51 protein-coding genes, 1 pseudogene and 1 riboswitch are annotated in these 56761 nt (G+C 63.7%); of the genes and pseudogenes, 38 read left to right on the forward strand and 14 right to left on the reverse strand.

Translation table 11 applies throughout. The features are described from left to right. Positions 1-217 (reverse strand): annotated as a pseudogene (locus tag ACLQ7E_RS21105) (serine hydroxymethyltransferase); the annotation flags it as partial. A 165-nt stretch (positions 218-382) separates the two neighbouring features. Between ACLQ7E_RS21105 and ACLQ7E_RS21110 the strand changes: the two are divergent. Continuing rightward, positions 383-1054: a GntR family transcriptional regulator gene (locus tag ACLQ7E_RS21110; RefSeq protein WP_411734545.1), complete on the forward strand. Its 672-nt coding sequence runs from the start codon at positions 383-385 to the stop codon at positions 1052-1054. Positions 1055-1105: 51 nt separating this feature from the next. Here the strand turns inward: ACLQ7E_RS21110 and ACLQ7E_RS21115 are convergent, their stop codons facing one another. Next, entirely contained in the window at positions 1106-2608 is a 1503-nt protein-coding gene (locus ACLQ7E_RS21115; protein WP_411734546.1) for a PucR family transcriptional regulator, read from the reverse strand. 174 nt (positions 2609-2782) lie between these two features. Between ACLQ7E_RS21115 and ACLQ7E_RS21120 the strand changes: the two genes are divergently transcribed. The 7 genes from ACLQ7E_RS21120 to ACLQ7E_RS21150 all read left to right on the forward strand — a co-directional run bounded on the left by ACLQ7E_RS21120 (position 2783) and on the right by ACLQ7E_RS21150 (position 10255). After that, positions 2783-4378, forward strand: a complete 1596-nt coding sequence (locus tag ACLQ7E_RS21120; RefSeq protein WP_411734547.1) for a purine-cytosine permease family protein — start codon at positions 2783-2785, stop codon at positions 4376-4378. Positions 4379-4587: 209 nt separating this feature from the next. Next, a complete protein-coding gene (locus ACLQ7E_RS21125; RefSeq protein WP_411734548.1) occupies positions 4588-5382 on the forward strand; it encodes a creatininase in 795 nt (264 codons plus the stop codon). 317 nt (positions 5383-5699) lie between these two features. Beyond that, the gene (locus ACLQ7E_RS21130; protein ID WP_411734549.1) at positions 5700-7046 is read left to right on the forward strand and encodes an MFS transporter; all 1347 of its coding nucleotides are present in this window, start codon (positions 5700-5702) and stop codon (positions 7044-7046) included. Between the two features lie 57 nt (positions 7047-7103). Further along, a complete protein-coding gene (locus ACLQ7E_RS21135) occupies positions 7104-8360 on the forward strand; it encodes an aminopeptidase P family protein (protein WP_411734550.1) in 1257 nt (418 codons plus the stop codon). A gap of 104 nt (positions 8361-8464) precedes the next feature. After that, complete coding sequence (locus ACLQ7E_RS21140) at positions 8465-8932, forward strand: nucleoside deaminase (RefSeq protein ID WP_411734551.1); 468 nt, start codon at positions 8465-8467, stop codon at positions 8930-8932. Between the two features lie 82 nt (positions 8933-9014). Further along, the gene (locus ACLQ7E_RS21145) at positions 9015-9809 is read left to right on the forward strand and encodes an IclR family transcriptional regulator (RefSeq protein WP_411734552.1); all 795 of its coding nucleotides are present in this window, start codon (positions 9015-9017) and stop codon (positions 9807-9809) included. 35 nt (positions 9810-9844) lie between these two features. Then, on the forward strand, positions 9845-10255 hold the full coding sequence (locus ACLQ7E_RS21150; RefSeq protein ID WP_411734553.1) for a cupin domain-containing protein: 411 nt from the start codon (positions 9845-9847) through the stop codon (positions 10253-10255). Between the two features lie 4 nt (positions 10256-10259). Here ACLQ7E_RS21150 and ACLQ7E_RS21155 read toward each other — a convergent pair whose 3' ends face one another. Together ACLQ7E_RS21155 and ACLQ7E_RS21160 are read right to left on the reverse strand one after the other, a co-directional pair. After that, positions 10260-11072, reverse strand: coding sequence for an alpha/beta fold hydrolase (locus tag ACLQ7E_RS21155; RefSeq protein ID WP_411734554.1), 813 nt, complete (start codon positions 11070-11072; stop codon positions 10260-10262). Between the two features lie 57 nt (positions 11073-11129). Continuing rightward, positions 11130-11510 (reverse strand): MerR family transcriptional regulator, encoded by a 381-nt coding sequence (locus tag ACLQ7E_RS21160; protein ID WP_411734555.1) that lies wholly within the window; start codon positions 11508-11510, stop codon positions 11130-11132. Positions 11511-11566: 56 nt separating this feature from the next. On the opposite strand from ACLQ7E_RS21160, the gene ACLQ7E_RS21165 reads away from it, so the two are divergent. Then, on the forward strand, positions 11567-12760 hold the full coding sequence (locus tag ACLQ7E_RS21165) for an MFS transporter (RefSeq protein ID WP_411734556.1): 1194 nt from the start codon (positions 11567-11569) through the stop codon (positions 12758-12760). A gap of 117 nt (positions 12761-12877) precedes the next feature. Continuing rightward, on the forward strand, positions 12878-14554 hold the full coding sequence (locus tag ACLQ7E_RS21170; protein WP_411734557.1) for an FAD-binding dehydrogenase: 1677 nt from the start codon (positions 12878-12880) through the stop codon (positions 14552-14554). A gap of 69 nt (positions 14555-14623) precedes the next feature. On the opposite strand, the gene ACLQ7E_RS21175 is transcribed toward ACLQ7E_RS21170, so the two are convergent. After that, positions 14624-14836, reverse strand: a complete 213-nt coding sequence (locus tag ACLQ7E_RS21175; RefSeq protein WP_411734558.1) for a hypothetical protein — start codon at positions 14834-14836, stop codon at positions 14624-14626. Positions 14837-14881: 45 nt separating this feature from the next. Here ACLQ7E_RS21175 and ACLQ7E_RS21180 point away from each other — a divergent pair, with 45 nt between their 5' ends. After that, a complete protein-coding gene (locus tag ACLQ7E_RS21180) occupies positions 14882-15385 on the forward strand; it encodes a DUF2087 domain-containing protein (RefSeq protein WP_411734559.1) in 504 nt (167 codons plus the stop codon). A 95-nt stretch (positions 15386-15480) separates the two neighbouring features. Continuing rightward, positions 15481-16233, forward strand: coding sequence for a hypothetical protein (locus ACLQ7E_RS21185; protein WP_411734560.1), 753 nt, complete (start codon positions 15481-15483; stop codon positions 16231-16233). Here the strand turns inward: ACLQ7E_RS21185 and ACLQ7E_RS21190 are convergent. Next, on the reverse strand, positions 16225-17094 hold the full coding sequence (locus tag ACLQ7E_RS21190) for an inositol monophosphatase family protein (protein ID WP_411734561.1): 870 nt from the start codon (positions 17092-17094) through the stop codon (positions 16225-16227). The two genes, ACLQ7E_RS21185 and ACLQ7E_RS21190, sit on opposite strands and share 9 nt — an antisense overlap. Positions 17095-17219: 125 nt before the next feature. On the opposite strand from ACLQ7E_RS21190, the gene ACLQ7E_RS21195 reads away from it, so the two are divergent. The 3 genes from ACLQ7E_RS21195 (at position 17220) to ACLQ7E_RS21205 (ending at position 20692) form a co-directional block, all read left to right on the forward strand. Further along, complete coding sequence (locus ACLQ7E_RS21195; protein WP_411734562.1) at positions 17220-17720, forward strand: MarR family winged helix-turn-helix transcriptional regulator; 501 nt, start codon at positions 17220-17222, stop codon at positions 17718-17720. Continuing rightward, on the forward strand, positions 17713-19278 hold the full coding sequence (locus tag ACLQ7E_RS21200) for an MFS transporter (RefSeq protein ID WP_411734563.1): 1566 nt from the start codon (positions 17713-17715) through the stop codon (positions 19276-19278). Before ACLQ7E_RS21195 ends, ACLQ7E_RS21200 begins: the two co-directional genes overlap by 8 nt. Positions 19279-19492: 214 nt before the next feature. Continuing rightward, positions 19493-20692, forward strand: a complete 1200-nt coding sequence (locus tag ACLQ7E_RS21205) for a CaiB/BaiF CoA transferase family protein (protein ID WP_411734564.1) — start codon at positions 19493-19495, stop codon at positions 20690-20692. On the opposite strand, the gene ACLQ7E_RS21210 is transcribed toward ACLQ7E_RS21205, so the two are convergent. Continuing rightward, on the reverse strand, positions 20672-22225 hold the full coding sequence (locus tag ACLQ7E_RS21210; RefSeq protein WP_411734565.1) for a PucR family transcriptional regulator: 1554 nt from the start codon (positions 22223-22225) through the stop codon (positions 20672-20674). The two genes, ACLQ7E_RS21205 and ACLQ7E_RS21210, sit on opposite strands and share 21 nt — an antisense overlap. A gap of 82 nt (positions 22226-22307) precedes the next feature. Between ACLQ7E_RS21210 and ACLQ7E_RS21215 the strand changes: the two genes are divergently transcribed. From ACLQ7E_RS21215 to ACLQ7E_RS21230, 4 genes are all read left to right on the forward strand, one after another. Beyond that, complete coding sequence (locus ACLQ7E_RS21215; RefSeq protein WP_411734566.1) at positions 22308-23669, forward strand: aminotransferase class III-fold pyridoxal phosphate-dependent enzyme; 1362 nt, start codon at positions 22308-22310, stop codon at positions 23667-23669. Between the two features lie 38 nt (positions 23670-23707). Beyond that, positions 23708-24901: an acyl-CoA dehydrogenase family protein gene (locus ACLQ7E_RS21220; RefSeq protein WP_411734567.1), complete on the forward strand. Its 1194-nt coding sequence runs from the start codon at positions 23708-23710 to the stop codon at positions 24899-24901. Between the two features lie 33 nt (positions 24902-24934). Then, complete coding sequence (locus ACLQ7E_RS21225) at positions 24935-26395, forward strand: aldehyde dehydrogenase family protein (protein ID WP_411734568.1); 1461 nt, start codon at positions 24935-24937, stop codon at positions 26393-26395. Positions 26396-26531: 136 nt separating this feature from the next. After that, entirely contained in the window at positions 26532-27410 is an 879-nt protein-coding gene (locus ACLQ7E_RS21230) for a 3-hydroxyacyl-CoA dehydrogenase family protein (RefSeq protein WP_411734569.1), read from the forward strand. A gap of 6 nt (positions 27411-27416) precedes the next feature. Here the strand turns inward: ACLQ7E_RS21230 and ACLQ7E_RS21235 are convergent, their stop codons facing one another. Beyond that, positions 27417-27812, reverse strand: a complete 396-nt coding sequence (locus ACLQ7E_RS21235) for a pyridoxamine 5'-phosphate oxidase family protein (protein WP_411734607.1) — start codon at positions 27810-27812, stop codon at positions 27417-27419. 164 nt (positions 27813-27976) lie between these two features. On the opposite strand from ACLQ7E_RS21235, the gene ACLQ7E_RS21240 reads away from it, so the two are divergent. Further along, on the forward strand, positions 27977-29056 hold the full coding sequence (locus ACLQ7E_RS21240) for an App1 family protein (RefSeq protein ID WP_411734570.1): 1080 nt from the start codon (positions 27977-27979) through the stop codon (positions 29054-29056). Further along, entirely contained in the window at positions 29057-29521 is a 465-nt protein-coding gene (locus ACLQ7E_RS21245; protein ID WP_411734571.1) for an acyl-CoA thioesterase, read from the forward strand. Between the two features lie 202 nt (positions 29522-29723). On the opposite strand, the gene ACLQ7E_RS21250 is transcribed toward ACLQ7E_RS21245, so the two are convergent. Continuing rightward, on the reverse strand, positions 29724-31676 hold the full coding sequence (locus ACLQ7E_RS21250) for a helix-turn-helix domain-containing protein (RefSeq protein ID WP_411734572.1): 1953 nt from the start codon (positions 31674-31676) through the stop codon (positions 29724-29726). Positions 31677-31700: 24 nt separating this feature from the next. Here ACLQ7E_RS21250 and ACLQ7E_RS21255 point away from each other — a divergent pair, with 24 nt between their 5' ends. After that, positions 31701-32495 carry a type 1 glutamine amidotransferase gene (locus tag ACLQ7E_RS21255; protein ID WP_411734573.1) on the forward strand — a complete coding sequence of 265 codons (795 nt, stop codon included), beginning with the start codon at positions 31701-31703 and terminating at the stop codon, positions 32493-32495. A 105-nt stretch (positions 32496-32600) separates the two neighbouring features. On the opposite strand, the gene ACLQ7E_RS21260 is transcribed toward ACLQ7E_RS21255, so the two are convergent. Further along, on the reverse strand, positions 32601-34283 hold the full coding sequence (locus ACLQ7E_RS21260) for a sulfite reductase flavoprotein subunit alpha (RefSeq protein WP_411734574.1): 1683 nt from the start codon (positions 34281-34283) through the stop codon (positions 32601-32603). A 3-nt stretch (positions 34284-34286) separates the two neighbouring features. Beyond that, positions 34287-35657, reverse strand: a complete 1371-nt coding sequence (locus tag ACLQ7E_RS21265; RefSeq protein ID WP_411734575.1) for an aldehyde dehydrogenase family protein — start codon at positions 35655-35657, stop codon at positions 34287-34289. A gap of 356 nt (positions 35658-36013) precedes the next feature. Between ACLQ7E_RS21265 and ACLQ7E_RS21270 the strand changes: the two genes are divergently transcribed. The 10 genes from ACLQ7E_RS21270 (at position 36014) to ACLQ7E_RS21315 (ending at position 47534) form a co-directional block, all read left to right on the forward strand. Then, complete coding sequence (locus ACLQ7E_RS21270) at positions 36014-37522, forward strand: APC family permease (protein WP_411734576.1); 1509 nt, start codon at positions 36014-36016, stop codon at positions 37520-37522. Positions 37523-37874: 352 nt separating this feature from the next. After that, complete coding sequence (locus ACLQ7E_RS21275) at positions 37875-39299, forward strand: glutamine synthetase family protein (protein ID WP_411734577.1); 1425 nt, start codon at positions 37875-37877, stop codon at positions 39297-39299. 49 nt (positions 39300-39348) lie between these two features. Continuing rightward, positions 39349-40110, forward strand: a complete 762-nt coding sequence (locus ACLQ7E_RS21280) for an SDR family NAD(P)-dependent oxidoreductase (protein WP_411734578.1) — start codon at positions 39349-39351, stop codon at positions 40108-40110. Further along, on the forward strand, positions 40110-40817 hold the full coding sequence (locus tag ACLQ7E_RS21285; protein ID WP_411734579.1) for a gamma-glutamyl-gamma-aminobutyrate hydrolase family protein: 708 nt from the start codon (positions 40110-40112) through the stop codon (positions 40815-40817). The genes ACLQ7E_RS21280 and ACLQ7E_RS21285 overlap by 1 nt, the downstream gene beginning before the upstream one ends. A gap of 2 nt (positions 40818-40819) precedes the next feature. After that, the gene (locus ACLQ7E_RS21290) at positions 40820-41998 is read left to right on the forward strand and encodes a cytochrome P450 (RefSeq protein ID WP_411734580.1); all 1179 of its coding nucleotides are present in this window, start codon (positions 40820-40822) and stop codon (positions 41996-41998) included. A gap of 5 nt (positions 41999-42003) precedes the next feature. After that, positions 42004-42216, forward strand: a complete 213-nt coding sequence (locus tag ACLQ7E_RS21295; protein ID WP_411734581.1) for a ferredoxin — start codon at positions 42004-42006, stop codon at positions 42214-42216. Further along, positions 42213-43382 carry an NAD(P)/FAD-dependent oxidoreductase gene (locus tag ACLQ7E_RS21300; RefSeq protein ID WP_411734582.1) on the forward strand — a complete coding sequence of 390 codons (1170 nt, stop codon included), beginning with the start codon at positions 42213-42215 and terminating at the stop codon, positions 43380-43382. The genes ACLQ7E_RS21295 and ACLQ7E_RS21300 overlap by 4 nt, the downstream gene beginning before the upstream one ends. 113 nt (positions 43383-43495) lie before the next feature. Continuing rightward, on the forward strand, positions 43496-44596 hold the full coding sequence (locus ACLQ7E_RS21305) for a zinc-binding dehydrogenase (RefSeq protein WP_411734583.1): 1101 nt from the start codon (positions 43496-43498) through the stop codon (positions 44594-44596). Between the two features lie 24 nt (positions 44597-44620). Further along, positions 44621-46093, forward strand: coding sequence for an aldehyde dehydrogenase family protein (locus ACLQ7E_RS21310; protein ID WP_411734584.1), 1473 nt, complete (start codon positions 44621-44623; stop codon positions 46091-46093). A gap of 43 nt (positions 46094-46136) precedes the next feature. Beyond that, complete coding sequence (locus tag ACLQ7E_RS21315; RefSeq protein ID WP_411734585.1) at positions 46137-47534, forward strand: aspartate aminotransferase family protein; 1398 nt, start codon at positions 46137-46139, stop codon at positions 47532-47534. A gap of 848 nt (positions 47535-48382) precedes the next feature. Here ACLQ7E_RS21315 and ACLQ7E_RS21320 read toward each other — a convergent pair. Next, positions 48383-48733 (reverse strand): hypothetical protein, encoded by a 351-nt coding sequence (locus ACLQ7E_RS21320; protein WP_411734586.1) that lies wholly within the window; start codon positions 48731-48733, stop codon positions 48383-48385. A 98-nt stretch (positions 48734-48831) separates the two neighbouring features. Continuing rightward, positions 48832-48956, reverse strand: a riboswitch (SAM riboswitch). A gap of 46 nt (positions 48957-49002) precedes the next feature. On the opposite strand from ACLQ7E_RS21320, the gene ACLQ7E_RS21325 reads away from it, so the two are divergent. Both ACLQ7E_RS21325 and ACLQ7E_RS21330 read left to right on the forward strand, forming a co-directional pair. Next, complete coding sequence (locus tag ACLQ7E_RS21325; protein ID WP_411734587.1) at positions 49003-49608, forward strand: histidine phosphatase family protein; 606 nt, start codon at positions 49003-49005, stop codon at positions 49606-49608. A 133-nt stretch (positions 49609-49741) separates the two neighbouring features. After that, a complete protein-coding gene (locus ACLQ7E_RS21330) occupies positions 49742-50590 on the forward strand; it encodes a siderophore-interacting protein (RefSeq protein ID WP_411734588.1) in 849 nt (282 codons plus the stop codon). Here the strand turns inward: ACLQ7E_RS21330 and ACLQ7E_RS21335 are convergent. Continuing rightward, the gene (locus ACLQ7E_RS21335; protein WP_411734589.1) at positions 50587-51507 is read right to left on the reverse strand and encodes a DNA-3-methyladenine glycosylase family protein; all 921 of its coding nucleotides are present in this window, start codon (positions 51505-51507) and stop codon (positions 50587-50589) included. The two genes, ACLQ7E_RS21330 and ACLQ7E_RS21335, sit on opposite strands and share 4 nt — an antisense overlap. Beyond that, a complete protein-coding gene (locus ACLQ7E_RS21340) occupies positions 51504-52100 on the reverse strand; it encodes a DNA-3-methyladenine glycosylase I (protein ID WP_411734590.1) in 597 nt (198 codons plus the stop codon). Before ACLQ7E_RS21340 ends, ACLQ7E_RS21335 begins: the two co-directional genes overlap by 4 nt. Before the next feature lie 63 nt (positions 52101-52163). Here ACLQ7E_RS21340 and ACLQ7E_RS21345 point away from each other — a divergent pair, with 63 nt between their 5' ends. The 4 genes from ACLQ7E_RS21345 to ACLQ7E_RS21360 all read left to right on the forward strand — a co-directional run bounded on the left by ACLQ7E_RS21345 (position 52164) and on the right by ACLQ7E_RS21360 (position 56752). Next, a complete protein-coding gene (locus ACLQ7E_RS21345; RefSeq protein ID WP_411734591.1) occupies positions 52164-52562 on the forward strand; it encodes an ArsR/SmtB family transcription factor in 399 nt (132 codons plus the stop codon). After that, positions 52559-53473: a cation diffusion facilitator family transporter gene (locus ACLQ7E_RS21350; protein ID WP_411734592.1), complete on the forward strand. Its 915-nt coding sequence runs from the start codon at positions 52559-52561 to the stop codon at positions 53471-53473. Before ACLQ7E_RS21345 ends, ACLQ7E_RS21350 begins: the two co-directional genes overlap by 4 nt. A gap of 477 nt (positions 53474-53950) precedes the next feature. Then, the gene (locus ACLQ7E_RS21355) at positions 53951-55468 is read left to right on the forward strand and encodes an APC family permease (RefSeq protein ID WP_411734593.1); all 1518 of its coding nucleotides are present in this window, start codon (positions 53951-53953) and stop codon (positions 55466-55468) included. Positions 55469-55540: 72 nt separating this feature from the next. Continuing rightward, positions 55541-56752 (forward strand): cytochrome P450, encoded by a 1212-nt coding sequence (locus ACLQ7E_RS21360; RefSeq protein ID WP_411734594.1) that lies wholly within the window; start codon positions 55541-55543, stop codon positions 56750-56752. Positions 56753-56761: the final 9 nt, after the last annotated feature.

Consider the following 56761-nt stretch of genomic DNA (forward strand, 5'->3'; position numbering starts at 1 on the left):
AGCGGCGTCCCGGGTAGCCCTCGGCGTACTTGTTGGTCAGCACCGAACCCTGCGCCTGCATCACCGCGAGGGCCGTGTGGTTCTCCGAGGCGATCATCTCCAGGCCGCGCTGCTGGCGGGCCAGCTCAGCGTCGATGCGCTCCGCGATCTCCGGATCCAGCGTGGCGATACTCTCGGTCAACGTCGACTCGACAAGCGTGGTGTTCAGGGCCGTCATCCAGCATTCACTCCTTGAAGTACAAGTTGTTGATGATTGATATATCAGAACTGGTTGCAATGCTATGATGGGGATCACACGCTGTCAATGGCCATCCCAAATAAGTCGTGAAGCCGATCGAACTACAGTGATTCCGTACCTCGGCAAAGTGAAGGAGACATCCGCATGAGTACCATCTCCGCAAGCCCGGAGGTTCTGGGCGTGCCCATATCTCTGGCCGAGCAGGCGTACCGCGACATCCGCGACCGCCTGATCATGCTCGACATCCGTCCCGGGGAACCGATCAATGACGGGCAGCTTGCCCTCGAGCTCGGCGTGGGGCGCACTCCCGTGCGCGAGGCCCTCAAGCGCCTGGAGATCGACCACCTGGTGGTTTCGTATCCGCGCCGGGGCACCTTTGCCACGATCGTGGACATCACCGAACTCGCCGACGTCTCCGAACTTCGCCGCTCCCTCGAGCCGCTGGCCGCTCGCAAGGCCGCGCTCAGCGCCTCTAGCGCCGACCGCGCAGCGCTGGGTGCGCTCGCCCGCGACATCAAACAACTGGGCGACCGGGACGTGGACAAGCGCGGATTGATGGAATACGACATGAGCGTGCATCGGCTGATCTACCGGGCCGCGGGAAACCCGCACCTCGAAGAGGCATTGATCCGCCTGGACAACCTGGCCACCCGCATCTGGTGCCTGGTGCTGGACAAGGTTCCGACGGTCGCCGGCCACATCGAAGAGCACGTCGACCTGCTTGAGGCCATCGTTGCCGGTGAGGCCGACAAGGCCGAGGCCATGGCACTGGAACACATCACCAGTTTCGAGCAGACGATCCGCGCGGTTCTGTAGGGCGGCAACGTTCGGTGCCACAGAGGAGAGATTCGACCTCCCGTACGGCCCCTACTTGCCGGCGGCCAGGTTTGACGTGGCCAACTTCGTGGCGAGATGAAGGGATGCGAGACGTGAAGTGCCGCGCGGATCGCCGCCGAGCAGCTCGAAGATCTTGTTCAGCCGCTTGTGCAAAGTTTGGCGTTCCATGAAAAGGGATGCGGCGGCGGCCGTGGAATTACACCCCGAGGATAGCCACGCATCCAAGGTCGCCACCAAGTCTCCGGCACGCATGCCGTCGTGGATGATCAGGTCCGAGAGGTTTTCCTGGACAAAGCGGTCCACCGACTTGCGCCCAAGCTCCCTGACGCACAGACGCTCAAGGACCACATCCTCACAGTCGCGCAACCCGCCGGAGTCCGGCATGGGCAGGGCCAGACGCTCGGTCAGGAACGCCTCCTGCAGCGACCACGACCCGTGCGTGGCGTCAGTGACCCACGGGCCCATGACGCCCTGGACGGAAACCGCACCGATTTCCCCGCGCAATCCCCTGAGGATTTTCAGTCTTTCCTGTTTCGGCGAGCTGCCACTGAGTGGGATGAGCCCATAGAGATAGTCGGCATCGAGGTACGTTTTGATGTCCAGGCTGTTGCGACGCAGGATTCGCTCCAAGGTGCTGCGCATCCGGCCCAGCTCGACGCCGCGGAAAATGACCACGGCCACCGGCACGCTTACCTCAAGCCCGACCCGGGTGCACAGGTCCCTGATCTCGCCGGCGCCCGAATTGCGGATGATGGCCTGCATCAGTGCCGAGTCGGCGATTTGCGAGCGCGTGGGCCGGTGATGCTGGGAGAGAGCCAACGCCAGGATGCTTCCCAGCCGCTCGGCAACCGTGGTCAACAGGTCGTGTTCGGACGCTTGCCGGCTTTCCAGATGCAGTCTGGCGCCTACAACGTCGCTGACAAAGATGTCGGAGACGATCTCCATCCCGATCTCCGCTTCGGGGATGGCGTGGCTGCTGGCCAGAATGATGCCGCCAAGATCCACCAGGAGCGCGTTCACGTCCAGGTCCTCCGCGATCAGCGCAATCAAGGGAGGCAGATTGGGGCCGGACGTGGCGATCTGGTGCGCAAGGCGCTGCGAGACCTCGTCGGCGCGCTGAAGTGCCATGGCCTGCGCGGAGACGATGCCGCGGTTGATGGTTTCGGCCAGCTCGACAAACGGCACGGTGGCGCGCAATTCGATCAGGGGCAGCCCGGCGGCCTCGGCCGCCTCGATGAGTTCCGGGGAGAGGCTCTTGTTCAGTCCGGCGGTCTCAATGGCAAGCGCCGCGACCTTCCGCTCGGCGAGGCTCTGGATGTATTGAACCTGGGCCTCGGGACGCAGCGCCAAGAGCGTCTGGCCGCCGCTGAGCAAAAGTTCCTCGCCCCGTAACAATGGCGCGATCTCGAGGACCTCGCTCGAGTGCACCCAGCGCACCCCGTTGTGCGGGACCTGGTCGGCGCCGGCGACGACGCGCGGACGTGCCTTGGCGAAGAGTGGACTGGCCAGAACGTCCTCGAGGCGGAGCAGCATGTACGGATCCTTGCGGGGGAAAAGGGCGGCTGGCCGGAGGAAAAGCCAGTAGGTGACACTTTGTCACCGGGATCGAACAAAAAATATACAGTTTGAGTGTACTGGGTGGCGCACATCACTCCTACGCTGGTGCATAAGTTCTTTTCGAACCACCGCAGTCGAGAGAGTGAACCAATGAGTAGAGATGTTGCCAGTTCATCTGAAAGCGTGACCCATGAGGTCGAGGACTCCCTTCAGCCGATTCCCGAATCCGCCAGGACCACCAAGCTTTCCGGGCAGTTCTGGATCTGGGCAGGGGCCAACGTTGCCCCCATCAACTGGATCCTCGGTGCCCTGGGTATCCACCTGGGCCTTGGCCTTGCCGATACCCTGACCGTCCTGATTGCCGGAAACGTCATCGGCATGCTGGGCTTCGGTTTCTTCGTCATCCTGGGGCAGAAGACCGGGGCCACCGGCATGCTGCTGGCCCGCGGCGCCTTTGGCCGCCGGGGAGCCTACCTGCCGGCCGCCATCCAGGCAGTCATTGCCATTGGCTGGTCCGCGGTCAACACGTGGGTCATCCTCGATTTGATCATGGCGTTGTTCGGAATGATCGGCTGGGTTGATCCCACGGCGAGCAACATGCTCTGGCGCATCTCCACCGCCGCGGTCATCATGGCCATCCAGGTAGCCATCTGCTACCGCGGATACAAGGCCATTGCGCGCTTCGAGCGCATCACCATGCCGCCGACCATCATCGTGCTGATCGCCATGTCGATCCTCGCCTGGACGCAGCTGGACATCGACTGGACCTACCAGGGCCCGGTCGGCGAGGTGCTCACCGGCATGCCGCGCATTGCGGCAATGTCCTCGATCATGACCGCCATCGGCATCGGCTGGGGCATCGGCTGGTTCACCTACGCACCGGACTACTCCCGCTTTGTGTCCAAGCGCATCAAGACGCACAAGCTCTACATCGTCAGTGTCCTCGGCCAGTTCCTCCCTGTCGTTTGGCTCGGGATCCTGGGCGCCAGCCTCGCCACCAAGAACGGCACCGCCGACCCCGGCCAGCTGATCGTCGAGTCCTTCGGTACGCTGTCGATTCCGGTGATCCTGCTGGTCATCCACGGGCCGATCGCCACCAACATCATCAATATGTACACCTTCGGTGTTGCCACACAGGCCCTTGATATCAATATTTCCCGCAAGAAGCTCTCCATCATGGTCGGCTTCCTGTCCATGGGCGCGGTCATTGCGTTCCTCTTCGCCCATGACTTCGCGGAGGTCCTGCACAACTGGATCATTGCCATCGCGGCCTGGGTGGCCACCTGGGGTGGCATCATGGCGGTCCACTACTTCGTCTTCGAACGCCGCCACAAGGACTTCTCCTACCTGTTCCTTGACCCGAAGTCGAGCAAGCTCAAGTCGTTCAACCCCTCGGCATTCATTGCCTTCGCCGGTGGCATCTTCATGACCTGGATGTGCATGTACGGTTCGATTCCGGCGCTCCAGGGCCCGATCGCCACCGCTGTGGGCGGCATCGACTTCTCGTGGCTGGCGGGAACCGCCACCAGCGCGGGACTGTACTACGCACTGGGCCTCAGCCGCTTCAAGTCCCGCATCGAACAGGGGGTACCGCTGGGCCTGAAGATTGATTGCTCGGACGCGGAGTTCATCCGCCAACATGGCAGCGCCGAGTTCCTGCTCGCCGAGCAGCGGGTTGACGATGTGGCTCCGACCGCGGAGGCGTCCACCGATGCCGCGTCCGCAAAGCACAAGATCGGCCAGTAGCACCTATGTAGGCCAGCGGGTCCCGTGGCGGATTAATTCGCCACGGGACCCGCGCCCATATGCCGTGGACAAGTCCGATCACCGCGATGATCGATGCATTCGCGGTGCCTTGATTGCAGTTTCTTCTTTACCTTTTCCCATCAGTCGCATGGCGCGCGAGGCGAACCCATGACAAGTCGTCGCGCACCAACACCACAAGGAGCATCTCGATGCAGTCGGTTTTTCTGGAAGATATCGATGCGGAAACCTACGCCGCCCATGTAGCCCAGCCCCATGCAACGGTCATCATCCCCACCGGCGCCACCGAGCAACACGGTCCGCACATGCCACTGGGCGTCGACGCGATGCTTTCGCGTGCCATTGCCGGGGTGGTGGCCACTAGGCTTGGCGCTCTGGTTGCGCCGACATTTTCCTATGGATACAAGTCGCAGCCACGCTCCGGCGGCGGCAACCACCGGGTCGGGACCACGAGCCTGAGCGGTTCGACGCTCACCGGCCAGGTCGAGGACGTTGCCCGGTCCTTTATCGGGCAGGGATTCACCAGGGTCGTCATCCTCAATGGCCACTTTGAAAACTACCAATTCATCTACGAGGGCCTGGAAATCGCGGTGGGCCGTGCGCGGGAAACGGGACTCGACGCACGGGCCATGCTGCTTTCCTACTGGGACTTCGTCGATGAGGAAACCCTGGGGAAGGTCTTCCCCGACGGTTTCCTGGGCTGGGACATCGAGCACGGAGGGGTGCTGGAAACCTCCCTCATGCTGCTGCTGCATCCGGAAAAGGTCGACATGTCCCGCGCCGTCAACCACCCGCCGGCGCAGTTGAAGCCCTACGACATCTTCCCCGAGGACCCGGCGCGCACTCCGGCAAGCGGATGCCTGTCCTCGCCGTTCGGCGCCAGCGCCGAACGCGGAAAGTTGCTCCTGGATGCCGTGACCAACGGCGTGGCCCTGGCCGTTGAGGCAGAGTACTCGTTGCCCGTGGACGCCCTGGCGGTGAAGTAGCGGCAACCGTGGGAGGCGCACCCGGCCTCGGGATTCGAGGACGGAGGCTGTCCGCGAGAGCGATGCTCGCATAGGGCCTGTGGGCAGCGAGCGAGAGTGTGTTTGGGCGCCTGGGCAACCGGGCGCCCAAACTTTTTAACTCCAAAGGCGACGAATATGAAACAGGTCAGAGCCGACCCTTGACAGTGACAAGGGACACAAATACAGTGAGTGCAACAGCGTTGCATTGAATGCAACTCCATAAACTTTCTGGTGGTTCCCAAATGATTCAGCGCAAAAACTCCGCGGACGGCAATGACGCCAACGCGCGTTCTGCAATGAGCACGCTAACCAATGTCCCGGCATCCAATCTCGGTCCCACACTCAGCGGCCAGGAGCGTCCGGACCCGGCAGGGATCGGCAAGAAGACCCGCACCAAGGTCGTGGCGGCCAGCTTCATCGGCAACTTCGTGGAATGGTTCGACTACGCCGTATACGGCTACCTGGCGGTGACCATCACGGCGGTCTTCTTCCCCGACTCCGACCCGGCGACCGGCTTGATGCTCACCTTCGCACTTTTCGCGATCTCGTTCCTGGTCCGCCCCCTGGGTGGATTCGTTTGGGGCCACCTGGGCGACAAGATCGGACGGCGCGAGGCGCTCTCGTGGTCCATCCTGATCATGTCCGCCGCAACCTTCTGCATCGCCTTGATCCCGTCCTACAACACCATCGGCATCTGGGCCCCGATCCTGTTGCTGATCATCCGCGTGGTTCAGGGGTTCTCCGCCTCCGGCGAATACGCGGGAGCCTCCGCCTTCCTGGTGGAATACGCGCCGGCCAACCGTCGCGGCCTCTACGCAGCCGTCGTTCCGGCCAGCACGGCCGCGGGCCTACTGCTCGGCTCGCTGTTGGCTGCGCTGCTGACGGGCATGCTGGAACCTGAGCAGATGCAGTCCTGGGGCTGGCGACTGCCGTTCCTCCTGGCGGCACCCATGGGCCTGATCGGACGCTACATCCGCACCAAGCTCGAGGACTCACCGATCTTCAAGGAGCTGGCCAAGGAAGACAATGCCGTGAAGGCCCCGGTCAGCTCGCTGTTCAAGAACCACTGGCGCCAGCTCATCCAGGCCGTCGGTGCGGTGCTGCTGAACGCCGTGGGTTTCTACCTCATCCTCAGTTACATGCCCACGCACTTGTCCCAAAACATCGGGCTCAGTGAAACCGCATCCTATGTGGCCACCACCGTGGCTCTGACGACGTACATCGGTTTCATCTTCGTGGTCGGAATGCTCTCTGACCGCTTCGGGCGCAAGAAGGTCCTGATGAGCGCCTCGATCCTCTTCGTGGTGCTGACGGTGCCTGCATTCATGCTGCTGGAAACCGGCAACTTCCTCATCGTCGTCCTGGTGCAGATCCTGCTCGGCGCGATGCTCAGCCTCAACGACGGAACGCTGCCCAGCTACCTGGCCGAAATGTTCCCCACCCGGGTCCGCTACTCCGGATTCGCCGTGAGCTTCAACCTATCCAATGCGCTCTTCGGCGGTACCGCGCCCTTCGTGGCGACCGTCTTGATCGCCTCCTCCGGTACCGACCTGGCCCCCGGCTGGTACCTCATGGGTGCGGCCGTCATCTCCCTGGTCGCTGTCGCCTTCTCGGTCGAGACCAGCAAAAAACCGCTGGCCTAGCCCCCCCAATCTTCTTCCCCCAAGACAACACAACACATAAAAACAAAAGGAGTCACCATGACCATTGCACCGGCCAACGCAACCAATGTTTCCGAGCTCGAGCGCCTGAAGACCCTGCACAACGGCACCAAGCAGAAGCTGACGTTCTCGGATGCAGAGTTTGAGCGCCGCCTCGGTGGCCTGCGCCAGATCATGGCCGCCAAGGAGCTCGACGCGGTTATCCTGACCAGCTACCACGGCATCAAGTACTACTCCGACTTCCTGTACACCACCTTCGGCCGCAACTACGCCCTGGTCGTCACCGCCAACGAGTCGGTCACGATCACCGCCAACATCGACGCCGGCATGCCCTGGCGCACCAGCTACGGCGACAACATCGTCTACACCGACTGGCAGCGCGACAACTTCTACTTCGGCCTGCAGGAAGCACTGCGCCGCGGCGGCGTGAAGGCAACGCGCCTGGGTGTCGAGGACGACGCCCTGCCGACCATGACCCGCCAGCGCATCCAGGACACCTTCCAGGGAGCGACCCTGGTGGACGTCTCGCAGGACGCCATGCGCCAGCGCATGATCAAGTCCGCCGAGGAAATCGAGGTCATCAAGCACGGTGCACGCATCGGCGACCTCGGCGGCGAGGCCATCAAGGCAGCCATCCGCGAGGGCATCACCGAGTACGAGGTAGCCCTGATCGGCACCGAAGCCATGGTCCACGAGATCGCCAAGACCTTCCCCGACCGAGAAGTGCGTGACACCTGGGTCTGGTTCCAGTCGGGCATCAACACCGATGGCGCCCACAACTGGGCCACCACCCGCAAGCTGCAGCGCGGGGACATCCTCTCGCTGAACTGCTTCCCGATGACCAGCGGCTACTACACCGCCCTGGAACGCACGCTGTTCCTCGGCGAGCCGGACGCACGTTCGCTGGAACTGTGGAACGTCAACGTCGAGGTGCACAAGCGCGGCCTGGAGCTCATCAAGCCGGGCGCGGTCTGCAAGGACATTGCCGCGGAGCTCAATGAGATCTTCATTTCCCACGGACTGCTGCCCAACCGCACCTTCGGCTACGGACACTCCTTCGGCGTCCTGTCGCACTACTACGGCCGCGAGGCCGGCCTGGAGCTGCGCGAGGACATCGACACGGTGCTCGAGCCGGGCATGGTCGTCTCCATGGAACCGATGATCACCGTCCTTGACGGCCAGCCGGGTGCCGGCGGCTACCGCGAACACGACATCCTGGTCATTGGCGAGGACAACAGCGTCGAGAACATCACCAAGTTCGGCTTCGGTCCGGAAAACAACATCATCCCCTGCTAGGACGCAGCTGACATGATGGTTGGGTGGCCTGCGCCGAACGCACGCCACCCAACCATTCGGCGTTAACGCAGCACCCACGCCATGCAAAGGAAGCCACCGAAGCCATGAGCCACACGAGCCTGAACGAATTCGACCGCGCCGGCTATGCGAGCGCGCTGGAGCATGCACGCCTGGGCGCCGCGGAGGGCGGGGTGCCCATCGGCTCCAGCCTGTTTGCCGACGGGACCAAGATCGGCGCAGGCCACAACCGCCGCGTGCAAAAGGGAGACCCCACCGCACACGGGGAAATCGATGCCCTGCGCAATGCCGGGCGGCGTGCCTCCTACGCCGCGACCACCCTGTACTCCACGCTGGCGCCCTGCGCCCTGTGCTCCGGGGCCATCATCCAGTTCGGCATCCCGCGCGTGGTTGTCGGGGAAAGCCGCAATTTCCCCGGCGAGCTCGAGCTGCTGCGGGCCCGCGGCGTCGAGGTCATCGTCATCGACGATCCGCAGGCCACCGAACTCATGGCGGACTTCATCAGCCAACACCCGCGCCTGTGGAACGAGGACATCGGCGTCGACGGGAACTGAGCGGCGCCCGGCGAAAGCCACGGCGCGGTACCGTACAACTGTGAACGCACCAACCAGCACACCACCCACCGGAGGAATCCCCATGGTTGCCCAAGCGGCCGAAACCCCCACCGCGGAACCGCGCGGCGCCTCGGTCATCGTCAACGTCATCGACGTGTTGCGCTGCTTCACCGTCGAGCACCCGGTGCTGGGCGTCACGGAAATCGCCGCGCAGGTGGGACTCCACAAATCCAGCATCTCCCGGATCCTGGCCACGCTGGAGCAGGAACGCATCGTGGCCCGCGACGAGGCCACCCGGAAGTACTCGCTGGGGCTCGGGCTCATCGCTGTCGCCGGTCCGCTGCTGGCCAACATCGATGTGCGGCGGGTGTCCTACCCCTTCCTTGAGGAGCTCGCCCGGGACACCGGGGAAACCGCGGTGCTGACCATCTGGGACGGCGTCGAATCCGTCTCGGTCGAGCAGATCCCCAGCATCCACCAGGTCAAGCACACCTCGGCCATGGGCAGCCGGTACAACACCGCGCTCAGCGCCTCGGTCCAGGTCTTCCTGGCCCACGAGGAACCGGCCCGCGCCGCGAACCTCCTGGAATCCGGCTCCGTGGTGCTGCCCGAGAACACCGTCGGCGCCCGCGCTGCCTACCTCCAGCGCCTGGAGGCGGTGCGGGAAAAGGGCTACGCGGCCAACCACGGGGAAACCTCGCCCGACGAGGTCGGTGTGGCCGCTCCCATCTTCGACCACCGCGGCGCCGTGGTGGCAAGTGCCATGATCGCCGCCCCGTACTACCGCATTTCGAAGGAACAACTGGGCGAACTCGGCGCCGCCTGCGTGCGGGCTGCCCGGCAAATCAGCATACGCCTGGGTGCATCGCCGCTCTAGAAGGGCGGCGCAACAAACGGAAAAGGGGGACACACATGTTTGAACCACGTGGCGCACACACCTTTGACTACTCGCTGCACGAGGGCACCGACACCCGCATGCAATTCCATTTCGTCGACGAGATGCGGATGCCCGTCGCGATCCAGACGTGGGAACTTGGACCCGGCGGGCACGAGGGCATGCACACCCACCACCGCCAGGACATGGACCTGGAAGAGTTCTACCTGGTGCTCGAGGGCACGGCGTCGATGCGCGTGGGCCTGGAGCACCACGAACTGCAGGCAGGGGACAGCGTCCTGGCCCCGGCAGGGGTGGAACACGACCTGCGCAATACCGGGGACGGCACCCTGCGCGTCCTGGTGGTGTGGGGCGAGGAAGGGCACAAGGACTTCTCGGCCTTCGGTTCGGTCGCCAAGGCAAGGGCGACACGAACCGGCGCGCAATGAGGGATCAGCGCGCGGCACCGAAATCGTTAGGTTGCGAAGTTTCAATCCGCTCGAGCCACAGGCCCAGCAGTTCTCCGGTGCGCTCCGGCTGGTCAAGATGTGCGTTGTGGCCGGCATGATCGAGGATCGCCAGCTCGCAAACCGGGTACCGCCCCGCCAGTGCGGCTTGGTCCTTGAAGCCCACCACGTGGTCCTGGCGTCCGGCAATGACCAAGGTGGGGCCGGTGAATACTGGCGCGCGGTCCTCCGGCTCGACGGCCAGCGCGTAGCGTCCCGCAATCCTGCCGATCGCCGAGCGGTCAAAGACCCGCAACCCCGGAAGCACCGAGTCGCGGAATCGTGCCCAGTTCCCCGGAGACTGGATGACTGCCATGTTCGCGTAGGCTTTTGCGTCCTCGGGGTCCAGTGTCGCCAGGAGGCTCGGGTCGGCGTGCAACACTGTTTGCGGCGGCAGGACCCTGCGTCCGTGCTCCGCCGCGGCCACCGGACAAAGCAGGGCAAGTCCAAGGACCTGGTCGCCGAATTCGGACGCCAGGTGGCGCGCAATCATTCCGCCAAACGAATTGCCGAGTATCGCGAATCGCTCGTTTCCGAAGGTCTTGCGCGCGAAGGACGCGACCGCGTCGGCGACATCGTCGGAGCTCCGGATACCGGGTCCGGCAACGGACCTGCCCATTCCCGGCAGGTCGATGTAGACCCGTCGCCACGCCCCGCGCGCGGCAAACACGGGATCGAGCCCCAGCAGCAGGCGATGATCCACGCAGAATCCGTGGATCAGCAAAAGCGGGATCCCGGAGCCATGTTCAACGAAGTGCACGAGTGAAGGCTAACAGCCGGCGCGGTTCCTCCTTGTCCCGAGCGGTGAACCCTGCGACTATTTCCCTCGAAACACGACGTCAATGTAGCGGTCGATCGCGTCCCGGTTGCTGGTCAGGCAAGAGATGCGTTCGTCCATCCTCTCCCGTTCGCGTTCCAGGACTGCCAGTAGCTCCGGGGTCGCATCCTCGGGGTGGATCTGGGCATTCGTGCCGATGCAGGGCAGCACCTGCTTGATGATTTTTGTTGGCAGCCCGCTATCCAGCAGCCCCCGGATCTGGAGAACCCGGTCCACCAAGTATTCGTCGTAATCCCGGTACCCGTTGGGAAGCCGGCGGGGCACGAGAAGTTCTTGTTCCTCGTAGTAGCGCAATGAGCGCGTGGGCGTGTCAGTCAGTTCTGCCAGCTCTCCGATGCGCATGTGATCAATGCCCCTCATGTTTGGTCGAATCCGAATTGACCTTAACACTAATGTTAATCCTCCACGATGGGTGCATGATCGAAACAACGCACACATCAAACGAAGCGCCCGGTACCAGACGGCTGCCGCTTGGCGGCCTGCTTGCACTCGCTGCGGCGGGCTTCATCACCATCCTGCTCGAAACGCTGCCGGCCGGGATACTTCCGGCCATGGGCCGGGATCTCGGCGTCACGGAATCGGCCGTTGGCCAAACGGTGACGCTGTTTGCGCTTGGTTCAATCGCCGGTGCCATTCCGATCATCAGCGCGACCATGAGCTGGCCACGCCGTCGGCTGCTGGTCATCGCGATCGCCGGCTATGTCGTCACCACACTGCTCACCGCAGTGTCGGAAAACTTCTCCTTCACGCTTGCGATCCGTTTCCTTGCCGGCATTTTTGCCGGTGTCCTGTGGGGCATGCTGGCCGCATACGCCCAACGCATGGTGGCCCCCGGGCACGAGGGTCGGGCCATCACCATTGCGTTGGCGGGCACGCCCGTCGCGTTGTCTGTCGGAACCCCGGCGGGAACCTTTCTGGCGGAACTTATTGGCTGGCGATCCACCTTTGGTGTGTTGTCGGTGCTTTCCGCACTTCTGATCATTTGGATACTCGTTGCCGTCCCGAATTTTGCCGGACAGCAGAAGGGGCAGCGAACGTCAGTCGGCCGGGTCTTCTCCATTCCAGGGGTCCTGCCCATCATCGTTGTAACTTTTCTCTACGTGATGGCCCACAACGTCCTGTATACCTACATCGCATCGTTTCTTGCCCCGCTGGGCCTCGGCAACAGTGTCAGCGCCGTGCTGCTGGTCTTTGGCGCCGCGTCCCTTTCCAGTATCTGGATCACCGGCGTCTTCATCGACCGGATGCTGCGGCTCCTCCTGACTGCCAGCTGCGCACTTTTCGGTGTTGCCGTCCTTGCGCTCGGTCTATTCGGCAGCCAGCCTGCTGCGGTCTTCGTCGGTGCTGCATTGTGGGGGCTTGCCTTCGGGGGTGCGGCAAGCCTGTTGCAGGTCTCGGCGGTAAAGGCGGCCGGGGCGGCCGCCGACCTGGTCCAGCCCATCATGGTGACAAGCTGGAACATTGGCATTGCAGGTGGAGGGATCCTCGGTGGGCTTCTGCTTGGGGGCGGAAGTGGAGGGGCAGGCACCTTGCCGTGGGCAACCTTCGTCCTGGTCCTGGCTGCACTCATGGTCATGGCCTTCGCCGGACGCCGGAATCAATCGGCCTGATACGGCGGGCCGAATGCCCGGCAACCCAGCCCATGAAAGCGGTCCCCACGGCCGGGGACGCCCCCCGCTGCGGTGTCACGGGTGTGGCCCGCGCCACTTCGGCGCTAGTGTGGGTCCATGTCGAACATCCCGCATTCGAAACACTTCGATGTCATCGTCGTCGGTGCCGGCCTGGCCGGTCTGGTGGCAGCCACCGAGGCCGCCGCGGCCGGGGCGCGCGTGCTGCTGCTGGACCAGGAACCCGAGGCGAACCTTGGCGGGCAGGCCCATTGGAGTTTCGGCGGGATCTTCCTGGTCGACTCGCCGGAACAGCGGCGGCTGGGCGTCAGGGACTCCGAAGAGCTAGCCCTGCGGGACTGGGCCAACACCGCGGGCTTCGACCGCGACGAGGATGACTGGGCCCGCAAGTGGTCCCGTGCCTATGTCCAATGGGCGGCCGGCGGCAAGCGAGAATGGCTGCACGAACGAGGCATCCGCTTCTTCCCCGTGGTCGGGTGGGCCGAACGCGGCGGGGCGGGGGCGCAGGGTCCGGGAAACTCGGTGCCGCGCTTCCACATCACCTGGGGGACCGGTCCCGGGTTGTTGGAACCCTTCATCCTGGCCGCCCGCACCGCAGAGGCGAAGGGGCAGCTGACCATGCTCTGGCGTCACCAACTTGACGAATTGGTCACCGACAACGGTGCAGTCACCGGGGTGCGAGGCACGGTGCTTGCGGATGATCCGGCACCGCGCGGGGTTGCAACCAACCGCACCAAGGCCGGGGATTTCGAATACTTTGCTCCATCGGTCATCGTTGCCACCGGCGGCATCGGAGGGAACCTTTCCAAGGTGCGCGCCGCGTGGCCGAAACGCCTGGGAACACCGCCGCAGGACATGGTCTCCGGAGTGCCCGCCCACGTGGACGGGCGCGGCCTGGATATCGCCCGGCGGGCAGGTGCCCGGTTGGTCAACGGGGATCGGATGTGGCACTACACGGAGGGAATCGCCAACTGGAACCCGGTATGGGAGCGCCACGGAATCCGCATCCTGCCCGGGCCCAGTTCCCTGTGGCTGGATGCCACCGGGAAGCGGCTGCCCGACCCGCTGTGGCCCGGCTTCGACACGCTGGGGACCCTCGAGCACCTGCGCGCCACCGGGCACGATTACAGCTGGTTCATCCTGAACAAGCGCATCATCGGCAAGGAGTTCGCGCTCTCCGGTTCCGAACAAAACCCCGACCTCACCGGCAAGGACATCCGCGCGGTGCTGGCACGGGCGCGCGTGGACGTCCCCGGCCCGGTCCAGGATTTCCTTGACCACGGCGAAGACTTCCTTCAGGCGTCCACGATCGATGAACTGGTGGCCAAGATGAACCGGCTTGCCGGCTCCGACCTCCTGGACCCGGCCCTGGTCGCCGGGGTCCTCGCGGCCAGGGACTCGGCTGTCGCGAACCGCTTTGGCAAGGACGGGCAAATCTCGGCCATCACCTCCGCCCGGAACTACCTGGGCGACAAACTGGTGCGAAGCGTCAAGCCGCACCGGCTCACGGACCCGAAGGCCGGCCCGCTGATTGCGGTGCGGTTGAGGATCCTGACGCGCAAGTCGCTGGGCGGAATCCAGACCGACCTGGATTCGCGGGTGCTGGACGCCGGAGGGAACCCGGTCTCGGGACTGTATGCGGTCGGTGAGGCGGCGGGTTTCGGTGGCGGGGGCATCCACGGCTACCGGGCGCTCGAAGGCACGTTTCTGGGCGGCTGCCTCTTTAGCGGCAGGGCGGCCGGTCGGCATGCCGGCGCGGCCGGGAAGCGGACATAGGGTGAGCCACCAACGTCCCGTTTCCCTATTAGGGTGCGGGAAATTCGTGGCTCGGTCGGGTGGGTTCGGTCAGTGCGTGAAGTGGTACACCGTGCCAAAAAGCACTGCCGAGAGGCTGAAAGCGATACCGATCATCATCGGTTCCCAAGCCCCTTGGGCAGCAAACAAAAAGATGGCGAATATTATAAACAACAACGCCGCCAGGATTCCGCCAAGGATGATTGATCCACCACCGTGGTGGTGCACGGCAGTCTTCACATTTCGATGAAATAGGGTAGCCATATCCTCAGGGTAAGCCGAAAAACAAGGAAAAACGAGGGATGGACCATGAAGGATCCAGTACAGGAATCCGCGGGGGACTGGCGCCAGGTTTTTGGTGCCTTAGCCAATGAGGAAACCCGCCGCTACTACGCCCAGCAGGTCCTGGGAGTGGACAGCGACCTGCTGCCCAATCGCCAGGCAAAGGCGCAGCAGAACCTCGCCAACGCCGGCCTGCTCGACGGGCAGGGCCAGGTTGACGATTTGGTCTTTGCCCGACTCCTGGCCGCCGGCGCACGTCGGGAACCGCAGACGGGGAACGAGCGCTTCTTCGACGATGCGGGCCGCATCGACCGCTATCCCAGGAAGCATGAGGAGCGCCTGGGCTTGTTGCGCGTGGTTGCCGCCAAGGTCCTGCGGCACGGACAGCGGCTTACCGAGGCGGAGCTGACCTCGAAGCTGGAGAAGTTCACCGACGATCCGGTGCTCCTGCGCCGCTATCTTGTCGACTATGGGATGTTGCTGCGCCAGCCGGACGGGTCGGCGTATCGACTGGCGGACGGCTCGGACTAAGCAGCCAATTGTGCCCAACCCTCCCAAGGGAGTAATTTCTTAGGTGAACGGTTTGCGGCATTTGCCGCCCCGTCCCGATACATTCCAGGAGCCCCATGTCTGATCCGTATGCCCGCCCGGGCGGCGATCCCAACCACGGATCGTGGTCGTCTCCCGGCGGGTACGCGGGACAGCCCGCACCTGGGCAGCAACCGTATCCGGGACAGTATCCGCCCAACGGGTACTACGGGTATTACGGCAGCGGCGGCAACCAGCCGCCGCCGCGCACGCATGGGATGACGACCTTCGCCATGGTGACCGGAATCGTGGCGGCCGTCGTGTCCCTGATTCCATTCTTCGGCTTCATTTCCTTTGTTTTGGGTCCCCTGGCCATGGTGCTGGGCATCGTGGGCATCGCCAAGCGGATCAGGAGTCGCGGCTTCAGTGTCACCGCATTGGTGACCGGCACGTTTGGACTCCTGGTCTCGGTCCTCTACGCCGTGCTGCTTTCCACGATCCTCTCGTTCTACGACAACACGCAGAGCTTTGAGTTCACGGCCGAGGGCGCCGGCGACTATGAGCTCTCGCTGACGACAACCTCGACCGTTCCGGCGACCACCAACCAATCCCGCCCGCATCGCGCCACCGTTGACGCATCAACGCTCTTTGGTGGCATTATCGTCAAGAACCTGGACGGCAACCGGGGCGACGTCAGCTGCCGGATCTACGATTCGGCGGGCAACCTGTTGGTGGAAGACACCGATGCCGGCATCGGTGCGGTGGCCGAATGCATGCTCAGTGACGTCTTGGTGCGCAAGGTCGAGGACCTGGACTTCCCCGAGGAAATCAGCGCCCGCGACCTAAGCTGACTTGCCGCCGGCTCCCAGGGCGTTGCGGGCACCGATGATCCGGTGGACCGACTCGTCCAACACCGGGTAGTCGGCACCCGGGCCCAATGCCAGGAAGCACGGAGCCTCGTGGTCGGGCAGCGTGTGCCCGTCATAGCGGTAGCCCAGGTACCGTCCGCCGGCGCGGCGCACCAGCAGCGCCCCGGCGGCAATGTCCCAGGGCTTGGTGTCAAAGCCAATGGTTGCATCGCACCATCCGGCCGCCACGTGGGCCAGCGCCAGGGCGGCGGAGACCTTGCGCCGGACGGTGGCAAAGGCGCCGACCCAGGCACCGAACTCGCGCAGGCCCGCTTCCCCGTCGAGTTCCAGGGCCTCGGCCGAGGGGTAGTCGGTCATGATGTTTGCATGCCGCTGGTCCGGCCTGCTACCGGGAGCCAGGATCGTGCCGTTCAGGTAGGCATGTTGCGCATCGGCGGTGAATTCCAGCTCGGCGATCGGGTCAAGCACGACGGCCGCCAGCAGCACCCCGTCGCGGGCCGCGGCAATGGAAATGCAGAAGAAGGCAACCCCGTGGGTGAAATTGCTGGTCCCGTCAATGGGGTCAACGATCCACTGGATGCTGCCCTTTCCCGTGCTGCCGCCCTCTTCGCCCAGGACCCGGGAGTCGGGCTCGGTCGCCAGGAGGTGCCCGCGGATGATCTCTTCGCTCTGCCTGTCGAACGCCGTCACCAGGTCATGGGCGTTGGTCTTGTTTTCACGCGCCACGTCCCGGCGGAATGCCCCGCGCAGGATCGGGGCGGCCAGCCGCGCCGCGTCCAGGGCGATCGAGCGCAGCCGCGAGGCCAGGGCGATGTCGGGGGTGCTGAAATTTTCGGTGCTCACGATCCACCAGCCTAGTGCCGCTGTGAGATGCGCCAAATTAGTTTGACCAAGCAACTAAATTGCCCATATGGTTGCCGTGGGCAACATTAGCCTTGGTCAACTATTTTGCAAAGGAGTGCGATCCGTTGCCACGTGGCGAAACCTCAACACTTGAACTGGTCGAAAGCCTCACTGCGCTCAAGCGCACCCTGCGCTGCGTCGAGCACCTGGGCGAGGGAAAGCAGGCGGTCGGCTTCGCGGCCCTGGGCGTGCTTGCATATGTCCAGCGCAACCAGCCCACCCGCGCCACCGACATCGCCCAATGGATCGGCATCGGACCGGCGGCGCTGAGCCGCCAGGTCGTCGAGCTGGAAAGCTCCGGATTGCTCGTGAGGACCCCCAGCCCCACGGACGCCCGTGCCCAATTGATTTCCCTCACGCCCAAGGGCGCCGAGGAACTCGAGAAGGCCTACGACAGGCGTGCCGCGGTGCTGGCCGGGCTGCTCAAGGACTGGGACCAAGCGGAAATCTCCGCGGCCGCAGCCACCCTGAATCACATTCAAGAAGTGCTGCGCTCCGGCCTGGACGGCATCCACGGAAAACCCAACACGGCCGCCAGCGGCCCGGAGGAGAAACGCAATGTCTGAGCAGAAGCAGTCGGTCGACCGGACTCGGGAGCGTCCCGGAGACCAGCCGCAGATGAGCCAAAAGGAGGTGCTGCGCTCCATCACGGGCGTCCTGGCATCCTTCTTCGCCGCCATGCTGGCAACCACGATTGTTTCCATCGCCCTGCCGACCATCATGGATGCCCTGGGCGGCACACAGACCGACTTCAACTGGGTCCTCACCGCGGCGCTGCTGGCCAACGCCGCAACCACGCCGATCTGGGGCAAGCTGGCCGACCTCTTCGACAAGAAAAAGCTGCTGCAAATCAGCATCGTCATCTTCGTGATCGGTTCCGTGCTGGCGGGGTTCGCCATCAACATCCCCATGCTCATGAGTGCGCGCGTCATCCAGGGCATCGGCATGGGCGGCCTCACCGCCATGGGCATGGCAGTCATCGGCACCGTCATTCCGCCGCGTGAGCGTGGCAAATACTCGGGCTACTTCGGCGGGGTCATGGCTGCAGCGACCGCCGGCGGTCCGCTGTTGGGCGGCCTGATCGTGGACTCCCCGCTGGGCTGGCGCTGGACCTTCTTTATCGGGGTCCCCATTGCCATCATCTCCATGTGGCTGATCCACAAGACGCTGCACATCGCGCACGTCCCGCGCAAGGTCTACATCGACTGGGCCGGCGCGGTGTTGGTGACCATCTCGGTCTCCGTGCTGCTGATCTGGGTCTCCTACGTGGGCAAGGAGGGCTTCTACGAACTCAACTCCTGGCAGACCTACGCGATGGTCGGCGGCTCGCTAGCGCTCATCGCGCTGCTGCTCTGGGTCGAGGGCAGGGTCCCGGAACCGGTGATCCCGCTGCGCATCATCGCCACCCGCACCACCGCCCTGGCGATCCTGGCCTCGATCTCCATCGGCGTCGCCATGTTTGGCTCCGGCGCCTTCCTGGGCCAGTACTTCCAGGTGGCCCGCGAGGCGAGCCCCACCCTGGCCGGGGTCATGACCCTGCCGATGATCGCGGGCAACCTGTTCGGCTCGGTCTTCTCCGGCCAGCTGATCTCCCGCTTCGGGCGCTGGAAGATCTTCCTGGTCATTGGCGCCATCCTCAACGTCGGCGCCCTGGGCCTGCTGGGCACGATGTCCCACGACACCAACTACTGGATCCTTGCCACCGGCATGTTCTTCAACGGGCTGGGCATGGGCTTCATGCTGCAGAACCTGGTCCTTGCGGTGCAGAATACCGTCAAGGTCACCGATATCGGCACCGCCAGCTCCTCGGTCGCCTTCTTCCGCGCCGTCGGCGGTGCCGCGGGTGTGGCGGTGCTTGGCGCCATGCTCTCCGACAAGGTCGGAGTGCTGGTGCTCGATGCGTTGAAGTCGGCGCACCTGGTTTCGCCGGATGGCTCAAGCGGCCTTGCGGCAGGAGGAGCGTCGCTGAACCTCTCGGAGATGCCACCTGCGGTGCGCCTGATGTACGAGACGGCCTTCGGCGATGCCACCGGCGTGGTGTTCATGACCTCGGCCATCGTTGCCGTCGTCGGTCTGGTGTGCATCCTGTTCATCAAGGAAGTCCCGCTGCGCCGGACCGTCTAGGTCCATCTCGGGAGCCGCGGTCCGGGTCCCGGGCCCCAAGGGAAAACCCCTGGTGCCCGGGTCCCTTTGCGTTGGCCGGCGGTGCGGTTGCCAGGGTGGGCGCCTCGGCCGACGTTGGATGAATCGGCCAAGCGGTTGGATGTTCTGTCCGGGACCGTGGCCACGTTCCTTCCGTAGTGTGATCTACGTTGCACCTACGGAAGGAACCAAGTTCATGAACACCATCCGCCCGCTCGAGGGAATAATCGTTGCCGACTTCTCCAGGGTCCTGGCAGGCCCGTTGTGCACCATGACCCTGGCGGACATGGGTGCAACGGTCATCAAGGTCGAACGCCCCGGCTCCGGGGACGACACCCGCAGCTGGGGGCCGCCCTTCTCGGCCACCGGATCCACCTACTTCGAATCGGTAAACCGCAACAAGCAGTCCGTCACGCTGGATCTCACCGATCCGGCGGACCGCGCACTGGCCAGGGAGCTGGCGCTGCGCGCCGACGTGCTGGTGGAAAACTTCAAGCCAGGCGGCATGAACAAGCTGGGTCTGGGCCATGCGGAGCTCTCGGCGATCAACCCCGGACTGGTCTATGCGTCCATCTCCGGCTTCGGGTCCGCCGGCGGCGCCCACCTGCCCGGCTACGATTTCATCGTCCAGGCCCTGGGTGGGCTGATGTCCATCACCGGCGAGGCGGGGGAGGACCCAATGAAGGCGGGCGTTGCCCTCGTTGACGTGCTCACCGCCAAGGACGCCACCATCGGGGTGCTGGCGGCGCTCAACGCCCGGGCCTTCTCCGGCGCCGGAGCCCACGTGGAGGTCAACCTGCTCTCCAGCCTGCAGGGCGCACTTGCCAACCAGGGCCAGGCCTACCTGGGGGCCGGGAAGGTGGCATCGCGCATGGGCAACGAACACCCCTCGATCGTGCCCTACCAGCTGCTGGCGTGCGCCGACGGCTCATTGGCGGTGGCCTGCGGCAACGACGGCCAGTTTGCCAGGCTCTGCGCCGAGATCGGGAGTCCCGCGCTCGCCGAGGATCCACGCTTTGCCACCAACACCGCGCGCGTGGCCAACCGCGCCGAGCTCATCCCGCTGCTCGAACACGCCCTGGGTGCCGACACCGGGGCGAACTGGCAGACCCGGTTCACCGGGGTGGGTGTGCCTGCAGGCAAGGTCGCCGGCATCGACGAGGGTCTGGACTACGCGGATTCGCTCGGGCTGGACCCCGTCATCGAGGTGCACAACGCGCAGGGGGACACCGTGGGCAGGCAGGTGCGCCACCCCATCACCTGGACCCCGGCGCTGGATGCCCCCACCATGGCACCGCCGCAACTTGGCGAACACACGCAGGTGATCCGTGCCTGGCTGGGCAGTGACGTGGAATCCATGGCGGAGTTCCAGGCCCTAGCCCAACCCCGTCCCTGACTCATCGCGGCGCATCGCCAGCCACAGGTGCGCCGCGACATCCGGGTCATCCAGGTCCACCTTGATGAGGGTGCTGGCCACCGAAATCCTGTGGCGCAGGGAATTGCGGTGGATGCCCAGGGCCCGCGCCGCATCCTCCCACGTGCCGCGCGCCGCGAGATAGGCGCGCACCGTGGCCAACAGGTCCGCGCGGGGATAACCGGCCAGCAGCCGCACCCAGCCGGCCGCCTTGGCGTCCTCGCTGGCGTTGACGGCAACCAGGTGGCCGGCCGGGGCCTGCAGCACGGCCCTGCGCAACACCGCAAAGTTTCCCGGAATTTCTCCCAGGCTTACCGGGTCGCCCAGCGCGGCTGCCAGCGATCCGGAAACCTCGGGGTCGCCCGGGGCCGAGATCCCCAGCAAGGCATTTTGTTCCAGGGACTCGCCGCGACCGTCCGCCGGCTTGCTGCCGATCCCGGCGGCGGGCAACACCAGGTACAGGACCTCGTCCTGGACGTGGCGCAACGTGCAGGCATCCACCGCGGCGGACAGGTCGGGCAATCCTGGATCCGCTACCAATCGCGCCGCAGCCCGTGCCGCCAACACCGGATCGTCCCCGGGTGAAAGCCTGATGCCCAACAGGCGCACCCGGTTGGGAAGCTCGGCCAGCCCCACGTCCTCGGCCACCATGTGTGCCGCCTCGGTCTGCCCGTGCAGCAACAGCTTGGTCGTCGCGGCGCCCAGCGCATGGGCGGTGCCGACGACCACCTCGCGTTCCCTGGCCCGCAGCGCCAGCAGCGTGGAGACCGTCATGATGATCTGCCTGTCGGCCTTGGTCAGCGTGCGCCCCGAGCCGATGCACAGGAACCCGTGGATCCGAGCGCCGAGCAGGATTGGGTAGAGCACCACCGGCTGGCCGTGGAGCTCGAAGGTCGCGGCCGAGGGGACGCCGGCCTTGTTGAAGCGAATCGACTCGGCCCGGAGGTCTTCGACCAGGGATCCGGCGGAGGTGGGCCACACTGTCTCGGTTCCGGCATCCGCGGGAAGGTAGGCTGCCCAGCCGCCGAGGGCCTGGGCGAGTCCGCGCACCACGGCGCTGGTGGCGTCGGGGCGCATGGCGGCCCTGGCCAGCGCCGTTTGCGTGCCGAGGGAATCCATGAGGTTGGTGGTGTCGTCCCGGGTGGACAGGCGCCAGTAGGCACGTGAGACATGCTGGAACGGCACCCCGTCGGGGACAATGGCAAGCTCGATGCCCGCCGCGCGGCTGGCGGCCAGCACGTGCCCGGGCACCTGATTCAGCCACGGGCCCAGGCCCAGACCCACGGCACGAACATCCTTTGCCCCGAGCCGCTTCATGTACGCCAGCGAGAGCGCCGCCGACTTGGCGAAGGGCATGCCGGTGGTCAGCAACAGCTCGCCGCCGTCCAGATACGGGGTGGGATCCTCCAGCTCGGAGACGTGGACGCCGGTCACCGGCTTGGCGCTGAATTCGGCCCCGGGGCTTGGCACGAGCTCGGGTCCGAGTTCGGCACCCAATTGCAACAAGGAAATCATGGGTTGAATTATCCAACACGGAGGGGCAACTTGGGCAGATCGTCCAATGACGGGTGTCACGGTGTCGTCTAACGTTTAGCCCATGACCGAAACACTTCTGGCCGTCGACGCCGAGACGCTCCCGCAGACCCGCCACCTCGCCACCTCCATCCCCGGCCCGCGATCCACCGCCCTGCACGCCGAACGCACCGCACACGTGACCAACGGTTTTGGCATCACCCTGCCGGTGTTCGTTTCCCGCGCGGACGGCGGCATCATCGAGGACGTCGACGGGAACCGGCTCATCGACTTCGCCTCCGGCATCGCCGTGACCTCGTTGGGGGCCAGCAACAAGCGTGTGGCCGAACGCGTCGCCGCGCAGCTGAACGCCTTCACCCACACCTGCTTCATGGTCACCGAATACGAATCCTTCACCCAGGTCTGCAAGTGGCTCAATGCCAACACCCCGGGCGACTTCGACAAGCGCACCGCGCTGTTCTCCACCGGCGCCGAAGCAGTGGAAAATGCCATCAAGATCGCCCGCGCCGCCACCGGCCGCCCCAACGTGCTGGTCTTCGACGAGGCCTACCACGGCCGCTCGCTGCTCACCATGGCCATGACCGCCAAGGTCAATCCGTACAAGCTGAACTTCGGCCCGCTTCCGGCCGAGATCATCCGGGCGGCCTCGGCCAACCCGCTGCGCCCCGCCGAAGGACTTGAGCCAGGCGCGGCCGCCGCACTCGAATCCGTGGAGGCCACCATCCTGGAACATGGCGCGGATTCCTTCGCAGCCATGGTCATCGAACCGATCCAGGGCGAGGGTGGCTTCATCGTCCCGGCCGCGGGGTTCATCCCCGGCCTGCGCAAGCTCGCCGACAAGTACGGCATCGTGCTGGTCATCGACGAGATCCAGGCCGGCATGGGCCGCACCGGAACCCTCTTCGCCTCCGAGCACGAGGGCGTGGCGGGGGACCTGATCCTCACCGCCAAGGCGCTGGCCAACGGCGTCCCGCTCTCCGCCGTCACCGGACGCACCGAATTGATGAACGCACCGCACGCCGGGGGACTGGGCGGCACCTACGCCGGGAACCCGCTGGCCTGCGAAGCGGCACTGGCAGTCTTCGAGCAGTTCGAGGACGGAACGCTCCTGGCAAACGCCCGCCGCATCGAGGCCGTGGCCCGCGAAATCCTTGAGCCGCTGCTTTCCTCCACCGCCATTGTGGCCGAGGTCCGTGGCCGGGGCGCCATGCTCGCCATCGAACTGGCCGACTCCGGCACCCTGGCCCCGCGCGCGGACCTGGCCAAGGAAATTTCCGCCGCCTGCCACGCCGCAGGCGTGCTGACCCTGACCTGCGGCACGCACGGCAACGTCGTGCGCCTGCTGCCGCCGCTGGTCATCGGCGAGGAACTGCTGCGCGACGGGCTGGACGTGCTGGCCCAGGCCATCGCCGACGCCGCCAAGTAACCCACCCTCTACACCCACGACTTCCTTTGGAGAACACCATGACCCTCACCATCCACGACCATGAAACCCACCAGCTTGACCCGGCGGACCTGATCAACTTCGATGCGCTGCTCACCGAAAAGGAGCTCGCACTGCGCTCCAAGATCCGCACCTTCGTCAATGAGGCCATCAAGCCGAACATCGCCTCCTGGTACGCCGATGCCGTCTTCCCGCTGGAGATCGTCCCGGAAATGGCGAAGCTTGGGCTTTTGGGCATGCACCTGAAGGGCTACGGCTGCGCCGGGGCCCCCGCGGTGGAATACGGGCTGGCAGGTTCCGAGCTGGAGGCCGGGGATTCGGGGCTGCGCACCTTCGTCTCGGTGCAGGGATCGCTGGCGATGAGCGCGATCTACAAGCACGGTTCGGAGGAGCAGAAACAGGAGTGGCTGCCGAAGATGGCGGCGGGCGAGGCGATTGGCTGCTTTGGTTTGACCGAGCCGACGGCTGGCTCGGATCCCTCGGCCATGAAGACGTTCGCCCGCAAGGACGGGAACGACTGGGTCATCAACGGCACCAAGCGCTGGATCGGGCTGGCCAACGTGGCCCAGGTGGCAGTGATCTGGGCGCAGACCGACGAGGGGATCCGCGGCTTCGTGGTTCCCACGAATACCGCCGGGTTCAAGGCGACCCCGATCGAGCAGAAGCTCTCGATGCGTGCCTCGATCCAGTGCGAGATCGAGCTGACCGAGGTGCGCCTTCCTGCCACCGCGGTGCTGCCGAACGTGGCGGGGCTCAAAGGCCCGTTCTCCTGCCTTAACGAGGCCCGCTACGGGATCATCTGGGGCGCCATGGGCGCCGCGCGCGATTCCTTCGAGGACGCTCTGGCGTACTCGCAGCAGCGCATGCAGTTCGACAAGCCGCTGGCTGGATACCAGATGACCCAGCAGAAGCTGGTGGACATGGCCCTGGAAATCAACAAGGGCTACCTGCTGGCCCTGCACATCGGTCGGATGAAGGATGCCGGCACCCTGGATTTGCACCAGATCTCGGTGGGCAAGCTGAACAACTGCCGCGAGGCCATCAAGATCGCCCGCGAGGCACGCACCATCCTGGGCGGCAACGGCATCACGCTGGACTACTCGCCGCTGCGCCACGCCAACAACCTGGAATCGGTGCGCACCTACGAGGGCACCGACGAGGTCCACACCCTCATCCTGGGCAACAAGCTCACCGGCGTCCCGGCCTTCCGCTAAACCCCCCAACTCCAACGTTTCGAGAGGCAAGAGATGACCGAAACAATGACGCACACCGACACCGTCGGCCTGCGCCTGCTCATTGACGGCGAATGGATCGAGGGCACCGGCAGGGAACTGGAATCGACCTCGCCCGCGAACCCCGGGCACGTGGTTGCCGCGGGCGGCACCGCAACAGTGGCGGATGTGCGCTCGGCCATGGCGGCTGCGCGCGCCGCGGCCAGCGACTGGGCGGCAACGCCCATGGCCGAACGCGGCTCGTACCTGGCCCGCGCGGCGGCGATCATCACCGTCAACGCCGATGCCTGGGGCAGCGAACTGGCCCGCGAGGAAGGCAAGACCGCAGCGGAAGGCAAGGGGGAGGTGCTGCGTGCAGCCCAGATCCTTGGCTATTACTCGGCCGAGGGTGACCGGCTGGCAGGAGAGGTGTTTTCCTCCCCGCGTCGCGGCGAGAAGATCCTGGTGACCCGCAAGCCGCTGGGCGTCGTGGGTGTCATCACCCCGTTCAACTTCCCGATCGCGATTCCGGCCTGGAAGATCGCCCCGGCGTTGGTCTTCGGCAACACCGTGGTGTGGAAGCCGGCTTCCACCGTGCCGCTGTTGGCGATGCGCCTGGCCCAGGCACTGGTTGAGGCGGGCCTGCCGGCGGGTGTGCTGAACCTGGTCATCGGCTCCGGAACGCTGGGCAATGAGATCGTGAACCACCCGGACCTGGACGGGCTCACCTTCACCGGCTCCACCGGGGTGGGCAGGAAGCTCGCCGCCACGGCAGCGGGCCTGGGCGTTCCGATCCAGGCGGAAATGGGCGGCAAGAACGCCTCGGTGGTGCTCGATGACGCGGACCTGGAACTCGCCGTGGAACAGGTGCTCTTCGGGGCCTTCCGCTCCACCGGGCAGAAGTGCACGGCCACCTCGCGGCTCATCCTGCAGGAGGGCATTGCCGATGCGTTCCTGGCACGGTTGCGCGAACGCCTCACCGAGTGGAAGACCGGGGACCCCACGGATCCCTCCGTGCAGATGGGGCCTGTGGTCTCGGGCTCGGCCGCGGGGCAGATCCGTGCCGGCATCGCCGCATCGATCGCCCAGGGTGCAAGCGTCACCTTTGAAGGCGATATCGCGGGCCTCGGCGATGCCTTCGTCGCCCCGACGGTCCTTGAGTTGCCGACCGGAGAGAACAACGCCTGGCGCGAGGAGTTCTTTGGTCCCGTGCTGGCGGTTCGCCGCGCGGCAACCACCGAGGATGCGTTCGAATCGGCCAACGACTCGGAGTACGGCCTGAGCTGCGCACTGTTCACCCCGGATCTGTCCAAGGCGCTGGAGGCCATGGAAAGCATCGACGTGGGGATCCTGCACGTGAACTCGGAATCGGCGGGCGCCGACCCGCATGTTCCTTTCGGCGGGGCCAAGAAGAGCGGGTACGGGCCCAAGGAACAGGGTGCGGCGTCGAAGGAATTCTTCACGCACACCACCACGGTGTATCTGCGCGGAGCCTAGGCAACCTCGTTTGGGGCACCCACCGTCATCCGGCTTGAGGGGATGCGGCAGGTGCCCCGAGTCGTGTCTAGGATAAGCATCGGGCATGGCCGGAAACGTGAGCCAGCGAACAATTGACGAAAGTACGGAGCCAAGAATGAGCGTAGAGATCGGCATCGAGAACATTTCCACCATCCTGGTCATTGGCGCGGGGACCATGGGACGGCAGATCGCCATGAGCGCAGCGCTGGCCGGATATGCCACGACCATCCAGGACATTTCCGAGGACGGCCTGGCTGCGGCGCGCACCGAACTCCAGGGCTGGGCCGCCTCGCGGGTGGCCAAGGGCAAACTGGAGCAGGCCGCTGCCACCGCTGCCTTGGACTCCCTGATCTACAGCACCGACCTGGACACCGCCGCGGCCAACGCCGACTTCATCATCGAGGCCGCCACCGAGCGCCTGGAGATCAAGACGGCGATCTTCGAGAAGCTTGGCGTGCTGGCGCCGGCCCACGCCATCCTGGCCACCAACTCCTCGACGCTCGGCTCCTCCAAGGTCGCCGCGGCCACCGGCCGGCCCGCGCAGGTCTGCAACATGCACTTCTTCAACCCGGCCCTGGTCATGAAGTGCGTGGAGGTGGTGCGCCACGAGGAAACCAACGATGCGACGGTGGAAACCACCATGGAACTGGCCCGGCGCCTGGGCAAGGAACCGGTGCTGATCAATCGCGAGATCCCCGGCTTCATCGCCAACCGCCTGATGGGCGCGGTCCAGCGCGAGGCGCTCTTCCTGGCCGATGAGGGGATCGCCAGCATCGAAGACATCGACACCACCGCCCGCACCGCGCTTGGCCACCCGATGGGCCCGTTTGCGCTGATGGACATGGTGGGCCTGGATGTCATCGACTTCATTGCCCAGGCCACCTACGCGGAGACCGGTGCGGCCGAGGACACCCCCAACAAGCGTGTTGCTGCCCTGGTCGCCGAGGGCAAGCTGGGCCGAAAGTCCGGCGCCGGATTCTACGACTACAAGTAGGGCTGATCAGTAGCTTTCGGGCTGCGCGCCGAGTACGAAGTGTCGACCTGAAATGTTGGTGACCTCGATCTTCACCCAGGTTTCCTTCTGGGTGGGGATCCAAGGGGTTACCCCGGAGCTGCGGGCCACCTCGATGTCGGCGCTGGTCTGCAGCTGGTGCGCTTTGCCGTGCACGACCACCGACCACGCCTCGTCGGAGAGGATGCCGTCGGCCTCGAACGCGACAGCATCGTGCACCGTGAGGGCCGCAAGCTTTTCGCCCGGCCCTGTGCGGAGATAGACGCTCTTGTCCAGCAGGCCAAAGTTCACCGGGAAGATATCGATGGTGCCGCCCACCGCCGTGGCCAAGCGGCCGTGGGCAGTCCTCTCGAGCAGGCTCCAGGACTGCTCTTCGGTTAGCATCAGCACGGGTTGATCTGCATCATGGTTGAACATCATGTCCCCATAGTTCTACGAATCGTAGAAAAATACTAGTGTGACGGCAGAAGCTGCCCATTTTCACCCCTTGACGGCGCGTCATCCTTTTGATCCACCGCATGCCACCGGCTCGTGAAAGACTGGGCATCATGGTCAAGGAAACTGGATCCGAACGTGCCCGGCACATTGCTGCACGCTTCGAGGATCGCGTCTACGAGCTGCGCGCCGAGCGGGCCCGCGAACGTGGGATGATCCCCACCGTGCTGCCCTACACCGGCTACGGGCTCTCCGATCCCGAGAATGGCTGGGTGCGCATCTTTGCCCGGGTGGTGCTGGCCAAGCCCGGCGCCTTCGAGGACGGGCGCCACCTGGCGAAGGTCATTGCCGACGGGGTGCGCGGCTGGCGGAACTTCATGTCCCCGATCCTGCCCCACGGCGAGGTCGAGGTCCACATCAACGGCGAACGCTTCGAAGTTCAGGCCGACCGCGGGGGAGTGCTCGATGTCCGAGTGGCGGCGACGCTGGGGCCGGGGTGGAACCAGATCAGCCTGCACCCCCGGGGCGGGTCCGCCGTCACCGCCCCGATAGTGGTGGTTGACGGGACACAGGATTTCGGGGTGCTCTCGGACGTGGACGACACGGTCGTAGTCACCGCGCTTCCGCGCCCGCTCCTGGCTGCCTGGAATTCCTTTGTGCTCTCCGAGCACGCCCGCCTGGCCACCCCGGGGATGCCGGTCATGATGGAGCGGCTGATGCGCGACAAGCCCGGCGCCCCCACCTTCTACCTTTCCACCGGCGCCTGGAACGTGGCCCAGACGCTCACCCGGTTCCTCTCGCGCAACCTCTACCCGCAGGGCCCCCTGCTGCTGACCGACTGGGGCGCCACCGAGGGCGGCTGGTTCCGTTCCGGGATGCAGCACAAGGCCGACCAGCTGCGCCGCCTCGCGGCCGAGTTCCCGAACATGAAGTGGCTGTTGATCGGGGACGACGGCCAGCACGACCCCTACCTCTACGCCGAATTCGCCAGGCGCTTCCCCCACCATGTGGCGGCCATCGTCATCCGCCAGCTGTCCCCGTCCGAGGCGGTGCTGGCCGGTGGCCGCAGCCACGGGATCCTGAACTCCACCCCCGGGGTGCCCTGGGTCTACGAGCCGGACGGGTCGCGCATTGCCGGGAAGCTGCAGGATCTGGGCATCATCAGCCCCGACGACCCGGCACGGATCGACTGAATGTCCGAACACAAGATCCGCGTCGAGGTCCCCATGCGCTGGGGAGACATGGACGCGTACGGGCACATCAACAACGTGAACCTGGTCCGCATGATGGAAGAGGCGCGCATCGCCGGCTTCGGGGTGCCCGGCGGCACCGGCAAGCCCGGCATCATGCCCCAGGTCGACCTGTTCTCCACGGTCCCCGAAAACACGCAGATCCTGGTCGTCGAGCACCGGGTCCGCTACCTCAAGCCGCTGGATTACCGCAACGTCCCTGCCCACGTGGATCTGTGGATCAGCACCATCAAGGGCGCGAGCTTCGACATCAGCTACGAGTTCCACGACCCGGTGGACGGCGGGGTGTGTGTTCGCGCCGCCACCACCCTGGCCTTTTTCTCGGTTGACGAGCAGCGCTTGCTGCGGCTGAGCCCGGGGAACAGGGAAGCGCTGGCGCGCTACGCCGCCGACCCGATCTTCCGCTAACGGTTTATCTCTCCGGGCGTAGGGGGCAACCGCTGTCAGGCATGGCCGTTTTGCCGGGACTCAACTGACAACGCGTCGAAATGCCACAATGCGATGAGCCTTGGTCTCTCCTGCGCCATGCGTTGCCATGGTCCGGAGCACAAGCATCGAAACGGCATGTCCCCACGCAGGGGCTTTCCAGTCCCCACTCCCAAGGCGGCGGCTATCCCTTGGAGCCGGATCGGATCAGCCGGCTCGCCAACATGATGATGGTCCAGTCCCCGATGTCGGGGAGCCTGGTGCCCAGTATCTGTTCGATCCTAGCCAACCGCTGGCGAATGGTGTTGCGGTGGATGTACAGGCTTTGTGCGGTGTCGGCGGCAGCGCCTCCGTTGGCTGCATACGACTCCAACGTTTCCAGCAACTGGGTTCCGTGGACCTGATCGTAGCGGTGTAGTTCGGCCAGGTGGTACCGCAGAGTCGATAAGGTCGGGGCCAATTCGCCGACCAATGCCGGCAACCCAAGAACGCTTTTTATGTCGCGATATTCCACTATGGTCACTCGTCCGGTGGGTGCAATGAATTGCGCCCATGTCAGGGCGTCGCGCGCCTGGCGGATTGCGCTGGAGATGTCTTGGCTTTGGGTGGTGCTATCGCCGATGCCGACCACGATTGCGAGGTCAATCTTCGATGTTAACTTCTTCAGCCAGGTCCTCACGGTTTCCAGCGAAGCATCCGACTGGGCCTTTGAACCGGCAGGGGCCACTACCAGAAGCCGGGTATCCGAACCCATGGTGGGAAATTCCGCGCCGAGGTCGCTGGCAATCGAGTCCCTGATTTCACGCGACAGGGTTTCATTATCCACGCCGGCCTGTTGCAACTGGATGAGTATGGGATGGAAGGAAGTGCCCCGCCACCCGATGCGGCGAAGGCTGCCCGCGATCTCATCACTGTCCCGGGAAATCAGGATTCGGACCATATTGGCGGCTCCGATGGATCCGGTGGCGACGGTTTCGAGCAGCACGCCAATCTGGGTGGCCAAGATGTGCAACCTATCGACCTCGGTCGGGCTGAACCGGCGTACGCGGTAACAGGTAAGCACTCCGCGGGAGGTGCCGAATCCCAATGCCACCGAAATGCGGTCGTGGTTCACCTCGTAGCGTTCGTGCTGTTCTCGGATCGCATTTTTTGAATGAGTCAACCGGATGCGTGGTTGATCACCTCCCAGCGGTCGTTCGGCGATAATCACCGGATCTGCGCCCATCCCGATCCACGGAACGTAGTCGATGATGCACATATCAGCGTCCAGCAATGAAAGAACCCGGTGTGCGCTTTCCTTTAGTGCGGACGTCCCGGATGAGGCCGCGGAGGCCGGGAGGTCGACAAGGAACCTTGCGGTGGCCGATTGAATTTCCAGATCACGTACGTTCTCTGCCCGTTTTAGGCCGCTGGCCAACAGCCAACCGACTTCTTCCGAAATCGCCAATTCGTCATCACCAAAGGCGAACGGCTGGTCCGCATACATGGCGAAAACTCCGTAGAATTGCTCCTCATCGTGAATGGGAACGGTGATCACTGACTTGTACTGGTCTTCGCTGACGCTCTCCACGGCGAGAAATCGCGGATCATCCTGGATGTTTTCGTTGATGACCACGGGCCGCTGGTGTAGTCCGCTCCATCCGGCGATGCCTTCGCCCAGGCGCATGTGCACGTGCTCGAGCTCCAGGTGGCTGTCGGCACGGGTCACGATCCGTAAGACCAGCCGTTCCGTGTCCGGTTCCCAGAAATAAACGAATACGCTGAGTGCACCCGTCGCCCGGGCGACCAATTCCACCGCGGCCTCGGCCAGCCCCATGGGGTCCTTGCCCGAAGCAAACAGCCTGACCAGTTCGGACAGCACCGTGGCACGACGGTTTGGGAGGTCCTGGCTGGGTGACAACGGTGGCACGTATCGGTCTCGCTTTAGATCATCGTGGCCTGGGGGGAAGCCAAACGGCGCCCGGGGAAACCGGACCGCACCTGACGTTGTGAACTGCATCACCCAATCATCGCAGAGTGGTGCAGTCGAACATGTGCATATCGAACATGACCACAGTACCGACAGTGGACGCCGCACACCAGTGGCAATGTGGATTCGTGAAAGATGATGAGGGAGTGGGCCTTCGGCCGTACTCATGAAGCGAATAATCCTGGAGGAAACATGACCACATCCGTTGCCGCAGCTTCCGAGGACGAGAGATTGCGGATCCTGGTCATCCAGCCAGATATCCTCGACGGCCCGGAACGCTTGATTCCCTGGATGCAGGATCGCGGTGCAACGATCAACGTCATTCCGGGTCCATCTGCCGCCACGAGCTCGCTCACCGGTTACGACGGCTTGGTAGTGATGGGTGGTTCCATGGGCGATGCCGATACGCTTCAATACCCTTGGCTGGAGTCCATCCGGCAGTTGCTTCGTGAGGCCCACGATGGCGATATCCCGACGCTAGGCATCTGCCTCGGGTCTCAGCTGATGGCCACGGCGCTAGGCGGCGAGGTCCGGATTGGTTCCCGGGGCTTGGAAGCTGGAATCGCGCGGCTGACAAAGACTCATGCAGCTGCGACTGATCCGTTGTTGGCATCGCTTCCACAATCTTTTCTTGCGGCTGAGATGCACTACGACGCCATCACCTCACTGCCGCCACAAGCGTCCCTGCTTGCAGGCGGGGAAAAATACCCAAATCAGGTCTTCCGGTCCCGACTGAGCTGGGGCGTGCAGTTCCATCCGGAAATCTCACCGGCCACCTACCGTACCTGGATCCAGGCAATATCGAGCCCTTCGGACGGAACTGTGGATCAACAGGGGCACGGGGTCGATGACGTCGAGACGTTGGATCCGGTGATCGCTGCATCTTCCGCCGCGTTGATAGGCAATTTCGTCGAGGTAGTGCGCGACAACCACGGAGTCGCACCGGTGAGGAACAATGCGTCCGCAACGGTCTGCAGCGAACTCTGACCTATCCGGGCGATTGATTCGTGGCATCCACCGAACATAAGAAGAGGTGGCCTTCAACTGGGGAAGGCCACCTCTTCGCACGAAGTCGGTCCGGGATGCGGGGAATCAGTAGACGTCCTTGGTGTACCTGCCTCGGGCGCGTAGCTCCTCGAGCCTCGCAGTGCCAAGTTCGCGTTGGCCGTCGGGGGAGAGGATATCGATGAGCGCACTTTCCACGTCGCGGGCCATGCGGTTTTTGTCGCCGCAAACGTAGATGTGTGCGCCGGTATTGATCCACGCGAGTAGCTCTTCGCCGCGGCTGAGCAGTTCGTCCTGGACGTAGTGCTTGTCCGCTTGGTCTCGGGAAAAAGCCAGGTCCAGCTCGTTCAAGGTGCCGTTTTCCTGCCACAGGCGCATTTGTTCCTCGTAGAGCCAGTCGTCCGTGCGGTGCCGGTCACCGAAGAAGAGCCATGTCTTGTTGGGGGCTTTCACCTCTTCGATATCGTGCAGAAACCCGATGAACGGTGCCACACCTACACCGGGACCGATCATGATTATCGGAGCATCGTCCATCGGCAGTTGGAATTCGTGGGCGGCGATGCGCTGGATCCGCAGATTCTCGCCAGTTGCGGCTGCACGTTCCAGGAAGTTGGTACCGACACCGACGTGGCTGCGTCCTGCGCGCTCGTAGGACACGGAAGAAACGGTCAGGTGGACCAGGTTCCCGTCCCTCCGCGGACTGGAAGCAATCGAATAGGAACGTCGCTGGAGGGGACGCAGGGTATCGATGACCAACTGGAGGTCCTGCGCACCGACACCGAATTCCTTGACCACGTCCAAGACATCGCGGCCCCACAGCCATGTATCCATCCCTTGGCGGTTTCCGGATTCGAGCAGAGCCATGGCTTCCCGGGCCGAGGTTGATTCGGCACAGTGGCCGGCCAGTGCTTTGATGAGACCCAAATGGGGCAGGCGCAGCTCGAGATGGTTGCGCAATACTTCGGTCAAGGAGCGCATGCGGCCATCGAGGGACACGGGCTCCGCCGCGGGGAAGTGTTCCAGCCACTGAGAAACCAAGGTTTCGGGGTTGGCGGGAAAAATATCAAGGGAATCGCCGCATTTGTAGGCGAAGGCTCCATCGACGCGCAGCTCATAATGGATGACCCGCTTGGACGATCCGGCGCCTGTCAACTGCCGGGCGGCGGTGACGACTGCATTGCAGACAGGCTCGGCTTCGGTGCCGTAGGCTTCGGGATCGGCGTGTCCGGGCGTGAACGAACGAGCGGGTTGCCACGGGCCCGCGTCCGGAGCGCTGGCCAGGAATTCCTTGATCCACCTTGTCGAGGTCATATCGAAATCGACATCGCATTCGAGGCGTGTGGCGATGGGAATGGCACCCAGTTCCGCAAACCGTTGGTCCAGGTCTTGGCCTGCCTTGCAGAAATCCTCATACATCGTATCGCCGATGGTCAGCACCGCGTAGGGCAGCCCCTCGTAGACGTTTTCCGGTGCCTGCTGCAACCATTGCCAGAAGGCATTGGAATTGTCGGGCATGTGGCCATTGTCGTGGGTAGAGGTCACGATCAATAGACGCTTCCAGATCAATTGGTGGTTATCCAGCGCCTCGTTCAGGGTTTGGATCTCCGCCAGCAGGCCGGCAGTTTCGGCTTTTTCGAAGATTTGGTGGGCGAGGAATTCGGCGTTTCCGGTCTGGCTTCCGTAGAGGATGGTCAGGTCGGCCCCGGAAACCAGGGCGTTGTCCATGGGGAGTGCTCCGGTGGAGTCGTGCGACGTTTGCATGATGGTCATCTCTTACTCCTCGGTCTTGACGAAGACGGTCTTTAGTTCCGTGTACCCGAGCAGACCCTCGAGCCCCAGTTCCCGGCCCATTCCCGATTGCTTGAATCCGCCGAAGGGCGTCTGAACCCGGATCGAAGAATTGGAATTCACCGATAGTGTTCCGCTTTGCACCTGGCGCGAGACGCGAAGGGCACGGGCCACATCCCGGCTCCAGATGGAACCGCTCAACCCGTAGATGGAGTCATTGGCGATCCTGACGGCATCATCCTCGGTGTCGAAGGGAATGATCACCGCGACCGGTCCGAAAATCTCATCCACGGCAGCCCGGGATTTCCCGGTCTCGTCGAGGATGATCTGAGGGGCCAGCCAATGGCCGGGGGCATCCGGGGTTTCGCCGCGGTAAAGGTAGTGCTGGTCTTCGGTGAGGAATTCGGAGACGGCCCGGTGGTGTTCGGCGGAGACCAGCGGGCCCAAATCGGTGTCCGGCGAGTTGGGATCGCCCAGCTTCAGGGCGCGGGTTGCCTCGATGAACTCTCCGACGAATTCGCCAAGGACCGAACGCTGGACCAGGATGCGACTGCGTGCGCAGCAGTCCTGGCCCGAATTATCGAAGACAGCCCCCGGGGCTGCCTGCGCGGCCGCCTTCACATCGGCGTCTTCGAAGACGAGATTTGCGGATTTTCCGCCGAGCTCCAAGGTCACGCGTTTCATGGTGGTGGCACTGGACCGCAGGATGGACTGTCCGACCTCGGTGGACCCGGTGAAGCTGATCTTTCCCACCCGCGGATCGTCAATGAGTGCGCCGCCGGCGATGGACCCGGAGCCGGTGACTACTTGGAAGAGGCCCTTGACCGGGCTGATCCCGGCGATCAGTTCACCCAGGCGGGTGGTTGACAGGGGGGTCATGCTCGCCGGCTTGACGATCACCGCGTTGCCGGCGGCCAATGCCGGGGCGATATTCCACGAGGCGATGGGCAGTGGGAAGTTCCACGGGGTGATGACCCCGATGACCCCGATCGGCTCATGGAAGGTCAGGCTGATTCCGTCGTCCAAGGTGATGGCATCCCCGTGGACCTTGTCCAAGGCGCCGGCGTAGTACCGGAAGCAGGCTGCGACGCCCTCGACCTCGGCGGTGGCCGCATGGATGGGCTTGCCGACGTCGGTGGATTCCAAACGTGCCAGTTCGTCGCGATGGACCAGGACGGTGTCTGCAATATCGTTGAGGAACTGCTGGCGCTGGGCCATGGGCAGCTTCATCCATTTCCGCTGGGCGGTGACGGCGGCGCCGATGGCGTCGTAAACATCATCGGCGGTGAATGAGCGTACGTCGGTGATGTGTTCTTCGGTCGCCGGGTTCCAGACGCTGATTGTTTCCGTAGCCATTCGATTTCTCCCGTGGATTTCGGCCGTGGCGGTGCCTGCGCGGATGCTCCGGCCCCTGTACTTCGGCTTAACGATAGGGGCGCCCCGTGACGGGAGGTCGTGCGATTGGCACTATGGGGGGATCTGGCATGGTCAAAAAGCACATGGTCGTTGCCTGTGCTTTCCCCCTGGGCGCGGGCGGAAAGTGCAATAACCATATTCTTATGTCCTGCTATGTGATGATTGCACCGCGCCGGGTGGCATGGCTGCCGGTTTACTTGGCCCAACCCCGCCTTTATTCGCGGGCCAACACCCCGGCACCCGACGACTTGTCACGGCGGGCCGGCTGGGACACTCGTTCCAAGGAAGAGACGAACATGTCAACGAAAAGACAAACACTTCAGGGTCCGGGCACCGGTGAGGAATCCACCGACCTGCTGAAGGGCTCCATTAAGTTCTTCACCATCGTGCTCATGGTGACTGCCGCAGCCGCTCCGCTGGTGGTGGCCTCGACATACATTCCCATGTCGATAGCGTTTGGCGGTGGGATGGCGACTGCCCTGACGTACCTGACGGCCACCCTGATCCTTTTGGTCTTCTCCATCGGGTTCGCCCAGATGGCCAAACGGATTACGGCCAGCGGCGCTTTCTACAATTTCACCACCCAGGGCTTGGGGAGGCCCATCGGCCTGGGGGCCGGAATGACCGTCATGGTCGGCTATTCCATGATTGCCGCGGCCATCCAAGGCGGGTTTGGGTTCTTCGCCTCCCACATGCTTTCCACCTACCTGCAGCTCGAGGTGCCATGGTGGGTGTGCAGCGTGCTGTCGCTGATCCTGATGTATTGCATCGCCTACTTCCAGGTGACCGTCGCAGGACGCGTCCTGGGCATCGCTCTGGTGCTGGAATTGCTGGTGGTCTTTATCGTCGCCTCGGTGACCATCCTGCGCGGTGGCGCCGAAGGGCAAATGCCGGAGGTGTTCAACCCAGCGGGCTGGGCCTCCGCACCTGCGGTCGGCATCGGCTTCTTCTTCGCTTTCTGGTCATGGATCGGTTTTGAGACGACTGCGATCTACGGTGAGGAAACCACCGACCCCAAGAAGAGCGTTCCCCGGGCAACCTACATCGCCGTCATCACGCTGGGGGTTTTCTACACCTTCGCCGCCTACGCAGCGCTGGTGGGATTCGGCAGCAGTTCCGTGGATCAGGCCAATACCCTGGTCGACGAGTACTTCTTCGTGCTTGCTGACATGTACACCTGGCCGTTCATGAGGGTGGCGATGGACTTCCTGGTGGTCACGGGCTTCTTTGCATGCTCGTTCGCTTTCTTTAACAACGCGGCGCGCTACATCTTCTCGATGGGCCGAGACGGCATCCTGCCCCAGCGCCTCGGGCGCACCCACCCGGTGCATAAGTCCCCCTACATGGCCAATGGACTGCAGGCCGTGGTAGCAATCGTCGTGGTTTTGGTCTTCGCGGCGATCGGTGCGGATCCGCTGATCCACCTTGGTGGATGGCTGCCGATCTTTTGCACGTTGAGCATCATCCTGGTCCAGGCTCTGGTATCCATTGCCGTCATCGCCTACTTCAACCGGATCGGCAGGCATACCGTCGGAGACTATTGGAAGACCTTGGTGGCACCACTGATCGGTGCGCTCGCGCAGCTGGTGGTGATCGTCCTGCTGATCCGCAACCTGCCTTTCCTGGCCGGGTCGGAAGAGATGATCGTCATCTTGATCCCCGTCTATGTTGCCGTTGTCGCGTTCGCCGGGTTCTTCTACGCGCTATACCTTCGCAAGGCTTCACCCGCCAAGTATGGGCGCATCGGTACGCTCTATGACGAGGAGAACCTGGAGCTCCAGCCGCAGCAGACCAACGCCCGCTGAGTGCCTTCACCGGGTACCCGCGCGAAACATAGTGGGGGGTCTGGTCAGTCATCTCCTCGAAAAGGCAATATTGATTCCGAATGCGCCGTGCACTGCCGGACAAGGGTTCGCCCATGCCCGGCAGTGCACGGCGCATGTTCACGGAACCCGAAAAATCACCAGGCTCGGCCCCATCGAGCGGGAAGTGACGGGCAGCGGGCCCGTGTCCAAGCATCAAGTATCACTGAGAAATCACACAGACACTTGTCAAGCGGGAAAACGTTGAGATCAGAGGGCGCATTGCACGCTTCGCGCATGTGCGCAGTGCAAAACGCACACAACCCCCTCCCCATCGATCGATAATGTGATCCGCATGACAACCATCACAAAGTATTCGGAGTCAGGCATGATGAACAAAGGCGTCCGGGGATACGATCCCGCAACGGACTTGGAGACGTTCTTCACCGAAAACGGCATCAAGGTCGTCAAGGTGGGGGCTCCCGACATCGACGGCTTGTGGCGAGGCAAGCGCATCATGGCCAGATACTTTGTTGAAGCTGTCGCCGCGGCCGGCACCAATATTTGCGACATCATCTTCGGCTGGGACATCCAGGATGAGCCGGTCAAGTCGGTGACTTTCACGGGCTGGCATACGGGTTATCCCGATGTGAACCTCCGCCCGGACCTCTCGACGCTCCACACGGTGCCGAGTGAACCAGGCACCGCGGCGGTCATCTGCGACGTCCTCACCCCCGCCGGCGAGATGCTTGACATCGCGCCACGAAGTGTCCTGCGCAGGGTCCTGGACCGTGCAAACTCCTTGGGGTACGACCCCATTTGTGCCTACGAATTCGAGTTCTACCTCTACGAGGGCACTGCCCGGGACCTCGCACGGAGGCAATACCGCGATCTGGCCCCCATCAGCGAGGGTTCGCACACCTACAGCGTTTACCGCGATACCGGAACCGAATTCATCATCGGGGAGATCCGCGACAAGCTCGCCGAGGTCGGCGTGTTCATCGAGGCCAGCAACTCCGAGAACGGCGCCGGGCAGTTCGAAGTCAACATCCATTACGGTAACGCGCTGGAGGCGGCGGACAGTGCCTTGGTGCTCAAGCACGCGGTGAAGGAAATCGCCACGCGCCACGGTTACACCGCAACCTTCATGGCCAAGGTCAACGGCAAGGACGCCGGAAGCTCGGGACATCTGCACCAATCCCTGAATTCGGTGGCCGACGGCAGTTCGCTGTTCGCTAACGCGGACAACAGCAGGGAATTGAGTGAGCTGGGAATGGCCTATATGGCGGGTCTGGTGCACAACGCCAAAGAGCTCAGCGCACTGTACCTACCGACGATCAACTCGTACAAGCGGGTCGAAGGAGGCCAGTGGGCGGGCTCCAACGCCACGTGGGGCTTGGACAATCGCACCGTCGCTATGCGGTCCATCCCGGCCAACGGCCGTTCCGCCCGAATCGAAAACCGGGTCGCAGGCGCGGACGCCAACCCCTACCTTGTCATTGCCGCAAACATCGCCAGCGGCCTGGCCGGCATCGAAAACAGCCTCACGCCACCGCCTGCGGTACAGGGCAACGCCTACGCGCTGGACCTGGATGCCTCCCTTCGCCTACCCAACACCCTGGAAAAGGCCAGCGAACTCCTGGAGGACAGCGCCGTGGCCAAAGAATACCTGGGCGAAAACTTCGTGCGGCACTTCGCCGAAACCCGGCGCTGGGAAGTTCACCAGGCACAGGTAGCGGTCACCGACTGGGAAGTCGCGCGCTACCTGGAACACATCTAACAACCGACCACTTCCAAGTCTTCCACCCCACTTTGAACGGAGAACGAGAATGGCTCGTTTTGACTCGCGATACGCGGCAGTGACAGGCGCCGCCTCCGGCAACGGCCGGGCCATCGCCGAAAAGCTTCTGGAGCAGGGAGCCAAGCTGGCCGCCCTGGATTTGAACACCAAGGCACTGGACGAGGTCTTCGGGGACAACCCGAATGTGCTGCGGATCGAATGCGACGTGGCGGACGAGGACTCCACGCGCAACGCGATGGCCGAGGTGGCCCAGGAATTCGGACGGCTCGACGTACTTGTCAACAATGCGGGCATCGTCAAGTTCGGCACCTTCGACGAGCTCTCCCGCGAGGAATGGGACCAGGTGTTCGCCGTGAACTCCACCGGCCCGTTCCTGGTGTCCCGCGAGGCGGCCCCGCTGCTGCGGGCCGGGAATGTTAAGCACACCCGTGCGATCGTCAACATCACCTCGGTCGAAGCGCACATCGTGATCTCCTCCAGTGGACATCCGCAGATCCACTACAACGCCTCCAAGGGTGCGCTGCTGCAACTGACCCGGGCCCTCGCGGTGGACCTGGCATCCTCGAATATCCGCGTCAATGCGGTGGCCCCCGGCTATATCCGCACCCCCTTCACCGCCGAGGCGCTAAAGGATGAAGAGGTCCAAAAGTTCCTGCTGGACCGCACCCCTCTCGGACGCATTGGCGAACCCGAGGACGTGGCCAACGGCGTGGCCTTCCTGGCCTCGGACGAGGCCAGCTGGGTCACCGGCTCCACGCTCTTCGTCGACGGCGGATGGACGGTGTACTGATGTACTCTCCGTTGATCGGGATATCTGTTCCACGTCAGGTCGCGGACTCCGCCTTTGGCCCCAGGGACTCGGTGCTTCAAGTCTATGAATACGCCGAATCCGTGGTCGCAGCCGGGGGGCGGGCGGTCCTGTTGCCGTCCACCGAAACGATTCCCGAGGATCTGCTGGCCGGAATCGACGGGATTGTGCTCAGTGGAGGCGGTGACCTGTCGCCGGAGCTCTATGGCGAGGCACCGCTCGAGAGCACCTACGGGGTCAGCCGTATCCGCGATGCCTATGAGGTTGCCATCGTTGAACAGGCAGAGAAGCACGGCATTCCGATTCTGGCGATCTGCCGCGGACTGCAACTGATCAATGTGCTGCGCGGTGGAAGCCTGCAGCTGCACATCGACGACCACTGGCAGACCATCGCTTCCGACGAGCCACTGCACTCCGTTGACGTGGTCGACGGCTCCGCGCTGGCTGAAATCATCGGTGACACCAGCATGGACGTCAACAGCTACCACCACCAGGCCATCGAACGCCTCGGGGAAGGGCTGACCCCCGTCGCCTTTGCCGGGGACATCGTCGAAGCCTTCGAAGACAGCAGCAAGGGGATCATCGCCGTGCAGTGGCACCCCGAGCACCTCTACCAGGTTTCACGACAGAACCTGGCCCTCTTTACCGACTTAGTAAAACGCGCCGGACGCGTTCGAGAAAGGAACTGATCATGGCAACCACAGACAAGCTCCAGGACTTCGACTTCCACGGCAAGGCCCTGGATAACATCTTCGAGGACTACGAAGTCATGCTCGACAAGTGCCCGGTAGGACACAGCTCCAAGTACGGAGGGTTCAAGTACATCGCCAAGAGTGAGGACATTTTCGCCGCTGAGCAGGACCCTGAAACCTTCGCGGTGGGCCCTTCCATGCTGCTTCCCTCCTTCGGCACTGACATGCCGCTGATCCCCATCGACATCGATCCGCCAAACCACCAGGCCTACCGGGCCATCCTGTTGCCACTTTTCACGCCCATGAAGATCGCCAAGCTGGAACCTGGTATGCGTGAAACCGCCGCGCAACTGGTGGCCGAAGTGCGCGAGACCGCGGCCAAGAATGGCGGGGTGGCGGATGTGTCCGCGGTCTTCGCCCGCCCCATGCCAACGATCATCTTCGGCCGACTGGCCGGGTACCCGGAAGCTGACTGGCCGATCTTCGACCGCTGGATCGACGAGATCATTTACGAACGCACCTCGAAGCCGGAGGTGGCCAACGCAGCCAGTGCTGAGTTGATGGACTATTTCGACAAGCTCATTGACGCCCGACTAGCCGATGCCGGCCACCACGACGACCTGGTGCAAAAGATCATCGAGGCGCGGGTCGACGGGCGCGAACTGACCCGCGACGAACAACTCTCCTATTGCTATCTGCTGTTCTTGGCCGGACTCGACACCACCGCGTGGGGCATTCGCTCGGCGCTGTGGTACCTGGCGCAGAATCCGGTGGCACAGCAGCAGCTGCGCGAGAACCCGGAGATGATCCCCACCGCCACCGAGGAATTCCTACGTACCCTCTCCCCAGTGCAAGCCATGGCCCGGACGTGTATGAAGGACACCGTTGTGTCGGGCCAAGAGATCAAGGCAGGCGAACGTGTTGCCTTGGTCTTCGGTGCCGCCAACCGCGATCCTGAGGTCTTCGAGAATCCCAACGAGATCCAGATCGACCGCGAAGATAACCGCCACCTGGCCTTCGGCGGCGGCATCCACCGTTGCCTGGGCTCCAACCTTGGTCGCAAGGAAATCATCGTGGCCCTGGAGGAGTTCCTCAAGGGCATCGAGCACTTCGAAGTCGACGGCGGAGAGGCTTGGCACGGCGTCGGCCCACTGACCGTCCGTGTCGGAAAGGACTAGGGACCATGACGCAGGAACTTTACGTTGACTTGGCCCGCTGCCAGGGTCACGCCCGGTGCTTCGCGCTGGCCCCAGAAACCTTCACCATAGACGAGGAGGGCTACGGGCACGTGCTCGAGGGGCGCGAAGGATCTCATGAGGAGGAGCGCGTGCGCAAGGCAATCAAGAACTGTCCCGAACGTGCCATCAAGTTGCGCGAGGTTGGAGAAGCGGCGTGAAAAACCACTACGGATTAGTCGTCGTGGGCGCCTCGGTAGCAGCCGAGGCCCTCACCTCCCGGCTGCTGGAAATGGGCTACATGGGCGAGATCCTGGTGCTGGATGCCGACCCGCGGATGCCATACGAGCGTCCGCCCCTGTCAAAGAACTACTTCGCAGACCCCGAGGACACTGAAATCGGCGTCGAATGGGATCAGTCGATCTCTCTGACGGTAGCTCGGGCCATTGGGGTGGACCACGCAGTATCCACTGTCACGGTGATGGAGGACGGCAGCTCCGACGAGCGCGTCATCAGTTACGGAACGCTGGTGATCGCCACAGGGGCACAGTCGATCCACCTGCCGTTCGAGCCAAGCGACGTGTTGGGCCTGCGCAGTGCTGGGGACGCAGACAAGATCCGGGCCGCTGCGGATGCCGGCGGCAAGGTGGGGATCATCGGTGCCGGGGCCATCGGCGCCGAACTTGCCACCTCCTTGCGAAACCGCGGTGCCGAGGTCGTGCTGCTGGACAAGTCCGACAGGCCGCTGGAGCGCTTGCTGGCTGGCCACCTGGGAACCGAGATCGCCCGGTGGCTGGACGATCTCGGGGTTGAAAGCCGCTGGAACGTCGACATCACGGCAATCACGGGCGGACCGGGGAATTGGACGGTGCAGCTGGCGGGTGCCGAGCCGGTTGCAGTGGATGTGCTCGTCAGCGCCGTGGGAGTCCGTCCAGCCGTTGGCTGGCTCGAGGCGAGCGGGTTGCTGCGCAACGGTGCGCTGGTCTGCGACGACGAGGGCCGGGTACTGGTCGGCGACCAGCCCGCCGATAACATCTTCGCTGCCGGCGATGTGGTCACCCGCCAGTTCCCCGACGGCACCCTGGCACGCACCGAAAGCTGGAGTGCCGCCGTCGAGCAGGGCTCCCGGCTGGCCGAGGTGTTTGCCGGCCAGGTCCCCGCGCCGACGGAGCTCCCCTACTTCTGGACCGATGTGGCAGGACGGAAGATCCAGGTGCTGGGCACCGTGAGTCGCGAGGGGTTCCTGGATGTGGAATTCGAAAATCCGGCGCGCGGAGCGACCCTCTACAAGATCACCGACCCGCAGAACAGCACCACCGGATGGATCGGCATCAATGCGCAGGCCAAGATAGCCCAGCTGCGGATGGCCGCGACAGTCGGTTCCTGAGCCGCGTCGGGCCGAGGTCCACCCAATCCATCACGGGGTCGCACCAAAACGGGACGGCCCTGACGTGGGGCACCACCATTCATCTTCCAAACCTCCGAAAGCGAGAACCACCCATGGGACGGACCCCCATCCGCGCCGCAGTCCTGCGCGAAGCCGGTGCCGGCCTGGGCATCGAGGAACTTTACCTGGATGACCCGCAACCCGGGGAAGTCGCGATCCGCACCCTGGCCGCCGGGCTGTGCCACAGCGACCTGCATTACATCACCGGGAGCCAGCCCATCGGGTTGCCGGCAGTCCTGGGGCATGAGGCAGTGGGCGAGATCGTGGCGGTGGGCGACGCGAAGCTAGAGCACCGTTTGGGTGAACGCGTCGTAGCCACTATCACGCCGTCCTGTGGTGCCTGCGCGCAGTGCATCAAGGGCATGCCAACGCTGTGCCTGGACACCGCACGGCTGCGTGAGCGCAATGCCGCGAAGCTGGTTGATTCCTCGGGCAAGCCAGTGAACAGCCTGGGCTCCATCGGGGCCTTCGCGGAACAATTCGTCATCAACGCCAATGCCGCCATCCCCGTGGATGCAGGCATCCCGGCGGCGGAGGCCTGCCTGATGGGCTGCGCCATTTCAACTGGCTTTGGCGCCGTCGTCCACGGGGCCCAGGTCTCCGCCCTGGACACCGTGGCCGTCATCGGCTGCGGCGGCATCGGAGTCGCAGCCATCCAAGCCGCCCGCATTGCGGGGGCCCGAAAAATCATCGCGATCGACGTGCACCGCGAGAAACTCGAAAGGGCACGGGCCTTCGGGGCCACCGACACCATCCTCTCCTCCGAGCGCTTGGTCTCGGACGTGCAGGAAATATGTCCCGGGGGCGTCGACAAGAGCTTCGAGGCCGTCGGTTCGCCGACCACCGCGGGGATGGCCTTCAGCATCCTGGGGCCCGGCGGAACCGCCACGATCCTGGGACTAGAACGCCCCGGAAGCCAAATCCAACTCGACGCAGCGGCACTGATCGAAGGTGACCGGAAAATCACCGGTGCCTACATGGGCTCCAGCCAGCCCTCACGCGACATTGCCGCATTTGCCAACCATCGGGCCACAGGCGCCCTGCGCCTGGCGGACATGGTGACGTCCCGCTGGCGGTTCGACCAGATCAACGACGGCTTCGCGGCCATGAGCGAGCCCCAGGCCATCCGCTCTGTCATTGAATTCCAACCATAGACATTCACCCAGGAGGCAGCAACCATGATTGATGTACAACCCGAAATCATCACCCAACGCTCGCGCATTGGCGGGCGGTGGGTCGACCTGTCGGCCACAGACGCCCACCTTGCCGATCCGAATACCGGTGAGCCCCGGCAACCCAAATGCGCCACCTCGCTGGAGGACGTCGAACGGGCCCTTCAGGCCGCCCGGGATCTGCATGACGGCGGCCAGCTCGAGGACACTGCATTGGAGGACCGTGTCGAACTGCTGCTGGCAGTGGCCGACCGAGTTGAGGCCATCGCTGAAAGGATCGCTTTCCAGGATTCAATCAATACGGGCACGCCCATCAATACCGCGCGGCTGGTCGCCGGATCGTTTGGCGACAGGATCCGCGGCGCCGCCCGGGATGCAGCGGAGCTGGGGTCTTCGATCGCGCTGGGAGACGTCGACCGCCCGGTTTACCTCCTGCGCAAGGCATTGGGCCCTGCACTGATCGTGGCACCGTGGAACGCCCCGACCTTCACCGTGATCGGCAAGGTCGCGGCAGCCATGGCTGCCGGATGCCCGGTGCTGCTCAAGCCCTCGGAGAACGCACCCGGCGGTTGCCAACTCTTCTCCGAGATCCTGGTGGATGAAATGCAGCGCCGAAACTATCCGGAAGCGGCTTTCCAGCTGGTCCACGGAAGTTCATCCATCGGCGCTGTGCTCACCGGCGACCCCCGCATCGAGGTGCTCTCCTTCACCGGCGGCGGGTCCGCCGGCCGAACTGTCGCGGCTGCCGCGGCATCGAACCTCAACGCCATGCAACTCGAACTAGGCTCGAACAACCCAGCCATCGTCCTTGAGGACGCCGATCTCGAAGCCGCAGCTGCGAGCATCGTGGACGGGATGACCCGGCTGAATGGCCAGTGGTGCGAAGCGCCGGGCAAGATCCTGGTCATGGAATCCGTCCACGACGACTTCGTCGAAGCCATGCGGACACGTATCGCTTCCTTGCGCGTCGGGCACTGCCTGGAACCGGACACGCAGGTAGGACCATTGGCCTTCGAACGCCACTTCACTCAGCTTGGCGCGTCCCTTGACCGACTCGTTTCCTTAGGTGGACGGAAGATCACGGTCACCGACATGCCTGCGCTCGGTGGCTGGTTCATGGCACCTGGAATGGTAATCGGGTGCCGTGCCGAAGATGCGACCGAGGAGCTCTTCGGTCCGGTGGTCACGGTGCACGCCGTAGCCTCCGAGGCCGAGGCGCTGGTCCATGCTAACGCCGTAGGCGGCGGCCTTGACGCATTCGTCTTCAGCGCTGACCATGACCGTGCCCTCCGAATCGCTGGAAAGATCCGTGCGGGCGAGGTACGCATCAACGGAACATTCATGTCCGACCTCGCGGAAGGATCCCAGCAAACATTCTGGGGCACCAGCGGCATCGGCGGTCACGGTCCGCAAAACGGCGTTCGATTCTATCTGGGTGATCGCGTTATCGGCGTGGACCGCACGGATCTGCCCCTCTAGCCCCCGTTACCTGCGTGGTGACCAGACGTTCTAAGGAATCTCCATGACTACAAGCGCTCTGCTCAAGCAGACAGTCGATAAGACCTATCCAACGGTCACCCACGGTAGGGGTGTGTTCCTCTATGACGAAGAAGGGCGTGAGTATCTGGACGGTTCCAGCGGCGCCATGACAGCCAGCATGGGTCACGGTGTCAAGGAAATCGCCGACGCGATGCAAGACCAGGCCGAGCGCGTCGCCTTCACCTACCGAACCCAGTTCACGAACGAGCCCGCGGAGGACCTTGCGCGTCGACTGACGCAACTGGCTCCAGGAGATCTCAACTGGGCGTTCTTCGTCAGTAGCGGCTCCGAAGCCACCGAATTCGCCATTCGCGCGGCGGTAAGTCACTGGCGCGAAAAGGGTGCTCCCCAGAAGGTGAAGGTCCTCGGGCGGCGGATCAGTTACCACGGCATGACCATGGGAGCCTTGTCCATGTCAGGGCACCAGGCGCGCCGCCCGGACTATGGATCCCTGTTGCATCCCTTTCCCGTCGGCCCTCCGGCCTACGCTTATCGATTCGGGCACCCCGGCGAAAGCGAAGGCGAATATGCCGAGCGCGCCGCGGCGGCCTTCGAAGATGCAATCCTTGCGGAAGATCCTGCTACGGTCGCGGGCATCATCGTGGAGCCGATCGTCGGCGCCGCCGGCGGTGTCCTAGTGCCGCCGGCGGGATACCTCGCGCGCCTGCGGGAGATCTGTGACCGATTGGACGTCTTGTTCCTCATGGACGAGGTCATCACGGGGGTAGGGCGGACCGGTGATTGGTTTGCCAGCACCCACGATGGGGTGGTACCTGACCTTCTCATGACAGGCAAGGGCCTGAGCGGGGGATACTCTCCCGTGGCAGCCATTCTCATGCGAGAACACTTGGTGGAGGCGATAAGGGAAGGCAGCGGTGGTGCTCCGTTTGGCCACACTTTTTCCGGGAATCCCGTCGGAGCGGCCACATGCATTGCCGTTCTGGACATTATGGAGCGCCAAGACGTCCTTGAAAACGTCAGAAATCGAGGTGCACAGCTGGAAGAGGGTCTAAGAGCGTTGTCGCGCCGCTACCGGCACATGGCCGATGTGCGCGGCCGCGGATTGCTTTGGGGGTTCGAATTTGTCATCAACCCCGAGACCAAGCAGGCCCCAGATCCCAGACACAATGCGGCGAACGTATTCGTCGAACAATGTCTCGCACAAAGCCTCATCGTTTACCCCGCAGGGATCGCGCCGCTAAACAACGCGACGATTATTTCACCGCCTCTGGTGATCACCGAGGGCGAAACGCAGATATTGCTGGGCAAACTGGATGAAGCGCTTCAAACCATGGAGCATCACATCGAGGTGTGGATAGCCGAAAGCACAAACCGCTCCCATTCGGTGGCCGCGGGCCACACGGCCGGACGCATTTCGTGAGCACTTTATCGATCACACGGGAGGAAGAGTGAGGAACCGCAACTTGCCGGAGCCAATAGAGTGCCTGGATCCTGGCCCTAAGTCATTAACTCCGAGGGGCCCGCTACATGGGCGGCTGGGCCGTGGGGGTCCTGAAAATGACAGTGTTTTACTGTCGGGTTTTTTGGTGACCGCGTGTCGCGGTGAAGGATCGGCATAGGAGGTGCCCTGGGCCCCGGATCGCGGAGATGACTTTCCGAGACATTGTGAATCGCGGAAACTCGATCAATCTTGATTGGGATGGCGTTCCTTGGGCGTCTTGGAAACCTATGGTGCCTGCTTGCTTCTTAATGACGTCTGACCGGCGCTTAATTATGCTGACTTGCAGATTATTGGTGCCTCGATCGGTGCCTATTGGCGGATTTTCTTAACCCCTCGAACTCGCCCGTGCCAACGTCGAGGCGGGCGGCGGTATGCGGGCGTCATCGCCCGCGACGGCGAGATTCTCGCCATTCGCGAAGCGCACACAAGACTTGGCACCGCGGATCCAACCGGGTCCACCAATTACATGCTTGCCCACCCAAGACCGATGTGCTTGGGCTCGCCGTATTGCTGCAGACCCGCCCACCCTATGTTCCTTGCCCAGCGGGATGACGACGAACCGCGCATCGTCGAAGACCTCGAGCACCTCAAACTGACTACCTCATTATGCAGAATCCGCGAAAGACTGGACCGAACGCCGGCTGCCGATGGAATACCAGCCCCGCGACGCCTACAGTTCCTGGCACGAACGAAATTCCGGCAGCCGCAACGTACCCACGAGCCCGCACCCAACCTAGGCCCAAGGCCTAGGTTCGTCGCACGGGCTCCTAGGAAAGTTGCAGGTCGCCCGTCAGGGACTCGAAGTCCCGGGCCAATGTCTCGTCGCGGTCGAAGTTGCAGGCAGAGAGCGGTTCGGTGCTGAACGAGAAGTAGCGCAGCCCGGCACTGTGTCGCGGGTCCGCGGGAAGCGCGATCGCGTTGTTGTGGAAATTCACCCGGCCCAGCGAGAGCCCCGGTGCCGGTTGCGGCGCAATGCGCAGCAGCTGGGCAATGTCCGGAAGGTCGTGGGCGAACACCTGGTGGTGGGTTCCGCCGGCAAAGACATGCAGCGTCAGTCCGTGGGTCGGGGACATCGCAACCTCGACGTCCGCCGGGGCCCACAGGGTAGGCCTGGTCATCAGGCTCCTGATCGCACGGGGATTGGTGCGGTGGCCGGAGTGGAACGAGTTGCAGGTGTCTGTCGAACGTGACTGATCGCGCAAGGGGTGGCGCCTTTCGTGTGCTCTTGTCCCCGAGGCAGCGGCTGCTGCCAGGACCGCTTCGTCATCCGAACCACCCGTGAAGCATGGGGTTGGTGTGTGCGCCGGGTCGGAGCCCTAAGCTGGCGCGCATCTCGTGAAGCTGGTTTCATCGTACCAAAACACCGGAGACGATTTAGAGTTAATGAATGAGACTCATCTTGATCCGCCACGGGCAGACCGCTTCGAACGTGGCGCAGGCGCTGGACACCGCGGCCCCCGGTGCGCCGCTGGACGAGACCGGACTCGCCCAGGTGCGGGCACTCGTGGAACGGCTCGGCGCCGAGGACGTCGACGCGGTTTACTCCTCGCCGTTGCTGCGTGCCAAGATGACCGCCACGCCCCTGGCTGAATCGCGCGGCCTGGTCCTGGCCGAGCACGCGGGGTTGAGCGAGATCTCCGCAGGGGAACTGGAAATGCGCAACGACCCCGAAGCCCAGCTCGCCTACCGCGACGTGTTTTTCCGCTGGCTCTCCGGCGACCTGGCCGCGAAGGTTGCAGGTGGCGAGGATGCGCACACCGCACTGGACCGCTTCAACACGGTCATCGAGGAGGCCCGAGCCGCGGGGACCGGGAAACTAGTCGTGGTCAGCCACGCGGCGATGCTGGTGACCTGGCTTGCCTCGCGGAGCACAAACTTCGACCTTGGCCTGCTGCGCCCGACGCCCCTGGCCAACACTGGCGTGGTGACGCTGGATACGGCTGTCGAATCACGGTGGATCATGCGCAGTTGGCAGGACCGACACCTGGATTGAGGGGCAACTTTCGCGGATTCCCGGTGGTTTGTTCAAACGAATCGGGTCGGGTGAATGTTACCTGCATTGACTTCGTCGATGCTCCGTCGAATAGGATAGGTTTACCTTCCCTAATCCAAGAAAGTGGTAATTAGTGAGTACGCAACGTTCGGCACGTCCGGTTCGGCCCCAGGTAGTCCTCGAGGTTTTGGCGAGCGAGCGACTGAGTCCCCACATGATGCGACTGACCTTTGGCGGACCGGGCTTTGTAGATTTCCAGGACAAGGCAGTCTCCGACCGCTACGTCAAGATCCTTTTTGCCAAGCCCGAGCTGGGGCTGGTGCCCCCGTTTGACCTTGACGCCTTGCGCGAGCAGCTGGCTCCGGAAGATTTCCCGGTTCGCCGCACCTACACCCTGCGCCACGTGGATCTCGAAGCCCAAACCGTGCAGATCGACTTCGTCATCCACGGTGACCAAGGCCTGGCAGGCCCCTGGGCCCAGAACGCCAAGATGGGTGACCTGATCTGCTTCACCAGCCCGGGCGGACTCTACACGCCAGACCCGGAATTCGACCGTCACCTGCTCATCGGGGACGAGACCGCTCTTCCGGCGATTTCCGCGGCCGTCGAGGACATGACCCCGGACATGGTGGGGGACATCTACCTTGAGGTATCTGGCCCCGAGGACGAGGTCCAGCTGGACGTGCCCGCAGGAGTCAACGTCCACTGGCTGCACCGCGGTGGCTACTTCACCCCGGAAGGCACCCGGCTCGAGGCAGTGGTGCGTGATGCGCCATGGCACGAGGGAACGATTCAGGTCTTTGCCCACGGCGAACGTGAAACCATGAAGTCGTTGCGTGCCTACCTCAATGGCGAACGCGGCGTGGACCGCAGGGCCATGTCGCTGTCCGCCTACTGGGCGTTCGGACGTGCCGAGGACGAGTTCCAGGCCGAAAAGAAGTCGCCCATCGGGCAGATCTTCCCGGAGACACTCAGCGCCTAGTCCGGTCGAGGACCGGGTTTACTCCGGTCCGCTCGTGCGGCCGTCTTGGAGGTAGCGGGCGGCAGCGGGGCCATCGGGTCTGAAGCCCAAAGATGGACCATGGCGTAGGACCGGTATGGTGCCCATGATTCCGCCAACTTGGCTGCCTCGCGTTCGGTGATCCGGTTCAGCGCCCGCCGCGCGACCAGGTCGCCGGGCACGAATGCATCCGGATCGCTGCGGCCGCGCATCTGGAGGTAGTCTGCGGTCCAGGGGCCGACGCCGCGCAGTGCCAGAAGTTCGGTGCGGTCCAATGGGATGCCCGGTGTGCCTGCGAACTTCTTGGCGGCGAAGCTTTCCGCCATCACGAACAAGGTGGCCGCCCGGGACTTGGTGAGCCCAATGGTTTCGCGCAGGATGTCGACGCCGTGCGCAACCACCGCCTCGGGTGTCGGGAAGATGCGCAGGCCCCCAGGCCCGTCGCTTCCGTAGGCGCCAACGAAGCGTCCGCCAAAGGTCCGGCCCGCCGCCAGGGTTACCTGCTGGCCAAGAATCGTGGTGGCTGCGGCCTCGAAGCCATTGAGGTATCCGATCAGGCGCAACCATGGCCGGGCCCTCACCAGTGGGCCGAGCAAGCCGTCTGCGGCGAAATACCGTTGCACGTGCGTGAGGTCCGAATCCAGGTCCAGCCAGGCACGCACGATGCTTTCGAGCTGGTCGAGGTCATGTGCGTCCGCCTCGGCGCAGGTAAGTTGCACGCCGTTCTCGGCAAATTCCAGCTCGACGATCTTCGGGCCTGAATCGATTGACACCACTCGGCTGTGCCGCCGTGCAGCGGGCTCGTGGATGTCGAGGGTTGCGATCGAATGGATGCCCAGCGTCCGCATCATGTGCCCGGGGTCCAACAAGCCGTTGGACTTCAGGAAGCGCGAGCTCATGCCGGCCAGATGCCCGAGGTGCCGCGCCGGTGGGAGCCCAACAGGTGCGTGTCCACGATGCCCAGCGCCTCCATGAGCGCAAACATGGTCGTTGGTCCCACGAAAGCGAAGCCGCGCTTCTTCAGCGCCTTTGACAGTGCCACGGATTCGGGGCTGGTGGTGGGGATGTCTTCCAGCACGTTTGGTGCCGGGGTGGAATCGGGCTGGAACGACCAGATGAACTCGGCCAGGCCGCCGTCCTCGCGCAGGGCGATGGTGGCCTTCGCGTTCTTGATGGTCGCCAGGATCTTGGCGCGGTTGCGGATGATCCCTGCATTGCCCAGCAGCTCCTCGACCTTCGCATCGCCGAAGCCTTCAATGACCTCCGGGTCGAACCCGGCGAAGGCCTCGCGGAAATTCTCGCGCTTGCGCAAGATGGTGGCCCAGGACAGCCCGGCTTGGAACGCCTCGAGGCTCAGCCGCTCAAAGACGCCGTGCTCGTCACGCACCGGCATTCCCCACTCGGTGTCGTAATACGTGCGCATCATCGGATCAGTCGCCGCCCAGGACGGTCGGGCAAGGCTGTCTTCGCCAACGATTATTCCGGTGCTCATGGTCCAATCCTGCCACGGCTTTTCCCCGTTGGCTTTATCGCCAAAAATCGCTATCATCGTAATATGACGATGCTAGATCGGGCGGACCACGAACGCCATGACGCCCTTGAAAGCCATGCCGCAGCGGCGGCCCTCTTCCACGGCCTGGCCGATCCCACGCGCCTGATGATCCTGGCACACCTGCGCACCGGCGAGCACAAGGTCAAGGAACTCACCGAGCACCTGGGCCTGGCCCAGAGCACCGTGAGTGCCCACCTTTCCTGCTTGCGTGACTGCGGCCTGGTGACCTCGCGGGCACAGGGCCGAGCCAGCATGTTCTCGCTGGCAAACCCGCAGTTGTTGCAGGATCTGCTGGGGGATGCGAACGACTACATCGGCATTAGCGAAGGCCATGAACTGGACACGCATGACTTCACTGCGGTCCATGGTCCTTCCCATGTGCCGGAAGGAGCGCGCCGATGAGCCACGACCACGACCACGGTTCGGCAACCACCAACCGAAAGAAGCTTGCCTGGGCCTTTGGCATCACCGCGACGATCCTCATCACCGAGGTGATCGGTGCATTTCTCACCAACTCGTTGGCGCTGCTCGTTGACGCAGCGCACATGCTCACCGATTCCACCGGCCTGCTGCTGGCGCTGACCGCGGCCACGCTGGTCATGCGAAAGCCCACGGCCAAACGCACCTGGGGCTTCCGCCGGGCGGAGGTGCTCTCCGCGACCCTCCAGTCGACACTGCTGCTCGGTGTGGGTGTCTATGCGCTGATCGACGGCGTTCGCCGCCTCTTCGAACCGACGGAAATCTCCGGCGGCGGTCTGCTGGTTTTTGGCATCATCGGCCTGCTCGGCAATGTCGCCTCGATGCTGATCCTGGCTTCCGGCAAGGACGACAACCTGAACATGCGTGCCGCCTTCCTGGAGGTCGTCAACGACGCCCTGGGATCCGTTGCCGTGATCATCTCGGCGATCGTCATTTCAACGACAGGCTGGATGCAGGCGGACTCGATCGCCGCCATGTTGATAGCAGCGCTGATCATCCCGCGCGCGCTGAAGCTGCTCGGGGAGACCACACACATCCTGCTGGAATCCACGCCCAAGGGGCTTGACTTGGAAGATGTCCGGGCCCACCTGACAGCACACCCGATGGTGCTGGCGGTCCATGACCTGCACGCCAGCCAGATCGCCTCGAACCTGCCCATCCTTTCGGCACACGTCGTGGTGGAAGACGAGGCGTTCCACACCGGCGCCGCGGCCACCCTGCTGGGTGAACTGCAGTCGTGCGTGGCCGAGCACTTCGAGGTGAGCATCGAGCATTCGACGTTCCAGATCGAGTCCCACAGCCACCAGGCCCCGGAGCATGAGCGGCACGACTAGCTGTTCCGCTGCCAACCCGCCTGACGGGACGTCGGGCATCGAGCGAAGCGCTCGTGGTCCAGTTTTTTGAAACTGGACCACGAGCGCTTTTGTTTTGTCGGCTCGTCACCCATGTGCCCATGACCGGGCTTCCTCGGCTCAATAGGGCCCAGCGGCGGCCGGGCAATGGCGTTCGATGTCCAAATTTTACATTTAGAAATGTAGGTAATAAGCCGAGGGGCATCACTTTGTGCCATTGTCTTCGCGTGAACATAATGTCAAGCCTTCGACCTTGAAGCCCGTGATTTATAGGCCACTTTGCCCAAATTGTGGACGTTGACGGTCCACTGGCTCTCTTGGGGAATCTTGTTCGAGGGCTTGTGCTCTAAATCATTCAACGCTAGAGTTTTTGTTTATCGGAAGCCACGTGATGGAAGTCACAATGGTGCGTGGCTCTGTTCACTCGATCAATTCATCGAAATCCAACAAGGAGACGTCGTGTCCATAGAGTCACGTAATGTACCTGAGGCCTCATCGCACACGCATGACGAGGACGCCGCACATTTGGCAGCTCTCGGTTACGAGTATGAAACCCAGTTCAAGCGCGAAATGACGTTCTGGGGGAACGTCTCGCTGGGATTCACCTACTTATCGCCAGTGGTGGGAATCTATTCCCTCTTCGCGATCGCTTTGGGCACCGCCGGGCCCCCGATGTTCTGGTCATTGCTCATCGTGGGAGCCGGGCAGATGTTCGTCGCCATGGTCTTTGGCGAAATCGTGTCGAACTACCCTGTGGCCGGCGGGGTCTACCCGTGGTCCCGACGCCTGTGGGGCCGAAAGTGGGGCTGGATGAATGGCTGGGTTTACCTTGTCGCGCTTTTGACGACGATTGCCTCCGTGGCATACGGCGCGGGCCCGTACCTTGCTGCATTCCTCGGACTGGAAAGCAGCGTCGACGCGACCATTCTGGCGGCGCTGGTCATTATCGCGCTGGCAACCTGCCTCAACCTCCTCGGCACCGGCGTCCTGAACAAGGTCGCCATGCTCGGCCTGATCGCAGAACTCGGCGGCGCCGTCGTCGTCGGCCTCTGGCTGATTATCGGCCACCGCAACCATGACCTGGGCGTCCTCTTTGACACCTTCGGCGCCGGTGAGGGTTCCGACTACTTCGTGGCCTTCGCGGCCGCCGGACTGATAGGCATTTTCCAGTACTACGGCTTTGAGGCTTGCGGAGACGTGGCGGAAGAAGTCCCGAACCCCGGCCGCACCATCCCCAAGGCCATGCGCATGACCATTTACATCGGTGGAGCGGCAGCGATGTTCGTCTGCCTCTCGCTCATTCTCGCCGTCCCCGACTTCGGTGCAGTGATTTCGGGTGCCGACTCCGACCCGCTCGTTGGTGTGCTGATGGCGGCATTTGGCCCGGTTGGATACAGGATCGTGCTCGGGGTGGTCCTGATTTCCTTCGTCTCGTGCGTCTTGAGCCTGCAGGCTGCCGCGAGCCGCCTGACCTACTCCATGGCCCGCGACGGGATCCTGCCATTCAGTTCGCTGCTCAGCCGATTCAGCGATCGCCGCCACGTTCCGCCGTACGCACTGCTGATCGCCGGTGTGTTCCCCGCGCTGGTCGTGATCGGTTCCAAGATCTCCGAAGATGCGCTGGTCGCCATCATCTCCTTCGCCGCCATGGGCATGTACCTCGGCTTCCAAATGGTCGTGCTGGCCGCACTGCGGGCCAGGCTCAAGGGCTGGAAGCCGGCAGGCAAGTACCAGCTTGGTCGCTGGGGCATTCCGGTCAGCGTGATGGCCCTGCTGTGGGGCGTCCTGGGCATGATCAACATGGCCTGGCCGCGGACACCGGAAGCGGGATGGTTCGCCAACTACATCGTCTTGATTTCCTCGATCTTCGTCCTGGGAATCGGGGGCCTGTACCTGGCGCTTCGCAAACCCCACCTCAAGGGAAACGCCCCCGCCGCCGATGCCATCAACACCCGGGTTTCCGCCGGCGGCAGCTGAAACCACGCAACCACCATCAACTGCCGGCCAAGCGCCCAAAGTAGACCAATACCACGACGAGAGGATCGCACCATGAGTGTCGAAACCGCCCCGAACCAACTCAACGTCCCCTATCTCGACATCTCGGATCCGAGCTTCGCCATGCAGTCCGAAGAGCTCCGGAACGCCCGCGAGGCCAGCTGGTATGCGAAAACCAACTACGGCATCGCCGTGTTGCGCTATGACGAAGTCAGCAAGCTGCTCAAGAGCCCCAAGCTCATCCAGGGCAGTGCCAAGTGGCCCGCGCACAACGGCGTGCATGGCGGCTTGTTCTTTGACTGGTGGACCAAGAATCTGCTCGTGTTGGAGGGAGAGGACCACCACCGGATCCGGCGCCTGCTCAACCCGGCCTTTTCCCCGCGGCTGATCAAGGACCTGGTTCCACGCTTCCAGGTGCTGGCCAACGAACTCATCGACGACTTCATCGACAGTGGTTCCTGCGAGTTCATCGGAGATTTCGCCGAACCGTACGCCACCCGCGTGCTGACAATCTTGTTGGGCATCCCGGAAAGCGAATGGCCAACCATTGCCCGGCTTGCCTCCACCATCGGACTGGCACTGGGCGTCACCTTCAAACAGGACCTGGACAAGGTCGACGCGGCAGTGGCCGAGCTCTACGCCTACGCCGAGGACCTCATCAAGGACCGCCAAGCCAACCCGGGCGAGGACTTCGTCTCCCGGCTGGTCCTGGCCAGCCGGGATGGCGACAAGCTCAACGACGAGGAACTCCGCAACGCCCTGGTGCTGCTGATCTTCGGGGGCATGGACACCACCCGGAACCAGCTGGGCCTGGCCATGCAATCCTTCATGCGCAACCCGGGGCAGTGGGAATTGCTCGCCGAACGACCGGAGCTCGGGGCCAAGGCCGTCGAGGAGGTCATGCGCATCAACCCGACAGTCACCTGGGTGACCCGCGAGGCCGTCGAGGACTTCACCTACCAGGGACTTGAGATCGCCGCCGGCACCACCGTGCACCTGTTTACCCAGGCCTCCGGCACCGACCCTCTCGCGTTCCCCAACCCCGAACTGGACCTGCTTGGCGAGCACCCCGCCCACTACGGTTTCGGCGGGGGAGTGCACCACTGTCTCGGGCACTTCGTGGCCCGCGCCGACATGAGTGAAGCACTGCCGCTGCTGGCCAGCCGGCTTGCCAACCCACACCTGACCGGCGGGGACGAATGGCTGCCCGACTCGGGCAACACCGGCCCCATCCGGCTTCCCATCGGATTCACCAAGCGTCGCTAAGCCCCGCCC

Origin of the sequence: Paeniglutamicibacter sp. (assembly GCF_046714615.1) — a bacterium.
GTDB lineage: Bacteria > Actinomycetota > Actinomycetes > Actinomycetales > Micrococcaceae > Paeniglutamicibacter.

Excerpts from the sequence above, each read along its gene's own strand:
- ACLQ7E_RS21360 (WP_411734594.1), top strand. The coding sequence starts at position 55,541 with ATGAGTGTCGAAACCGCCCCGAACCAACTCAACGTCCCCTATCTCGAC.
- ACLQ7E_RS21185 (WP_411734560.1), top strand. The coding sequence starts at position 15,481 with ATGTCTGATCCGTATGCCCGCCCGGGCGGCGATCCCAACCACGGATCG.
- ACLQ7E_RS21345 (WP_411734591.1), top strand. The coding sequence starts at position 52,164 with ATGACGATGCTAGATCGGGCGGACCACGAACGCCATGACGCCCTTGAA.
- ACLQ7E_RS21335 (WP_411734589.1), bottom strand. The coding sequence starts at position 51,507 with ATGAGCTCGCGCTTCCTGAAGTCCAACGGCTTGTTGGACCCCGGGCAC.
- ACLQ7E_RS21120 (WP_411734547.1), top strand. The coding sequence starts at position 2,783 with ATGAGTAGAGATGTTGCCAGTTCATCTGAAAGCGTGACCCATGAGGTC.
- ACLQ7E_RS21165 (WP_411734556.1), top strand. The coding sequence starts at position 11,567 with ATGATCGAAACAACGCACACATCAAACGAAGCGCCCGGTACCAGACGG.
- ACLQ7E_RS21235 (WP_411734607.1), bottom strand. The coding sequence starts at position 27,812 with ATGCTAACCGAAGAGCAGTCCTGGAGCCTGCTCGAGAGGACTGCCCAC.
- ACLQ7E_RS21250 (WP_411734572.1), bottom strand. The coding sequence starts at position 31,676 with ATGAGTACGGCCGAAGGCCCACTCCCTCATCATCTTTCACGAATCCAC.
- ACLQ7E_RS21290 (WP_411734580.1), top strand. The coding sequence starts at position 40,820 with ATGGCAACCACAGACAAGCTCCAGGACTTCGACTTCCACGGCAAGGCC.
- ACLQ7E_RS21285 (WP_411734579.1), top strand. The coding sequence starts at position 40,110 with ATGTACTCTCCGTTGATCGGGATATCTGTTCCACGTCAGGTCGCGGAC.
- ACLQ7E_RS21175 (WP_411734558.1), bottom strand. The coding sequence starts at position 14,836 with ATGGCTACCCTATTTCATCGAAATGTGAAGACTGCCGTGCACCACCAC.
- ACLQ7E_RS21260 (WP_411734574.1), bottom strand. The coding sequence starts at position 34,283 with ATGACCATCATGCAAACGTCGCACGACTCCACCGGAGCACTCCCCATG.
- ACLQ7E_RS21255 (WP_411734573.1), top strand. The coding sequence starts at position 31,701 with ATGACCACATCCGTTGCCGCAGCTTCCGAGGACGAGAGATTGCGGATC.
- ACLQ7E_RS21135 (WP_411734550.1), top strand. The coding sequence starts at position 7,104 with ATGACCATTGCACCGGCCAACGCAACCAATGTTTCCGAGCTCGAGCGC.
- ACLQ7E_RS21280 (WP_411734578.1), top strand. The coding sequence starts at position 39,349 with ATGGCTCGTTTTGACTCGCGATACGCGGCAGTGACAGGCGCCGCCTCC.
- ACLQ7E_RS21320 (WP_411734586.1), bottom strand. The coding sequence starts at position 48,733 with ATGACCAGGCCTACCCTGTGGGCCCCGGCGGACGTCGAGGTTGCGATG.
- ACLQ7E_RS21305 (WP_411734583.1), top strand. The coding sequence starts at position 43,496 with ATGGGACGGACCCCCATCCGCGCCGCAGTCCTGCGCGAAGCCGGTGCC.
- ACLQ7E_RS21225 (WP_411734568.1), top strand. The coding sequence starts at position 24,935 with ATGACCGAAACAATGACGCACACCGACACCGTCGGCCTGCGCCTGCTC.
- ACLQ7E_RS21215 (WP_411734566.1), top strand. The coding sequence starts at position 22,308 with ATGACCGAAACACTTCTGGCCGTCGACGCCGAGACGCTCCCGCAGACC.
- ACLQ7E_RS21145 (WP_411734552.1), top strand. The coding sequence starts at position 9,015 with ATGGTTGCCCAAGCGGCCGAAACCCCCACCGCGGAACCGCGCGGCGCC.
- ACLQ7E_RS21240 (WP_411734570.1), top strand. The coding sequence starts at position 27,977 with ATGGTCAAGGAAACTGGATCCGAACGTGCCCGGCACATTGCTGCACGC.
- ACLQ7E_RS21115 (WP_411734546.1), bottom strand. The coding sequence starts at position 2,608 with ATGCTGCTCCGCCTCGAGGACGTTCTGGCCAGTCCACTCTTCGCCAAG.
- ACLQ7E_RS21110 (WP_411734545.1), top strand. The coding sequence starts at position 383 with ATGAGTACCATCTCCGCAAGCCCGGAGGTTCTGGGCGTGCCCATATCT.
- ACLQ7E_RS21125 (WP_411734548.1), top strand. The coding sequence starts at position 4,588 with ATGCAGTCGGTTTTTCTGGAAGATATCGATGCGGAAACCTACGCCGCC.
- ACLQ7E_RS21270 (WP_411734576.1), top strand. The coding sequence starts at position 36,014 with ATGTCAACGAAAAGACAAACACTTCAGGGTCCGGGCACCGGTGAGGAA.
- ACLQ7E_RS21310 (WP_411734584.1), top strand. The coding sequence starts at position 44,621 with ATGATTGATGTACAACCCGAAATCATCACCCAACGCTCGCGCATTGGC.
- ACLQ7E_RS21150 (WP_411734553.1), top strand. The coding sequence starts at position 9,845 with ATGTTTGAACCACGTGGCGCACACACCTTTGACTACTCGCTGCACGAG.
- ACLQ7E_RS21210 (WP_411734565.1), bottom strand. The coding sequence starts at position 22,225 with ATGATTTCCTTGTTGCAATTGGGTGCCGAACTCGGACCCGAGCTCGTG.
- ACLQ7E_RS21220 (WP_411734567.1), top strand. The coding sequence starts at position 23,708 with ATGACCCTCACCATCCACGACCATGAAACCCACCAGCTTGACCCGGCG.
- ACLQ7E_RS21275 (WP_411734577.1), top strand. The coding sequence starts at position 37,875 with ATGACAACCATCACAAAGTATTCGGAGTCAGGCATGATGAACAAAGGC.
- ACLQ7E_RS21325 (WP_411734587.1), top strand. The coding sequence starts at position 49,003 with ATGAGACTCATCTTGATCCGCCACGGGCAGACCGCTTCGAACGTGGCG.
- ACLQ7E_RS21245 (WP_411734571.1), top strand. The coding sequence starts at position 29,057 with ATGTCCGAACACAAGATCCGCGTCGAGGTCCCCATGCGCTGGGGAGAC.
- ACLQ7E_RS21130 (WP_411734549.1), top strand. The coding sequence starts at position 5,700 with ATGAGCACGCTAACCAATGTCCCGGCATCCAATCTCGGTCCCACACTC.
- ACLQ7E_RS21180 (WP_411734559.1), top strand. The coding sequence starts at position 14,882 with ATGAAGGATCCAGTACAGGAATCCGCGGGGGACTGGCGCCAGGTTTTT.
- ACLQ7E_RS21340 (WP_411734590.1), bottom strand. The coding sequence starts at position 52,100 with ATGAGCACCGGAATAATCGTTGGCGAAGACAGCCTTGCCCGACCGTCC.
- ACLQ7E_RS21315 (WP_411734585.1), top strand. The coding sequence starts at position 46,137 with ATGACTACAAGCGCTCTGCTCAAGCAGACAGTCGATAAGACCTATCCA.
- ACLQ7E_RS21200 (WP_411734563.1), top strand. The coding sequence starts at position 17,713 with ATGTCTGAGCAGAAGCAGTCGGTCGACCGGACTCGGGAGCGTCCCGGA.
- ACLQ7E_RS21140 (WP_411734551.1), top strand. The coding sequence starts at position 8,465 with ATGAGCCACACGAGCCTGAACGAATTCGACCGCGCCGGCTATGCGAGC.
- ACLQ7E_RS21160 (WP_411734555.1), bottom strand. The coding sequence starts at position 11,510 with ATGAGGGGCATTGATCACATGCGCATCGGAGAGCTGGCAGAACTGACT.
- ACLQ7E_RS21265 (WP_411734575.1), bottom strand. The coding sequence starts at position 35,657 with ATGGCTACGGAAACAATCAGCGTCTGGAACCCGGCGACCGAAGAACAC.
- ACLQ7E_RS21205 (WP_411734564.1), top strand. The coding sequence starts at position 19,493 with ATGAACACCATCCGCCCGCTCGAGGGAATAATCGTTGCCGACTTCTCC.
- ACLQ7E_RS21295 (WP_411734581.1), top strand. The coding sequence starts at position 42,004 with ATGACGCAGGAACTTTACGTTGACTTGGCCCGCTGCCAGGGTCACGCC.
- ACLQ7E_RS21350 (WP_411734592.1), top strand. The coding sequence starts at position 52,559 with ATGAGCCACGACCACGACCACGGTTCGGCAACCACCAACCGAAAGAAG.
- ACLQ7E_RS21170 (WP_411734557.1), top strand. The coding sequence starts at position 12,878 with ATGTCGAACATCCCGCATTCGAAACACTTCGATGTCATCGTCGTCGGT.
- ACLQ7E_RS21230 (WP_411734569.1), top strand. The coding sequence starts at position 26,532 with ATGAGCGTAGAGATCGGCATCGAGAACATTTCCACCATCCTGGTCATT.